General features: G+C 61.6%; 51 protein-coding genes (1 of these 51 running past the window's edge). 27 read left to right on the top strand and 24 right to left on the bottom strand.

The genetic code is table 11. The features are described from left to right. On the bottom strand, positions 1–189 hold the 5' portion of the coding sequence (locus ACILSE_RS11545; protein ID WP_395717545.1) for a caspase family protein. It extends 1,242 nt beyond the left edge of the window; only the first 189 of its 1,431 coding nucleotides appear in the window; it begins with the start codon at positions 187–189; the stop codon falls past the left edge of the window. A 93-nt stretch (positions 190–282) separates the two neighbouring features. Between ACILSE_RS11545 and ACILSE_RS11540 the strand changes: the two genes are divergently transcribed. Both ACILSE_RS11540 and ACILSE_RS11535 read left to right on the top strand, forming a co-directional pair. Continuing rightward, the gene (locus tag ACILSE_RS11540; RefSeq protein ID WP_395717544.1) at positions 283–1,125 is read left to right on the top strand and encodes a hypothetical protein; all 843 of its coding nucleotides are present in this window, start codon (positions 283–285) and stop codon (positions 1,123–1,125) included. 80 nt (positions 1,126–1,205) lie between these two features. Next, positions 1,206–2,486, top strand: a complete 1,281-nt coding sequence (locus ACILSE_RS11535) for an MFS transporter (protein WP_395717543.1) — start codon at positions 1,206–1,208, stop codon at positions 2,484–2,486. Positions 2,487–2,519: 33 nt separating this feature from the next. Here the strand turns inward: ACILSE_RS11535 and ACILSE_RS11530 are convergent, their stop codons facing one another. The 3 genes from ACILSE_RS11530 to hisG form a co-directional block, all read right to left on the bottom strand. Next, positions 2,520–4,280: a tetratricopeptide repeat protein gene (locus ACILSE_RS11530; RefSeq protein WP_395717542.1), complete on the bottom strand. Its 1,761-nt coding sequence runs from the start codon at positions 4,278–4,280 to the stop codon at positions 2,520–2,522. Between the two features lie 71 nt (positions 4,281–4,351). Then, positions 4,352–4,456 (bottom strand): AURKAIP1/COX24 domain-containing protein, encoded by a 105-nt coding sequence (locus ACILSE_RS11525; protein ID WP_294229817.1) that lies wholly within the window; start codon positions 4,454–4,456, stop codon positions 4,352–4,354. 31 nt (positions 4,457–4,487) lie between these two features. Beyond that, entirely contained in the window at positions 4,488–5,372 is an 885-nt protein-coding gene (gene hisG, locus ACILSE_RS11520; RefSeq protein ID WP_395717541.1) for an ATP phosphoribosyltransferase, read from the bottom strand. A 240-nt stretch (positions 5,373–5,612) separates the two neighbouring features. Between hisG and metK the strand changes: the two genes are divergently transcribed. From metK to ACILSE_RS11470, 10 genes are all read left to right on the top strand, one after another. After that, on the top strand, positions 5,613–6,830 hold the full coding sequence (gene metK, locus ACILSE_RS11515; protein WP_395717540.1) for a methionine adenosyltransferase: 1,218 nt from the start codon (positions 5,613–5,615) through the stop codon (positions 6,828–6,830). A gap of 222 nt (positions 6,831–7,052) precedes the next feature. Then, positions 7,053–7,991: an acyl-CoA desaturase gene (locus ACILSE_RS11510; protein WP_395717539.1), complete on the top strand. Its 939-nt coding sequence runs from the start codon at positions 7,053–7,055 to the stop codon at positions 7,989–7,991. After that, positions 7,988–9,265: an NAD(P)/FAD-dependent oxidoreductase gene (locus ACILSE_RS11505; protein ID WP_395717538.1), complete on the top strand. Its 1,278-nt coding sequence runs from the start codon at positions 7,988–7,990 to the stop codon at positions 9,263–9,265. Before ACILSE_RS11510 ends, ACILSE_RS11505 begins: the two co-directional genes overlap by 4 nt. Next, entirely contained in the window at positions 9,265–10,062 is a 798-nt protein-coding gene (locus tag ACILSE_RS11500; protein ID WP_395717537.1) for a DUF1365 domain-containing protein, read from the top strand. The genes ACILSE_RS11505 and ACILSE_RS11500 overlap by 1 nt, the downstream gene beginning before the upstream one ends. Next, entirely contained in the window at positions 10,059–11,339 is a 1,281-nt protein-coding gene (locus ACILSE_RS11495) for a class I SAM-dependent methyltransferase (protein WP_395717536.1), read from the top strand. Before ACILSE_RS11500 ends, ACILSE_RS11495 begins: the two co-directional genes overlap by 4 nt. Positions 11,340–11,344: 5 nt before the next feature. Beyond that, positions 11,345–11,677, top strand: coding sequence for a DUF1475 domain-containing protein (locus tag ACILSE_RS11490; RefSeq protein WP_395717535.1), 333 nt, complete (start codon positions 11,345–11,347; stop codon positions 11,675–11,677). Beyond that, positions 11,674–12,174: a DUF2062 domain-containing protein gene (locus ACILSE_RS11485; RefSeq protein ID WP_395717534.1), complete on the top strand. Its 501-nt coding sequence runs from the start codon at positions 11,674–11,676 to the stop codon at positions 12,172–12,174. The genes ACILSE_RS11490 and ACILSE_RS11485 overlap by 4 nt, the downstream gene beginning before the upstream one ends. Then, on the top strand, positions 12,164–12,955 hold the full coding sequence (locus ACILSE_RS11480) for a DUF1295 domain-containing protein (protein WP_395717533.1): 792 nt from the start codon (positions 12,164–12,166) through the stop codon (positions 12,953–12,955). Before ACILSE_RS11485 ends, ACILSE_RS11480 begins: the two co-directional genes overlap by 11 nt. Before the next feature lie 38 nt (positions 12,956–12,993). After that, positions 12,994–14,031, top strand: a complete 1,038-nt coding sequence (locus tag ACILSE_RS11475; RefSeq protein ID WP_395717532.1) for an SAM-dependent methyltransferase — start codon at positions 12,994–12,996, stop codon at positions 14,029–14,031. Beyond that, a complete protein-coding gene (locus ACILSE_RS11470) occupies positions 14,028–14,777 on the top strand; it encodes a hypothetical protein (RefSeq protein ID WP_395717531.1) in 750 nt (249 codons plus the stop codon). The genes ACILSE_RS11475 and ACILSE_RS11470 overlap by 4 nt, the downstream gene beginning before the upstream one ends. Positions 14,778–14,839: 62 nt before the next feature. Here ACILSE_RS11470 and tkt read toward each other — a convergent pair whose 3' ends face one another. Both tkt and ACILSE_RS11460 read right to left on the bottom strand, forming a co-directional pair. Next, positions 14,840–16,816 carry a transketolase gene (tkt, locus tag ACILSE_RS11465; RefSeq protein ID WP_395717530.1) on the bottom strand — a complete coding sequence of 659 codons (1,977 nt, stop codon included), beginning with the start codon at positions 16,814–16,816 and terminating at the stop codon, positions 14,840–14,842. A gap of 221 nt (positions 16,817–17,037) precedes the next feature. After that, on the bottom strand, positions 17,038–18,000 hold the full coding sequence (locus ACILSE_RS11460) for an amidohydrolase family protein (RefSeq protein ID WP_395717529.1): 963 nt from the start codon (positions 17,998–18,000) through the stop codon (positions 17,038–17,040). Positions 18,001–18,084: 84 nt separating this feature from the next. Between ACILSE_RS11460 and ACILSE_RS11455 the strand changes: the two genes are divergently transcribed. From ACILSE_RS11455 to ACILSE_RS11430, 6 genes are all read left to right on the top strand, one after another. Further along, on the top strand, positions 18,085–18,858 hold the full coding sequence (locus ACILSE_RS11455) for a TerC family protein (protein ID WP_395717528.1): 774 nt from the start codon (positions 18,085–18,087) through the stop codon (positions 18,856–18,858). Between the two features lie 216 nt (positions 18,859–19,074). Then, positions 19,075–19,512: an Hsp20/alpha crystallin family protein gene (locus ACILSE_RS11450; protein WP_395717527.1), complete on the top strand. Its 438-nt coding sequence runs from the start codon at positions 19,075–19,077 to the stop codon at positions 19,510–19,512. 87 nt (positions 19,513–19,599) lie between these two features. Next, positions 19,600–19,980, top strand: a complete 381-nt coding sequence (locus ACILSE_RS11445) for an Hsp20/alpha crystallin family protein (RefSeq protein WP_395717526.1) — start codon at positions 19,600–19,602, stop codon at positions 19,978–19,980. Between the two features lie 101 nt (positions 19,981–20,081). Continuing rightward, positions 20,082–21,467, top strand: a complete 1,386-nt coding sequence (locus ACILSE_RS11440) for an APC family permease (protein WP_395717525.1) — start codon at positions 20,082–20,084, stop codon at positions 21,465–21,467. Between the two features lie 448 nt (positions 21,468–21,915). Then, the gene (locus ACILSE_RS11435) at positions 21,916–22,959 is read left to right on the top strand and encodes a 3-deoxy-7-phosphoheptulonate synthase (protein ID WP_395717524.1); all 1,044 of its coding nucleotides are present in this window, start codon (positions 21,916–21,918) and stop codon (positions 22,957–22,959) included. A gap of 137 nt (positions 22,960–23,096) precedes the next feature. Continuing rightward, entirely contained in the window at positions 23,097–23,405 is a 309-nt protein-coding gene (locus tag ACILSE_RS11430) for a putative quorum-sensing-regulated virulence factor (protein WP_395717523.1), read from the top strand. Positions 23,406–23,411: 6 nt separating this feature from the next. Here the strand turns inward: ACILSE_RS11430 and ACILSE_RS11425 are convergent, their stop codons facing one another. The 9 genes from ACILSE_RS11425 to priA all read right to left on the bottom strand — a co-directional run bounded on the left by ACILSE_RS11425 (position 23,412) and on the right by priA (position 32,201). Further along, positions 23,412–23,846 (bottom strand): DUF420 domain-containing protein, encoded by a 435-nt coding sequence (locus ACILSE_RS11425; RefSeq protein WP_395717522.1) that lies wholly within the window; start codon positions 23,844–23,846, stop codon positions 23,412–23,414. A gap of 3 nt (positions 23,847–23,849) precedes the next feature. After that, positions 23,850–24,557, bottom strand: coding sequence for an SCO family protein (locus ACILSE_RS11420; protein WP_395717521.1), 708 nt, complete (start codon positions 24,555–24,557; stop codon positions 23,850–23,852). Between the two features lie 12 nt (positions 24,558–24,569). Beyond that, positions 24,570–25,472, bottom strand: coding sequence for a heme o synthase (cyoE, locus tag ACILSE_RS11415; protein ID WP_395717520.1), 903 nt, complete (start codon positions 25,470–25,472; stop codon positions 24,570–24,572). A 6-nt stretch (positions 25,473–25,478) separates the two neighbouring features. Next, complete coding sequence (gene dnaJ, locus ACILSE_RS11410; protein WP_395717519.1) at positions 25,479–26,636, bottom strand: molecular chaperone DnaJ; 1,158 nt, start codon at positions 26,634–26,636, stop codon at positions 25,479–25,481. Between the two features lie 30 nt (positions 26,637–26,666). Beyond that, positions 26,667–27,224, bottom strand: a complete 558-nt coding sequence (locus ACILSE_RS11405; protein ID WP_395717518.1) for a nucleotide exchange factor GrpE — start codon at positions 27,222–27,224, stop codon at positions 26,667–26,669. Positions 27,225–27,258: 34 nt separating this feature from the next. After that, the gene (locus ACILSE_RS11400; RefSeq protein ID WP_395717517.1) at positions 27,259–28,716 is read right to left on the bottom strand and encodes a PP2C family protein-serine/threonine phosphatase; all 1,458 of its coding nucleotides are present in this window, start codon (positions 28,714–28,716) and stop codon (positions 27,259–27,261) included. A 37-nt stretch (positions 28,717–28,753) separates the two neighbouring features. Continuing rightward, a complete protein-coding gene (locus ACILSE_RS11395; protein ID WP_395717516.1) occupies positions 28,754–29,290 on the bottom strand; it encodes an STAS domain-containing protein in 537 nt (178 codons plus the stop codon). An 11-nt stretch (positions 29,291–29,301) separates the two neighbouring features. Next, entirely contained in the window at positions 29,302–29,796 is a 495-nt protein-coding gene (locus tag ACILSE_RS11390) for a hypothetical protein (RefSeq protein WP_395717515.1), read from the bottom strand. 74 nt (positions 29,797–29,870) lie between these two features. Continuing rightward, on the bottom strand, positions 29,871–32,201 hold the full coding sequence (priA, locus tag ACILSE_RS11385; protein WP_395717514.1) for a primosomal protein N': 2,331 nt from the start codon (positions 32,199–32,201) through the stop codon (positions 29,871–29,873). A gap of 66 nt (positions 32,202–32,267) precedes the next feature. On the opposite strand from priA, the gene cdaA reads away from it, so the two are divergent. The 4 genes from cdaA to bioD all read left to right on the top strand — a co-directional run bounded on the left by cdaA (position 32,268) and on the right by bioD (position 35,558). Then, positions 32,268–33,113, top strand: a complete 846-nt coding sequence (gene cdaA, locus ACILSE_RS11380) for a diadenylate cyclase CdaA (protein ID WP_395717513.1) — start codon at positions 32,268–32,270, stop codon at positions 33,111–33,113. Then, positions 33,091–33,408: a hypothetical protein gene (locus ACILSE_RS11375; RefSeq protein ID WP_395717512.1), complete on the top strand. Its 318-nt coding sequence runs from the start codon at positions 33,091–33,093 to the stop codon at positions 33,406–33,408. The genes cdaA and ACILSE_RS11375 overlap by 23 nt, the downstream gene beginning before the upstream one ends. A 34-nt stretch (positions 33,409–33,442) precedes the next feature. Next, on the top strand, positions 33,443–34,804 hold the full coding sequence (gene glmM, locus ACILSE_RS11370; RefSeq protein WP_395717511.1) for a phosphoglucosamine mutase: 1,362 nt from the start codon (positions 33,443–33,445) through the stop codon (positions 34,802–34,804). A gap of 133 nt (positions 34,805–34,937) precedes the next feature. After that, entirely contained in the window at positions 34,938–35,558 is a 621-nt protein-coding gene (bioD, locus tag ACILSE_RS11365) for a dethiobiotin synthase (protein ID WP_395717510.1), read from the top strand. Here the strand turns inward: bioD and ACILSE_RS11360 are convergent. Beyond that, the gene (locus ACILSE_RS11360) at positions 35,521–36,141 is read right to left on the bottom strand and encodes a phosphatase PAP2 family protein (protein ID WP_395717509.1); all 621 of its coding nucleotides are present in this window, start codon (positions 36,139–36,141) and stop codon (positions 35,521–35,523) included. The genes bioD and ACILSE_RS11360 overlap by 38 nt on opposite strands. Next, positions 36,138–37,667: an ArnT family glycosyltransferase gene (locus ACILSE_RS11355; protein ID WP_395717508.1), complete on the bottom strand. Its 1,530-nt coding sequence runs from the start codon at positions 37,665–37,667 to the stop codon at positions 36,138–36,140. Before ACILSE_RS11355 ends, ACILSE_RS11360 begins: the two co-directional genes overlap by 4 nt. A gap of 52 nt (positions 37,668–37,719) precedes the next feature. Between ACILSE_RS11355 and ACILSE_RS11350 the strand changes: the two genes are divergently transcribed. Both ACILSE_RS11350 and ACILSE_RS11345 read left to right on the top strand, forming a co-directional pair. After that, a complete protein-coding gene (locus tag ACILSE_RS11350) occupies positions 37,720–38,637 on the top strand; it encodes a PEP-CTERM sorting domain-containing protein (protein WP_395717507.1) in 918 nt (305 codons plus the stop codon). Beyond that, complete coding sequence (locus tag ACILSE_RS11345; RefSeq protein ID WP_395717506.1) at positions 38,634–39,857, top strand: bifunctional folylpolyglutamate synthase/dihydrofolate synthase; 1,224 nt, start codon at positions 38,634–38,636, stop codon at positions 39,855–39,857. The genes ACILSE_RS11350 and ACILSE_RS11345 overlap by 4 nt, the downstream gene beginning before the upstream one ends. A 3-nt stretch (positions 39,858–39,860) precedes the next feature. On the opposite strand, the gene ACILSE_RS11340 is transcribed toward ACILSE_RS11345, so the two are convergent. Beyond that, positions 39,861–40,676 carry an NYN domain-containing protein gene (locus tag ACILSE_RS11340; RefSeq protein ID WP_395717505.1) on the bottom strand — a complete coding sequence of 272 codons (816 nt, stop codon included), beginning with the start codon at positions 40,674–40,676 and terminating at the stop codon, positions 39,861–39,863. A gap of 93 nt (positions 40,677–40,769) precedes the next feature. Here ACILSE_RS11340 and ACILSE_RS11335 point away from each other — a divergent pair, with 93 nt between their 5' ends. After that, entirely contained in the window at positions 40,770–41,933 is a 1,164-nt protein-coding gene (locus tag ACILSE_RS11335; protein WP_395717504.1) for a M48 family metalloprotease, read from the top strand. Here the strand turns inward: ACILSE_RS11335 and ACILSE_RS11330 are convergent. The 4 genes from ACILSE_RS11330 to ACILSE_RS11315 are packed head-to-tail and all read right to left on the bottom strand — an operon-like array spanning position 41,924 to position 48,600. Next, on the bottom strand, positions 41,924–43,108 hold the full coding sequence (locus tag ACILSE_RS11330) for a Wadjet anti-phage system protein JetD domain-containing protein (protein WP_395717503.1): 1,185 nt from the start codon (positions 43,106–43,108) through the stop codon (positions 41,924–41,926). The genes ACILSE_RS11335 and ACILSE_RS11330 overlap by 10 nt on opposite strands. Then, positions 43,098–46,493, bottom strand: coding sequence for an SbcC/MukB-like Walker B domain-containing protein (locus ACILSE_RS11325; RefSeq protein WP_395717502.1), 3,396 nt, complete (start codon positions 46,491–46,493; stop codon positions 43,098–43,100). The genes ACILSE_RS11330 and ACILSE_RS11325 overlap by 11 nt, the downstream gene beginning before the upstream one ends. Continuing rightward, positions 46,490–47,146, bottom strand: coding sequence for a DUF4194 domain-containing protein (locus tag ACILSE_RS11320; protein ID WP_395717501.1), 657 nt, complete (start codon positions 47,144–47,146; stop codon positions 46,490–46,492). Before ACILSE_RS11320 ends, ACILSE_RS11325 begins: the two co-directional genes overlap by 4 nt. Continuing rightward, positions 47,143–48,600 (bottom strand): Wadjet anti-phage system protein JetA family protein, encoded by a 1,458-nt coding sequence (locus tag ACILSE_RS11315; protein ID WP_395717500.1) that lies wholly within the window; start codon positions 48,598–48,600, stop codon positions 47,143–47,145. The genes ACILSE_RS11320 and ACILSE_RS11315 overlap by 4 nt, the downstream gene beginning before the upstream one ends. Before the next feature lie 162 nt (positions 48,601–48,762). On the opposite strand from ACILSE_RS11315, the gene ACILSE_RS11310 reads away from it, so the two are divergent. Both ACILSE_RS11310 and ACILSE_RS11305 read left to right on the top strand, forming a co-directional pair. Then, positions 48,763–53,859, top strand: coding sequence for a DUF1549 domain-containing protein (locus ACILSE_RS11310; protein ID WP_395717499.1), 5,097 nt, complete (start codon positions 48,763–48,765; stop codon positions 53,857–53,859). Between the two features lie 41 nt (positions 53,860–53,900). Then, positions 53,901–54,572 carry an esterase/lipase family protein gene (locus ACILSE_RS11305; protein WP_395717498.1) on the top strand — a complete coding sequence of 224 codons (672 nt, stop codon included), beginning with the start codon at positions 53,901–53,903 and terminating at the stop codon, positions 54,570–54,572. Positions 54,573–54,578: 6 nt separating this feature from the next. Here ACILSE_RS11305 and ACILSE_RS11300 read toward each other — a convergent pair whose 3' ends face one another. Together ACILSE_RS11300 and ACILSE_RS11295 are read right to left on the bottom strand one after the other, a co-directional pair. Further along, positions 54,579–56,309 (bottom strand): putative manganese-dependent inorganic diphosphatase, encoded by a 1,731-nt coding sequence (locus ACILSE_RS11300; RefSeq protein ID WP_395717497.1) that lies wholly within the window; start codon positions 56,307–56,309, stop codon positions 54,579–54,581. Positions 56,310–56,348: 39 nt separating this feature from the next. After that, positions 56,349–56,720, bottom strand: a 372-nt coding sequence (locus ACILSE_RS11295) for a 3-isopropylmalate dehydratase small subunit 2 (protein WP_395717496.1), incomplete at its 5' end; no start/stop codon positions are given.

Raw genomic sequence — 56,720 nt, 5'->3', positions numbered from 1 at the left:
GCGCAGGGTTTTGGCCACCTCCTTGGCGTCGTTGGCCGTGTTGCGTAGAGGACCCACAGCGGCTTCGTATTTCGCGTTGCCGATGACGAGCGCGGTGCGCTCGGCGGGCTTCGACGCAGCCAAGGCTTGCTGGAAAAGCACCGTGAGCAGAAGGCAAAAGCAGCCGATGTGGGAAATGCGGGCGGGCATGCGCACAGTCTGCAAACGACCGCGCCACGGTCAACTGCATGCGCGGCCTGAGCAATTGGTTGACCTGTTTTGCGGTGCTCGCATCATCCACCGATGATGCGAGCCTTTCCTGTCCTGATGCTGCTCCTCGCGGGCTGTGATTCGATGTCGAAGTTGAAGCAGACCGCCAAGCCGCCGGAGCTTATACCAGGAGATCCCAGCGCGCCGTCGCAGGTCACGTCGGATGAAGCTATGAAGATTGCGCAGGCGTACACGAGTCACGCTTGGAGGCCGTTTGCACGCAACATCCTGCATGGGAAGGACACCGCGGGCATTCTGGTCAACACGCCGGACGTGACGCATGAGCCTGACAAAGACCGTAAGGGCTGGTGGGTGCCGGGAGAGGTGAATACAGGCGTGCCCTACAAGTGGGGCGGCTATGATGACCCGGCCTCGTTTGATCTCGCTGTCGCCAACGGCAGCGCAGCGGGCGATGTGTCGTCTCCGGAAAAACGCCGTGCTGACAATGCGGCAGTTAGCCGCGAGGCCGCGGGAGTGGACTGCTCGGGCTTCGTCTCGCGCTGTCTCAAGCTGCCCACTGCTCATGACACCAGCCAGCTGCCTGCCGTGTGCAGCGAGCTGCCAAGCGCGCAGGATCTTCAGCCGGGGGATCTGCTGAACATCCCGCACCGCCATGTGGTGCTCTGTGCGGGGTGGTATGATCCACAGCACACCTGGATCTACTACTATGAAACTGGCGGCGGGCCCGACTACTGGAAGCCCGGGCTTAAGCGGGCACCGCTGGATGCGCTGCTGGCGCTAGGCTACAAGCCGATGCGATACAAGGGCATGGCATACGAGCAGGTGCCCAGCGGCAAGCAGCCGAAGGAAGTGCTGACACGTGCCGTCAAAGCCGGTGCCCACGTGGTGACCAACCCGACGGTGGGAGAACCCTAAAGTTGGCGATCTTTCCAGTTCGCATGCCTGTACGATTGACGCCACCGCTGGTCGCGTGACAGCATGCGCGCTTTATCCGCATGGACTCCAGCCTCCGCCCCTCCCGCACACGCTATGGCGTGGTCGTTTTCGCCGTGATCCTCGGCATCATTCATTACATCGACCGGGTGTGCATTTCGAAGGCGCGGCCGTTCATCCAGGAGGATCTGAAGCTGGATGACACGCAGATGGGCTATGTGTTCTCGGCTTTCACGCTGGCGTATGCGTTGTTCGAGATCCCCGGCGGCTGGCTGGGGGACAAATGGGGGCCGCGTCGTGTGCTGCTGCGCATCGTGATGTTCTGGAGCTTCTTCACGGCGGCGACAGGCTACGCGTGGAACCAGATGTCGATGATGGTGTGCCGTTTTTTGTTCGGTGCGGGCGAGGCGGGCGGATTCCCGAACATCGCGAAGATGTTCAGCGTGTGGCTGCCCCAGCGCGAGCATGGCATGGCGCAGGGGATCACCTGGCTCTTTGCGCGCTGGGGCGGGGCCTTCACGCCGCTGCTGGTCGTCTGGGTGCTCAGCATGGTGAGCTGGCGCATGACGTTTGTGATCTTCGCCTTCCTCGGCGTGATCTGGGCGGTCTTCTTCGCGCTGTGGTTCCGTGATAATCCGAAGGACAACCCCAAGGTGAACGCCGCTGAGCTGGCGCTGCTGGAGGACGCGCAGAAAAACCTGGGCGGCGGCCATGCGAAGATCCCGTGGGCGCGTCTTTTCGCCACACGATCCGTGCTGCTGCTGTGGGTGTATTACTTCTGCATCAGCTACGTCTGGTACTTTTACATCACCTGGATGCCGAAGTTCATGGAGTCGAAGGAAGGGCTGGGCATGGACATGACTGCGACCTCGACTTCGATCCTGAACGGCCTGCCGCTCTTCCTCGGCGGCATCGGCTGCTTTCTGGGCGGCCTGGTGGCGAAAAAGCTGGCGGCGGCGAACGGCCGCATCAGTGCGGCACGGCGCACGGTCGGCGTGCTGGGCATGCTGGCAGCCGGATTGCTGATCGTGGCCGCTGCGCAGACGAAAAATGCGACGTATGCGATGCTCGCTCTCGGCGTGTCCGGTTTCTTCAACGATCTCTCGATGCCCGGGGCCTGGGGCGCGTGCATGGACATCGGCGGGAAGCTCGCGGGCTCCGTCTCCGGCAGCATGAACATGGTCGGCAATCTCGGCGGCGCGCTCGGTGGCGTGGCGGTGCCGTGGCTGATGAAGTCGATGGGCCTCGGCTGGGATGGCGTGCTTTACGTCGCGGCATCGACTTATCTGATCTCCGCGCTTTGCTGGGCCTTCATCGACTCGGACCAGCGGCTGCATGAGTGATCAGGTGATGCGGGCAAAAGTGCCCGTATCACTTCACTTCTTCTCCGTGTCGGCTTTGCCGTTCTTGAGCTTTTGCAGCGCGTCTTCGATGCGCTTGCGCGCCTTTGCATCGGGCGTTTTCAGGGTGTTGGCGCGTTCGAGGTATTCGAGCGCCTTTGCCTTGTCACCGAGCGCCTGGTGGGTAAGGCCGATGTGTTCGAGAATCTCGGCGTCCTCGGGCTGCACAGGTTCGAGCAAGGACTCGGCACGCTGTAGATCTTTGAGCGCGGCGGCATAATCACCCTTTTTGTAGCGGAACCAGCCGAGGCTGTCGATGTAGGCCGGCTGGTCGGGAAAGAGTTCGTTGGCTTTGAGGATGAACTCGCCGGCCTTGTCGAGGCGCTGGCCCTGCTCCAGCCACATGTAACCGAGGAAATTGAGCGTGTTGGCCGCCGCCTTTGATTCCTCGCGTGGCGTGAGCGTGATCGACTTCTCGAGCATGCGGGAGGCGTCTTCGTAGCGTGCCATGCGCTCGAGCGTGATGCCGTATTGGTAGTAAAACAGATGATCGAGAAGCTCCGTCTGCGTGGAGGCCGCATGCTGCTCGGCCTCGGCGAAGTGTTTCACGGACTGGGCCCACTCCTCGCGAGCGCGGTGGGCGATGGCGAGCTGGTAATGCACCAGGGGATGATCCGGGAAAAGTCGCGCACTGCGCTGGCCCACACGCACCATGTCCTCGAATTTCTGCGTCTGGTAGAGCTGCCAGCCGAGCTTCACATAATCACCGATCTCCCCGCCGCCGTTCTGAATCGCGGCCTCAAGGTGCGGGATGGCCTTTTCGGGCTGTTTCAGCTTGTCGTACTCGCTGGCGAGCAGACGCCGCTGCTCGGAGTCGTCGGGTGCTTGTTTGACGATTTCTTCCAGCGTGGCGAGCGCCTTGTCCTTCTGCTCGGCGGCGCCGTAGAGGCGGTAGAGCAGCTTGCGCGCCTCGAGGCTGTTGTATTCGGCCGAAAGCTTCTCGCAGAGCTGTCTGGAGCGCTCAGGATCGTTTGTCAGCAGGTAGTGTCGCGCGACTTCGAGCGTGATCCGTTCGCCGTCGGCCTTGGTGACGTTTTTGAGCGCGTTTTCAAAGAAGGGTGCCACGCGCTGGCGGTATTCCTGGTTGAATTCGGCCTGGCCGAGCGGCCAGACGCGCTCCGCGACACGCCCGGCATCGAGCCAGAATTGCGGATCGCCGCTCGTCTGGTTGGCGGCCTGTTCCATGATGGCGACGGCCTTGTCGCGCTCGTTTTGCGTGAGATGGAACAGCACCGCCGCCTCATAAACCTCCGCATGTGACGGGAACCTCTGCAAAGCCTCGCTGATCGCCTTGGCCGGCCGCGTGTCCTTCTCAAACAAGTCCTCGGGCGGGTAGGTGCCGGCGAAGCGGGCCAGGTTCAGCAGCGGCGCGGGCGAGCGAGGATTCGCGCGCACTGCGTCCTCGAGGATTTTCATGGCGGACTCACGTCCTTGAAACTGCATCGCGATCCCGGCCGTGTGGGCGGCGAGTTCCGCGTTCGTGGGGTCGGCCTTGAACACCGCCAGATAGTGCTCCAGCGCCTGACGCAGCTTCCCGGAAGCCTCAAATTGAAGCGCGGCGCTATAATGCGCGAGCACTTCAGCCGTGACCTCTCCGTCGCGAAGGAGTCGCAGGTCGGAAGTTTCCGCCGCCGTGGCTCCGGGAGAGAGATCAGCCTTCGCCGCCGCCTGTGCCACGTTTCCTGGGAGGAAGAACGCGAGCAAGAGATTGGCGAACACCGGACCGCGCCAGTGCATGACACTTCGTCCGGCGTCTCGATGCCATCGATTCACCCTGCGGAGACAAGCCATGCCTGTGAGGCTATGCGTTACGCCTTGTAGCGCAAACGCTTCTTGTGGCGGTTCGCGCGCATGCGCTTCTTGCGCTTGTGCTTGTTGATCTTCGTTTTTCTCCGCTTTTTGAGCGATCCCATGGTTCTGTTCTCCTGTTGTGTTGGCTTGGTCTTAGTGGACGACTTTGTTCAAGGGGTATTCCACGATCCCCTCGGCTCCCAGCGACTTCAGCCGCGGGATGATGGTGCGCACGGTGGTCTCGTCAATGACCGTTTCCACGGCCACCCATTCCGGGCTGGCGAGCTGTGACACCGTCGGCGAGCGCTGTGAGGGCAGCGTGGCGACGACTTCCTCGAGCTTGGTGGCGGGCACGTTCATCTTGAGGCCCACCTTGTCCCGGGCCTCAAGCGCGCCTTTGAGCAGCAGCACGAGCGTCTCCATCTTCTGCCGCTTCCATTTATCACGGGCGGCCGGTTTGCTGGAGACAAACTGCGGGTAGCTTTCCATCAGAGTGTCCACGATGCGCAGCTTGTTCGCGCGCAGCGACGAGCCGGTCTCGGTAATGTCCACGATGGCATCGACGAGCTCGGGCACCTTCACTTCCGTGGCCCCCCAGCTGAACTCGACCTCGGCCTTCACGCCGTGCTTGTCGAGGTAGCGCTGCGTCAATCCCACGGCCTCCGTGGCGATGCGCTTGCCTTCCAAATCCTTCACGCTGCGCACAGGCGAGTCCTCGGGAACCACCAGCACCCAGCGTGTGGGCTTGGAGGTGGCCTTGCTGTAGCGCATGTCGGTGATGACCTCGACATCCGCGCCGTTTTCCACGATCCAGTCGCGTCCGGTGATGCCGCAGTCGAGGAACCCATGATCGACATAGCGACCAATCTCCTGGGCGCGCAGAAGGCGGATCTCCAGCTCATCGTCATCGACCGCCGGACGGTAGGAACGGGACGAGACCACGATGTTGAACCCGGCGCGCTTGAACAGTTCAAGCGTCGGCTCCTGCAGGCTGCCTTTGGGCAGTCCAAGGCGGAGGATGTTCTTCGGTTCGGGCATGGGTCGGGGGAAAAGGGCGCGCATCCTAGCGGCATTTTTCAGGCTGGCGAGGGGAATTTCGGGGCAAGTCGCATGAGCCTCTCAGGGGATGTGTCTGCTGCATTGACGGAGAAGCGACTTCAATCCGTGTCATAAGCACAAAAACCACGGTTGACGCCTCCACATTGGGGAATACTCTCCCAGTCGTCCGGACGCATCAACAAATCATGATTCGTCCATATAACCCACACGACCACCACCATGTCCCGTAGTTTCATCTTCTCGTCCGAGTCCGTCGGCGAAGGCCATCCTGACAAAGTTTGCGACACCATTTCCGACGCCATCCTCGACGCCTGCCTGGCCGTGGACAAGACCAGCCGTGTGGCCTGCGAAACCTTCGCGAAGAGCAACATCGTCGTTGTCGGCGGTGAGATCACCATCCCGAAGCTCCAGAACAAGAAGCTCGGCACCACAAAGCCCATCGACGAGGTCATCAACATCGGCAAAGTGATCCGTGAGGCCGTGCGCGGCATCGGTTACACCAACGACGACGACGTTTTCCACGCCGACAAGCTCTTCATCAACAACTACCTCACCATCCAGAGCCCCGACATCGCGCAGGGCGTGGACGCCGCCGCTGCCGAAGGCAAGAAGCACGCCGAGCAGGGCGCCGGCGACCAAGGCATCATGTTTGGTTACGCCTGCGATGAAACGCCGGAGCTCATGCCCGCGCCGATCATGTTCGCGCACCGCCTCGGCCGTGAGCTGACCCGCATCCGCAAGGCCGGCAAGCTCGCCAAGTGGCTGCGTCCGGATGCGAAGAGCCAGGTCTCTGTCGAATACGTCGATGGCAAGCCCACCCGCATCGTGAACGTCGTCATCTCCACCCAGCACGCCGAAAGCGCCACGCACGCCGAGATCGAGAAGTTCTGCATCGAGCAGGTCATCAAGAAGGTGCTGCCGAAGAACATGCTCACGAAGGACACCGAGTATCTCATCAACCCGACCGGCAAGTTCGTCGTCGGCGGCCCGCAGGGCGACAGCGGCCTCACCGGCCGCAAGATCATCGTGGACACCTACGGCGGCATGGGCCGTCACGGGGGTGGTGCCTTCTCCGGCAAGGACCCGTCCAAAGTGGACCGCAGCGCCGCCTACATGGGCCGCTGGGTCGCCAAGAACGTCGTCGCCGCCGGCCTCGCCGCCCGCTGCGAAGTGCAGTTCGCCTACGCCATCGGTCATCCGAAGCCGGTCAGCGTGCACATTGACACCTTCGGCACCGGCGCGATCAGCGACGACAAGATCCTCGACGCCGTCCTCAAAGTGTTCTCCTTCAAGCCAGCTGACATCGTCAAGCAGCTCAACCTGCTCCGCCCGATCTACGGCAAGAGCACCAACTACGGCCACTTCGGCAAATCCGATGCCGACCTCACTTGGGAAGCCACCACCAAGGCCGAGGCCCTCAAGAAGGCTGCGAAGTAATTCGTCTTCAAAAAGCTCACGAAAGCCGCGCAGCGACCCTGCGCGGCTTTTTTGTGTCAAAGGCACGGCTTCTCATGGTGCTGGACGCTTTTACCGGCTAAGGGGTGTTTGGTGCCAGATTTTTGAATCCGCCCTAACGCCCCAAACGCATAAGAACCCGTGATACGCTCTGGAACAACGTCGCCAAATTTTTGGAGCCGGGCATCCGCCCAGATTTTTCTCATGCTCCGGCAGTGGTTCGACTCTGACTTTCGTCCGCCAGGCTGGGATCCTGCCACTGACCTGAAGGAAGGCGTCGATTGGAAGCGCTGCATCCCGTTCATCGTGCTGCATCTCGGCTGCTTCGCCGTGCTGTGGGTGGGTTTCAGTTGGACGGCGCTCGCCGCGGCGCTGCTGCTGTACGCGGTGCGCATGTTTGCGATCACCGCGTTCTACCACCGCTACTTTTCGCATCGCAGCTACCGCACCTCGCGTGCGATGCAGTTTCTCTTCGCCGTGATGGGAAACACTTCCTGCCAGCGCGGCCCGTTGTGGTGGGCGTCCGTTCATCGGCATCATCACCAGCACTCCGATGACGAACCGGATGTGCATTCGCCGGTGAAACGAGGCTTCATGTGGTCGCACATCGGCTGGCTTACGAGCGCGAAGAATTTTCCGACGGACTACAGCCGCGTGCGCGATCTCCAGCAGTATCCGGAGCTTGTTTTCCTCAACCGGCATGACCAGATCGTGCCGATCCTTTACGGCGTTGCCCTTTGGATCACCGGAGCGCTGCTTGAGCGTTACGCACCCGGCCTCGGGACGAATGGAGCCCAAATGTTCGTGTGGGGGTTCTTCCTCAGCACCGTGCTGCTGTTGCACGCCACCTTCTTCATCAATTCGCTCGCACACGTGTTTGGCAGCCGTCGCTTCAAGACCTCCGACGACAGCCGCAACAGCCTGTTTCTTGCGCTTCTCACGCTCGGCGAAGGCTGGCATAACAACCACCATCGCTACGCGGCCTCGGCGCGGCAGGGCTTTTACTGGTGGGAGATCGATGTGTCCTACTACCTGCTGAAGATGATGTCCTGGGCCGGGCTGATATGGGACCTAAAGGCGGTGCCTGCCAGTGTGTATCGCGAGGCACGTGAGCTCGAAACCTCCAAATCGACCGCCGCATGAACCGCCCGCGTCTCGCCATCATCGGCACTGGCGTCGCCGGGCTCGGCTGCGCTCACTTTCTGCATCGTGAGTTCGATCTGACGCTCTTCGAGCAAAACGACTACGCCGGCGGGCACACGAACACGGTGAACGTCGTCGAACGCGGTCGCGAACTGCCGGTGGACACCGGTTTCATGGTCTTCAATCACGTGACCTACCCGCTGCTCACGCGCTTGTTCAAGGAACTCGACGTGGAGACGAAGCCGACGTCGATGTCCTTCAGCGTCTCGCACCTCGAAAGCGGCATCGAATACAACGGCACCTCGCTCGGTCATCTCTTCGGCCAGCGGCGCAACTTGCTGCGACCGCGCTTCTGGAAGTTCCTGTCTCGCATCAATCGCTTCAACGCCGAGGCTATCGCTGCGCTCGAAGATCCGGCGTATGCGCGCATGACGCTGGGCGAGTACGTCGTCGCCCGCGACTACGGCGAGGATTTCCTCAATCTCTACATCGTGCCGATGTCCTCCGCCGTGTGGTCCACGCCGCCCGAGCTCATGCTGTCCTTTCCGGCGCTCACACTGCTGCGCTTCTGGCACAATCATGGCTTTCTCGGCCTGCACACGCAGCATCCGTGGTGGACCGTGACGAACGGCGCGAAGTCGTATGTGAAAAAACTCACCGCGCCCTTCAAAGAGCGCATCCGCCTCGGTTCGCCGATCGTGCGTGTCGAACGGAGCGACGCAGGTGTGAAGGTGATCACGCGTCAGGGCACGTCGGACACCTTCGACAAGGTCATCTTCGCCAGCCATGCCGACCAGACGCTGCGCATGATCGCCGATCCGACTGATCTCGAAAGCGAACTGCTCGGCTGCTTCCACTACCAGCCCAACACGGCTACGCTGCACACCGACGAACGCTTTATGCCGAAAACGAAGCGCTGCTGGGCCTCTTGGAATTATCGCATCAAGCCGACAAATAACGGCGGTGTGGAGCCGAGCACGCATTACTGGATGAACAGCCTCCAGGGCGTCTCCGACAACACGAACTACTTCGTTTCGATCAACGCGGCCGATGAGATCGCCGAGGATAAGGTGATCAAACGCATCGCCTACGAGCATCCACTTTTCGACATGGCCGCCATCGACGCACAAAAGCGCCTGCCGGAGCTGAACCGCCTTTCGCGCGATCAGACGACCTACTTTTGCGGCAGCTACTTCCGCTACGGCTTCCACGAGGACGCCTTCGGCTCCGCAGTGGCCTTGTGCCGCGATTTGCTTGGAAAGGAGCCCTGGTGATGCCCGCTTCATCGCACATCTACGAATGCACGGTGATGCACCAGCGCCTGCGCCCCAAGCGCCACGGCTTCTCCTACCGCGTGTTCTATTTGTGGCTCGATCTCGATGAAATCGACGCGCTGGATGCCGATCTGGCCTTGTTCAGCCGCAACCGCTTCAATCTCTTCTCGTTCCATGACCGCGACCATCTCGGCGGCGGGCGTGAAAACGTCAAAACCGGCCTGCTGGCGGAGTTGGCGGCACGCGGCATCGACACCAGCCGCATCGCTTCGATCAAGATACTCGCCTTTCCGCGCGTGCTTGGCTACGTCTTCAATCCGGTCACGTTTTTCTATGCGTTCGCGGCCGATGGCACGCCGCTGTGCGCGCTGGCGCAGGTCACAAACACCTTCCACGAGCAAAAATTCTACCTGATGCCCGAGCCGGGCGCTGACGGCTTCACGCTCGTCACGCCGAAGTTGTTCTACGTCTCGCCCTTTTCGGCCTTGGACCTCAAGTTTGATTTCCACCTGCGTGTGCCGGCCGAAAAGCTGCACATCACCGTCGATGACGCCGACAACGAGGGCAAAACGCTCGTCAGCGCGCTCACTGGAACACGGCGTGAGCTCACCAACACCGCGCTGCTGGCCTGCGCGGTGAAATACCCGCTGCTGACGCTGAAAGTCATGTTCCTCATCCATTGGCATGCATTGCTGCTTTGGCTCAAGCGCGTGCCTTGGTTCGCCAAAAGCGCGAACCGCGAACTCCAGCAGGCAGTTCTGCGTCCGCATCATTCCATCCTTCCCGCCAAATCATGAACACCACCCTGACCCTCGACCCAAGTTCCGCCATTTCGCAGGCCGGCACTGCCAAAACCGGTTTCTATGAATGGCTCGTGCTGCAGAGCTTCAAGCCCTTCGTGCATGGCGGCATGCGCATGATCTGGCCGGACGGGCGCACGCGCGTGTTTGGCGCTCCTGGTGCTGACATCACAGCGGAGATGCGCATTCGCAGCATGGATTTCTTCAAGCGCTGCGCTCTCTTCGGCAATGTCGGTTTTGGCGAGGCTTACGTTGATGGCGACTGGGACACCGACAGCATCGCGGACGTGATTTCGTGGTTCATTCTGAATCTGTCGAAGACCCAGGGCTCGCGCACCTCGTCGGGCAAGGTGGCATTTGTGAACTTCCTCAACGTCGTGAACCGCCTCCAGCACCTGCTGCGACCGAACAGCGTCACGACCAGCCGTCGGAACATCGCGGAGCACTACGATCTCGGGAACGATTTCTACTCGCTCTGGCTCGACGAGACGATGACCTACTCCGCCGCACGCTTTGAATATGCCGGGCAACCGCTCGCGGAGGCGCAGGCGTCGAAATACGAGGCGCTGTGCCAGAAGCTCCAGCTCAAGCCGGGCGATCACGTGCTCGAAATCGGCTGCGGCTGGGGCGGATTCTCCTGCCACGCGGCGAAACACCACGGCGTGCGTGTCACCGCCGTCACCATCTCGCAGGAGCAGCACAAATTCGCCACCGAGCGCGTCGCGCGCGAAGGTTTGTCGGATCAAATCGAGATCCGGCTGCAGGATTACCGCCACATCACCGGGAAGTTCGACAAGATCGCCTCCATCGAGATGCTGGAGGCTGTTGGCGACAAATTCCTGGAGACCTACTTCGCGAAATGCGCCGAGGTGTTGAAGCCGGAGGGCCTGCTGGCCTTCCAGATGATCACCGTGGCCGACTGCCAGCACAAAGACCTGCGCAAAGGCGTGGACTGGATTCAAAAACACATCTTCCCCGGCTCGCTGCTGCTCAGCGTCGGTCGCGTGAACCAGGCCATCAACCGCACGAGCGATCTCTTCATGCACGGCCTCGAAGATCTCGGCGCCTCGTATGCCAAAACGCTGCGGCTGTGGTTTGAGCGCTTCCACGCAAAGCTCGCGGAAGTGAAGTCGCAAGGCTTTGACGACCGCTTCATCCGCAAGTGGAACTACTACCTGCAATACTGCGAGGCGGCCTTCGCCACGCGGAACATCAGCGTCGTGCAGGCGGTGTACACCCGACCGAATAACGCCACGCTTCATCAAGCCTTCTAAACGCCATGATCTGGTTCCTGCGCTGCTTTTTCATCGTCGTACTGGTCTCCATGCTCGCGGTCACGAGCTGGGCCTCGGTGAATTGCGCCTTGTGGGAGATTCCGGGCAGCGTGGGTGGCCATCCGTGGTTCATCGCCACGTTGTTCGACACCTACTGGGCGTTTTTGACCTTTTACTGCTGGGTCGCGTACAAGGAGCGCACGTGGCTGGCACGCGTCGGCTGGCTGCTGGGCATCCTGCTGCTCGGAAACATCGCCATGGCCGCCTACATGCTCATCCAGCTCTTCCGCGTGCCTGCTGATGGGCGCATAGAGGACATCCTTCTCCGCAAAGCATGATCGAAGCCGTCCAGCATGAATCCCTCTGGCGACGCTGGGTGCTGAACCCCGTGCTCACGCAGCTCACCCAGGGCATCACGCCTGCCAAGATCGCGCAGGCGATCGCCTTCGGCGTGACGATCGGTGTGTTCCCGCTGCTCGGCACGCCGACCTTGCTCTCGCTGGCGATTGGTGTGCCGCTGAAGCTGAACCAACCGGTGCTGCAGGTGTTTCGCGAGTTGAGTTATCCGCTGCAACTCGCCACCGTGCTGCTCTTCATGCGCGCAGGAGAAACGCTGTTCGGCGCTGAGCATGTGCCTTTGTCGATCACGATGCTCATGGAGCGGTTTTTCGCCGCGCCGGGCCAATTTCTCGCCGAATTCGGCATGCTCGGCCTCTACGCCGTGGTGGTCTGGCTGCTCATCTCGCCCGTTTTGTTCGGCGCGATCTTTTTCATCAGCCGGCCGCTCATCGAGCGGCTTGCGCAACATCTTCCAAGAGCCCGCCATGCCACCTGACTTCTGGTTTTTGACCGGCATCGGCACGCTCGTCGCCTTCGTGCTGTTTGGCCTCACCTGGCTGCTCAGCCTGCGGCTTAACAACTTCAGCTTCGTCGATGTGACGTGGTCCTACGCGCTCGCGGTGATCGCGCCGGTGTATGCGTGGCTCGGAGGTGGCTTCACGTCGCGAAAGCTGCTCGCGCTGACGATGGCGTTGCTCTGGAGCTTGCGTTTGGGCACCTACCTCTTCTTCCGCGTAAAAAAGCATCATCCGCACGAGGACGTGCGCTACGAGGTGCTGCGGGAAAAGTGGAAGGGCAGCCTGGCGCGTAGTTTCTTCTTTTTCTTCCAGGCGCAGGCCGTGCTGATCGTGCTGCTGTCCGTGCCAGTGCTGCTGGCCTGCGTGAATCCAGCGGCGGAGATCGGGATCATCGAATGGTTTGGCTTTGGCGTATGGCTCATCGGTTTGAGCGGCGAGGCGCTCAGCGATGCGCAGATGAAGCGTTTCAAAGCCGATCCGGCCAGCAAGGGCAAAGTCTGCCAGGTCGGCCTGTGGCGCTATTCGCGGCATCCGAACTACTTCTTCGAGTCGGTCGTGTGGTGGGGCTTTTGGCTCTTCGCCTGCGGTTCGCCGTGGGGCTGGGTGACGATCTACGCACCCGCGATGATTTTGTATTTCCTGCTCCGCGTCACGGGCATCCCTCTCACGGAGGAATGCGCGGTGCAGTCGAAGGGCGACGCCTACCGCGAGTACCAACGCACCACTAGCGCTTTTGTGCCTTGGTTCCCGAAAAGCTGAATCCATCGCCCGCCCGCCATCGAATCAACGGAACAAACATGAGCACGATCAACGCCATCCTCGCCAAGAACATCCTCCCTGATGTCATGATCCGGCTCGGCATCCGCCAGCGCCTCGCCGAGACGCTGCGGGAGAACAAACAGCCCACCGTCGAGGCCCAGCGTGCGGCTTTGCTGCGCTACGTGCAGGAGTTGAAGAAGATGCCCGTGGCCATCGCCACCGACGAGGCCAATCAGCAGCATTACGAGGTGCCGACGCGCTTCTACCAGCTCGTGCTCGGCAAGCACCTGAAGTACAGCAGCGGCTACTGGCCGGATGAATCGACCACATTTGATGAATCCGAGGCGACGATGCTGAAACTGACCTGCGAGCGTGCCGAATTGCAGGACGGGCAGCGCATTCTCGAGCTCGGTTGCGGCTGGGGCTCGCTGTCGTTGTGGATGGCGGAGCATTACCCGAACGCGCAGATCACCAGCGTCTCGAATTCGCGGACGCAGAAGCAGTTCATCGACGCCGAGGCGGCAAAGCGCGGCCTGAAGAACCTCACGATCATCACGGCAAACATGATCCACTTTGAAGGCGTGGGCGAGAGCGTCTTCGACCGCTGCGTGTCGGTGGAGATGTTAGAGCACATGAAGAACTACCAGGAGCTGCTGCGCCGCATCTCCAGCTGGCTAAAGCCGGGCGGGAAGCTCTTCGTGCACATCTTCACGCACCGCGAATACGCCTACCACTACGAGGTGCGCAGCGATGACGACTGGATGGCGAAGTATTTCTTCACCGGCGGCCAGATGCCCAGCGACGACCTGCTGCTCTACTTTCAGGACGATTTGAAGATCGAAGACCACTGGTGCGTGAGTGGTCAGCATTACTCGCGCACGAGCGAGGCCTGGCTGGCGAACATGGACGCCCACAAAGCCGAAATCCTGCCGCTCTTCGCCGAAACCTACGGCAAAGAGAACGTCACGCGCTGGTGGGTGTGGTGGCGTCTGTTCTTCCTCGCCTGCGCCGAGCTGTGGGGCTACCGCGGCGGCGAGGAGTGGATCGTTTCGCACTATCGATTCGTGAAGCCATGAGATTCGCGCTTATCATCGCAATCAGCCTTGCCTGCTTCGGGCAGGCCTTTGGAAACTTTGCCGAGCTGATGAAGCAAGGCGACGAATACGACGCCCAGTTCAAGCCTGAGGCTGCGCTGCAGTATTACCTGCCCGCCGAAAAGCTGAAGCCGGACGATTCCGCGCTGCTGGTGAAGATCGCGCGGCAGTATGTTTACCGTATGTCGGACACCTACTCAAAAGCCGACCAGTTGAGGTCAGGACGCACGGCACTCGGCTATGCGGAGCGCGCAGTGAAGCTGGCGCCGGATGAATGTGATTCGCATCTCGCGCTGGCGATCTGCCTTGGCAAGCTCACGCCGTTGATGAGCAACAAGGAAGGGATTGAGGCCTCACGTCGGATCAAAACGGCCGCCGAGACAGCGGTGAAGCTCAATCCCAAAAACGACTATGCCTGGCATCTGCTCGGCCGCTGGCACCAGGAACTGGCCCAGATCGGTGGTGTCACGCGTGCGGTGGCTTTGATTGTGTATGGCGGGCTTCCCTCGGCCTCGTATGACGAGGCGGTGAGGTGTTTTCAGAAGGCGATCTCGCTGAATCCGGGCCGCCTGCTCCATGTGGTCGAACTGGGCCGCACCTACGCGCTCATGGGGCGTGAAGATGAGGCCCGAAACTGGATCAATCGCGGCTTGGCGATGCCTGATCGCGAAAAAGATGATGCTGAGACCAAACAACGAGGTCGAACGACATTGAAGAGCCTCGGCTGAGCGTGGAAAGAGAAGGGAGGCTGCCGCCAGCCTCCCTTCGCGAGTGTTTGATGTGGTTTCGATCAAGCCAGCGCCTGAGCCACGGCTCCGGCAGTGATGCCGAGCTCTTTGAAGACGGTGTTGCCGGGGGCGCTCATGCCGAAGCGGTCGATGGCGATGATCTTGCCGTTTGTGCCGACATATTTCCACCACAGGCCGCTCACACCGGCCTCAATGGCGATGCGCTTGGTGCAGCTCGCAGGGAGCACGCTTTCGCGATACTCGGCGCTCTGGCGGTCGAAGCGCTCGAAGCAGGGCAGACTCACGACGCGGACACCGGGCTTGCCTTTCGCTCCTTCGACAGCGTGCTGCACTTCAGAACCGGTGGCGATGACGATGGCTTCCAGCGGCGCAGTTTCCTTCACGAGAACGTAACCGCCTTTCAGCGTGCCTTCGCGGCGCGTGGCAGCGCTGGCTTGGCCCTGATGCGGCAGGTCCTGGCGGCTCAAGGCGAGCAGCGTGGGGCCGTCGACGCGGCTGAAGGCTGCGGCGAAGGCGGCGGCGGCTTCCTCGGCATCGGCCGGGCGGAAAACGTCGAGATTTGGGATCACGCGCAGGCCGCTGACGGTTTCCACAGGCTGGTGCGTCGGGCCGTCCTCACCCACGCCGACTGAATCGTGCGTGAAGATGTAAGTGACGGGCAGTTTCGCCAGCGCGGCGATGCGGATGCTGGGACGGCAATAGTCGGCGAAGACGAGGAATGTCGCGCCACTGGCAAGGAACAGGCCGTCGTAGGCGATGCCGTTGCAGATCGCGCCCATGGCGTGCTCGCGAATGCCGAACCAGATGTTGCGTCCGGTCGGATTCGCGGAGCTGAAGTCGCCCATGCCTGTGAGGTAGTTCTTGGTGGAGCCGAAGAGGTCCGCGCTGCCCGTGACGAGATGCGGTACGGCCTTGGCGATGTGGTTCAGGATCTCACCGCCGCTGTTGCGCGTCGCGGCCTTGCCTTCGGCGGGATACTCAGGCACCACTTTGAGCAGATCCTCGGCCTTGAGCGTGCCGTTGCGAGCGGCGTCGAGCTGCTTGGCGAGTTCGGGATTCGCGGCGCTCCAGGCAAGGTAAACCTTGTTCCATTCGCCGTGGATGGCGGCGCGCTTGGCCTTCAAATCGGCGAAGTAGGCCTTCACTTCATCGCTGACGTAGAAATGCGTGCCTTCGGGGATGCCGAGGCCCTTTTTCGCCGCATCGACGAACTTCGCGCCGCCTTCGCCGTGGCCTTTGGCCGTGCCGGCGACTTCGGGGATGCCTTTGCCGATGATCGTCTTGGCAATGATGATCTTCGGCTTGCCGTTGTCGTTTTTCTTCGCGGTTTCGATGGCGGAGAGGATGGCGTCGAGGTCGTGGCCGTCGATGGTCACGGCGTCCCAGCCCAGCGCGGTGTAAAGCGCCTGCGTGTCCTCGCTCTGGGTGACCTTGGCCATCGCGTCGAGCGTGACGTCGTTGCTGTCGAAAATGAGGATGAGGTTGTCGAGTTTGTTGTGCGCGGCGAAAGCCACGGCCTCACGCGCCACACCTTCCTGAAGGCAGCCGTCACCGGCGAGGGCGATGACATGGTTGTCGATGATCGTGTGCTGCGCGGTGTTGTATTTCGCCGCCGCCATCTTGCCGGACAGCGCGTAGCCCACCGCATTGCCCACGCCCTGGCCCAGCGGGCCGGTGGTGGACTCGACGCCAGGCGTTTCATGGAACTCAGGATGTCCCGGCGTGATGGAATGCAGCACGCGGAAGTTTTTCACCTGCTCCAGCGGCACATCGTAGCCGCTGAGGTGCAGCCAGCCGTAGATGAACATCGAGCCATGGCCGGCGCTGAGGATGAAGCGGTCGCGATTGAGCCACTTCGGATCGGCGGGATCGCACTGGAGTGCCTGGCCGAAGAGAACGGCACCGATTTCCGCCGAGCCGAGCGGGAGGCCGAGATGGCCGGAGGAGCACTTGTGGACGGCATCCATGGCGAGACCACGGGCTTCATTGGCGGCTTGGGCGAGGAGGGCTTTGTTCATGGGCTGAGGGCGAAGAGCTGAGAGCGTGGAGGTTGAAGAATGCGCCAGATGCGGCCAGGCGCGGGGCGTGTTCCTTACTGGCGCAGGGGGCGGTTTCAAGGTCGAAAACTGGGGCGAATCGGACGCTTCACAGGCATACTTCTGCCACTGCTTCCTCCAAAGGATCCGCGACAGCCTTAGGCTCGCTAGGGCTCGGTCAAGCGCCGGTAAATCGCCGCAAACTAAACCTTCAATCCATAAAACCGCATGGCATTCGCGCTCCACAGCTTCCGCTGTTCGCTGGCGGGGCGTGACGAGATGATCTGCCTCAGCGCGTCCACCCAGTCGCGCACCGGGCTGCCGAGGAGGCAGACGGGCCAGTCGCCGCCGAAGAAAACGCGCTCGGGTCCGAAAGCGTCGAGGCAGTGGTTGACGACGGGCGCGAGGTCTTCCGCGTGCCATTTTCCGGGCGGGACGAAGGCGACGATGCCGCTGATCTTGCACATCACGCCGGAGATGGCCGCGACGCTGTCGATGCCGCGTTTCCATTCGTCAGCGGTGCAACTGCGCTGCAATCCGGGGCCGAGCTTGGGATTGAAGGCCTTCGGGTCGCCGTTCCCGCAGTGGTCGAGCACGAAGCGAGTGTCCGGGCATTGCCTGATGAGTTTCGCGCCGTCCTGCAGCTCGGTGGGGCGCATGGTGAGCTCGAAATTGAGGCCGTGTTTGCCGAGCGTCTGCACGCCGCGCACGAAATCTTTGCTCAAACAGAAGCCTGGAGGCGTGGACGGGCCGTGCAGCACCTGGCGCAGGCCTTTGACGATGCCGTTGCGGGCGTAGCGCTTCGCATAGTTCTCGAAATCGGACGATGCGGGCCGTCCGCCGATGGTGGCGGCGATGGTCGGTGTGTTTCCGGCGCGGCACTGGGCGACAATGCCATCGGCTTCCTTGACGTGGTCGGTGGTGGCGACATCGACCTCCATGTAAACGGCCTTCACATTCAATCCGGCGAAGGCCTGCTGGTAGTCCGGGGTGAGAAAGTCATGCCGAAGCACTTCCGGGGCGCCTTTGAGCCAGGGCAGGTTCAAAGCGCGCCTGTCCCAGAGGTGCTGGTGCGTGTCGATGATCAGCGCATCGGGTGCCTGGAGGCTCGTGCAGGAGGCGAGGGCGCTGGCGGAGGCGGTTTGGAGAAACTGGCGGCGGTTCATCGTGATGAAGGCTGTACGCCGGCCACCGGGAACATTTCGCCGGCATTTGCCGACGCTGCATTCTCCGCTACCCTCCGCGCGCTCATGAATCCCGCCTTCAATCTGCCTCTCGCCGCCGTCAATTTGTTCGACTTTTCCTGGATTAGCAGTCCGGAGGCCTGGGTGGCCATGCTGACGCTCACCGTGATGGAAATCGTGCTCGGCATCGACAACATCGTCTTCATCTCCATCCTCGTGGACAAGCTGCCGGCACCGGAGCGTCCTCGGGCGCGATTCCTCGGCCTCGGGTTCGCGATGCTCACACGCATCCTGCTGCTACTGTGCATCTCATGGGTCATCCAGCTCAAGGATCCGCTCTTCGCGCTCTTCGGACATGAAATTTCGGGCAAGGATCTTGTCCTCATCCTCGGCGGACTGTTCCTGCTCTACAAGGCTACGGTCGAAATTCATCACAAGGTCGAGGGGCATGCCGAGGAGGAAAAAAAATCCAGCGCGAAGGCCGCGCTGGGTGCCATCCTCGTGCAGATCGCCATTCTCGACATCGTCTTCTCGCTCGACTCGGTCATCACGGCGGTGGGCATGGTCGAGCACGTCACCGTCATGGTGGCCGCGGTGCTCATCTCCGTCGGCTTCATGATGGTCTTTGCCGGCTCGGTGAGTGATTTCATCAGCGCGCATCCCACGGTGAAAATGCTCGCGCTGTCCTTCCTGCTGCTGATCGGCACCACGCTCGTCGCGGAGGGCTTCCACGTTCACTTCTCGAAGAACTACGTCTATTTCGCGATGGCGTTCTCGGTCTTCGTCGAGACGATGAACATCCGCATGACGAAAAAGGCGGTCGTCAAAAAAGCCGCCTGAGGCTTTGGCAAAAATGGCACGCCGTTGTGCCGCGAGAGGGCCATTTCTGGCACAAAGACACCCCGCATGACAGCGGTGGCATGATCATGCCAGGCGTCGGAAAGCCTTGTAAATCAGGACTTCCATGTTCGTGACCTGGCGGCTGGCACGGCTGATGCAGAGGTATGGGGGTGGAACTCAATCCAACTCCAAAAACTCAAACTACCCAACCCAGCCATGAAACTCATCCGCTCCACCCCCTCCGCCCTCGCCCGTGTCTCCGACTTTGACGAGTGGTTCCGCCATCCGTTCGCCGGCCTGCCATCCCTGAGCCACTTCTTCAATAATCTCAGCGAGGTGTTTCCCGGCGTCACCGGAGACAAACTGGCCGTCGATGTCCACGAGGACAAGGACGCCTACCACGCCAGCTTTGAAGTGCCCGGCGTGAAGAAGGAAGATGTCAAAATCGAGCTCAACAACGGCATGCTCACTGTCAGCGCCGAGAAGCGCGAGAAAAACGGCGACAACGAAAGCAGCTACAGTCTCAGCCGCTCCGTCTCCGTGCCGGACGGCGTGAACGCCGACGCCATCAGCGCGAAGATCGAGGACGGCATCCTGCGTGTCACCCTGCCAAAGGCCGAGCACCGCAAGCCCCGCACCATCGCTCTGAACTGAACAGCCCTGGAGTGATGGAGAGCTGGAGCACTGCTCCCGCCCATCACTCCACCATTCCAAAACTCCACCACTCCATCTTACAATACCATGAACGCCACCTGCTCCCCATCCACTAGCGCTCCTGCCACCTCCGGTGTCACCGAGTCGCTCCGCAAGCCGCTCTACAACGTCAACGGCAATGCAGACGCCTACGAAGTCCGCGTCGAACTGCCCGGCGTGCCAAAGAACGGCGTGAAGCTCGATCTTGAGGACAACATCCTCACCGTCCGCGGCGAACGCAACACCACCGTGCCGGAAGGCATGAAGGCGCTCCACCGTGAGCTCTCCCCGCTCAACTATCTCCTCCGCCTGCGCCTCAACACGCCGGTGGACGAGGACAAGATGACCGCGAAGCTCGATGACGGCGTGCTCACCATCTCGCTGCCGCTCAAGCAGACTGCGAAGCCGCGTCAGATCCAGATTCAGTGATCGAGTCCGCCAGACACTTCACCGCCCGCATCATCTATTTCGGTGATGCGGGCGGCCTTTTTTGCCTTCCAGCCCGGCATGATCTCGGCTAGTAGCCGCTCATGACCGACAACAACACCCCGCAGCCGCAGCCCGCCCTCGCCCAGACCATCGGTGGATGGCAGATCATGTTTTACGGCCTCGGCTCGATGCTCGGCGCGGGCATTTATGCGCTGATCGGCAAAGCGGCGGCCGGTTTGGGCAATGCAGTGTGGCTCGCTTTCCTCATGGCGATGATCGGCGCGATGCTCACCGGCCTCTCGTATGCCTGCGTGGGTGGTCGCTACGCGAAGGCGGGCGGCGCGGCGTATGTGACGCAGCGCGGGCTGCGCAAACCGCTGCTCAGTTACGTCATCGGCATCGCCGTGATGATGAGCGGGCTCACCAGCATGGCTACCGGCTCGCAGGCGATCATCGGGCAGGTTCGCGAACTGTTCGCGCTCACGCTCGATGACACCGTCATCAAACTCGCGTCCATCGGCGTGGTGTTTCTCGTCGGATGCGTGATCTATCGCGGCATTCGCGAGAGCATGTGGCTGAACATCCTCTGCACGGTCGTTGAGGCGAGCGGGTTGCTCTTCATCATCGCCATCGGCGTGCGCTACTGGGGCAGCGTGGATTATTTCCAATCACCCGGCGACACTGCGGCGGGCGGCGTCGGCTCCGGCATCACCTTTGCGCTCATCATGCAGGGCGCGGTGCTCACGTTTTACTCCTTCATCGGTTTCGAGGACATCCTGAACGTGAGCGAAGAGGTCAAAAATCCCGCCAAGAACGTCCCCTTTGGCCTCATCGGTGCCATGATCCTCGCGACGTGCATTTACATGGCCGTCGCCATCACCGCCGTGTCCGTCGTGCCCTGGCAAGAACTGGCGAAAAGCGATGCGCCGCTCATGGAAGTGGCCCGCAGAGCTGCACCGTGGTTCACCGGCATCAAACCGGTGTATGGAGCCATCACCATCTTCGCCATCGGCAACACTGCGCTCTTAAACTACCTCATGGGCTCACGCCTGCTCTACGGCATGAGCCGCCAGGGCCTGTTGCCCGCCGTGCTCGGCAGCGTGCATCCCGTGCGCAAAAGCCCGCACATCGCCGTCGTGGTGCTTTTTGGAATCGTCTCGCTCCTCATCCTCAGCGGCAGCGTGAAGCAGCTCGCGGAGTCCACCGTGCTGCTGCTGCTCATCGTTTTCACGGCGGTGAACATCTCCCTCGTCGTCCTCAAACGCCGCCCCGGTGAACCACGCGGCGGCTTTGAGCCACCGCTGCTCGTCCCCATCTTCGGAGCGCTCGTGTGTGCCATGCTCATCATCGTCCGTGTGCAGAGCGCCATCACCAGCGCCGACCACGCTCAACGGCCCGCCCCACTTATCGCCGGAGCCATCCTGCTCATCAGCGTGGTGCTCTATTTTGCGCTCAAGCCGAAGAACCCGGTGGTGGTCGAGGAGTGAGGTGACCAAAATGAAGATGCTCGTTTTCACAATTGCTGCGTTGTGTCTGGTGGGATGCACTTCATGTTCATCTTCAATAGACATCGAAAAGCTGCCAAGTTTTGGTGATCGTCTTCCTGGAACGATTCATGTGATGGCGCTTCAGGGTTTTAAACGCCCTGGGCACTACCACCTTCCCAAAGGTGCCTCTCTAGATTTGCTACTCGACTTGGCAGAGTTAGAGCCAATTCCGCCACGTCTCTTGAATTGTAGAAGCGCTTGGCACTTCATTGCTGTGGGAGCGCCGCGCCCCGCAAAGATACGTTTGATGATTGATCGAGATATTCGATCTGTTTCAGCAAAGAATCGCAAACATCCTCTATTGGATGGAGAGCAGGTGCGTCGAAACAGTATCTCGTGGTGAAATCCAGATGAGTCGCCGCCGTCGTGATGCTATGGACGAGTTTCCATGAGCCAGACCGCCAATCTCCACATCGCCTCCAACATCGCGTTGCCATCGCCGCGCTCCATGGTGGCTGAAATCGCACCCACGGAAGCGCAGACGGCTTTCATCGCCGAATCACGTCGCGAGATCCGCGAGATCTTGTTTGGCAAAGACGCGCGATTCCTTGTCGTGCTCGGTCCGTGCTCGATTCATGATCCTGAGGCCGGTTTGGAGTATGGGCGAAAGCTCGCCGCACTCGCGCAGGAGCTCAAAGACCGGCTCTGCATCGTAATGCGGGTGTATTTCGAGAAGCCACGCACCACCGTCGGCTGGAAGGGCCTCATCATGGACCCGGACCTCGATGGCACCTGCAACATCCCCGATGGCCTGCGCCTTGCCCGGCGCATCTTGCGTGATGTGCTCGATCTCGGCCTGCCGACGGCCACGGAGCTGCTCGATCCCATCACGCCGCAGTACATCGCCGATTTGATCTCCTGGAGCGCCATCGGTGCCCGCACGACAGAATCGCAAACACATCGCCAGATGGCCTCCGGCCTGTCGATGCCGCTTGGCTTCAAAAACGGCACATTCGGGCACATAGCGCCCGCCATCAATGCGATCAAAGCCGCGATGCAGCCGCAGACCTTCCTCGGCGTGAGCGAGGACGGTGTGGCCTCCGCGGTGACGACGAGCGGCAATCCCGACTGCCACATCATCCTGCGCGGCGGTGAAAACGGCCCCAACTTCGGCGCGGACAACGTCATGGAGACCATCGACGGCCTCGAAGCCGCGAAGCTGAAGCCCGCGATCATGATCGACGCCAGCCACGGCAACTGCGCCAAGGACCATCGCCGCATGCCGGATGTCTTCCGCGAAATCGTGCGCCAGCGTGCCGCGGGTCAAAAAGCCATCATCGGCGCGATGCTCGAAAGCAATCTCGTTGGCGGCAGCCAGAAATTCCCGCAACCGCTCGATCAACTCGTGCGCGGCCAGTCGATCACAGATGCCTGCATCGATTGGGAGACGACGGAGAGCCTGCTGCGTGAGGCGCATGCGGCGTTCAAATGAGGAAACCAGAATGACGAATGAGGAATGAAGCCCGAATGCCTCAAACGACGCGATTCGGACTTCGTCATTGATTCGTCATTCCTCATTCTGGTTTCGTCATTCTTTGCCACCGCACCACGTTCGCGTATCCTTCCATCATGAACGACCTCGCTGAACGCATGCGCGCCGATCTTGAGGAGATCGGGCGCACGTTCATGCCGTTCGGCAAATACGGACCCCAGCATTTTCCGCCGAACGGGGTGCCGATTTACGACATCCCGGCGGAATACCTCGGCTGGTTCGCCAACAAGGCCGGATTTCCGAAAGGACGCCTCGGTGTGCTGCTGCGCATGGTGCACCAGATGAAGGCGGATGGCTCCGATGTCGTGTTTGACGTGTTTCGGAAGCGCAACGGCCGCACGGACCTCAAACCGGCGAAGCGGAAGTCGTGGAACTTTGAGGAGTGACCTCGGTCATCCGCGAATGGGCGGCCCATACCAGACATAGCACATCAAGTACACGATAATGCCGGTGACTGAGACGTAGAGCCAGATGGGGACGGTCCACTTCGCCATCCGCTTGTGCTTGTCAAAACGCTGCCGCAGCGCCGGAACGACCGTCATGATGATCATCGGCAGGTTCAGGATGGCGAGCGGGATGTGGGTGAAGAGGATCGTGAAATAGATCGGACGCGTGAGACCGGTGCCGGCGAACTTCACATGGCCTGCATGATAGTGATAGTAAAGGTAGCAGCCGAGGAACGCGGTGGAGAACAGCAGCGCGATGACCATGCTGACGATGTGCGGCTTCCTCTGGCCGATCTTGATCATCGCGAGGCCAAGAATGATGTGCAGCAGCGCTGCTGCGTTGAAAAGCGTGTAGAGCTTCGGGAGTTCGAAGACGGTCATGGTCTATTTCGCGGCTGGGGCTTTGTAAGGGTTCTTTTTCTGTTCGTCGAGTAGGTGGCGCAGGTCTTTTCGAATCCTTTCGTCCCAGAACTTTGCGAATTCGGGGTCAGGGTTCAAAATGTCCTCAAGACCACGCACATGGCCGAGGTGGTCGATGACGGCGACGCGGAGGTCGTGGATGTATTTGTCATCGGGCGAGAGGCGGTCCTTCTCCGGCATGTCCTGCACGGGCCGGAACTGCACCTGGCTGGTCATGAACTTGCGCACGGCGTCTTTATCCCCGTTGAGGAACCACCAGTTGGCGCCGTCGGCGATGCCGAGGCCGCTGGCGAATTTTTTCATCATCTCGGGCGTGTCATCGGCATCCAGCGTGAAGCTGAGGAAGTGCAGGTTAGGTTCGTTGGCGAATTCCTCGTGCAGTTTCTTCAGTTTTGCGATCACGGCGGCGCAACCACGCGGGCAGCGTGTGAAGACCCACGAGATGACGAGCACCTTGCCCTTCAGCTCTTCGAGATGGACTTTTTTGCCGCTGCGCTCGGTGAGCTCGAGGTCTTTTTCGAGACGGCCGAGCACGGGCGGGCGGTCCTGCTTGTCGATGCGGGAGCGGTAGATGAGGTAGTTGTAAAACACGACGATGCCGAGCACGGCGATGATGATCGGCGCCCAGATGGAAAGGGGGTGCAGCGGTGTTTTGGCGGGAGGTTCGTTCATGGCGTTGGCGTGTTACGCGCGTTTCCAGGCGAGGATGGATACGATCAGGATGGCCGGGAGGTACATCAGCGTGCAAAAGAAGAGCTTGCGTGCTGAAGAACGCTCCGGCTGGCGGTTGAAACGAACGGCGAGCTGACACAGCCAGCCGCTGAGCAGCAGCGCAGGCGGCAAAAACCACCACGCATGCGCCACACCGGCATAAACCGGGTAAAACATGAGCAGTACGGTGCTGATGGAGTAGGCGAGCGCATGGCGCGAAGTGCGCGCGCCCTCCTCATCGTCATTCGCGAGCATGACGAAGCCGCCTTTGCGATATTCGTCACGGTACATCCAGTTGATGGCCAGGAAATGCGGGAGCTGCCAGAGGAAGAGCAGCAGGAAGAGGTAGATCGCACCGGGTTCGATCATCAGATCCCAGCGGAAATGCGGCGTGGTGTTCGCAGGCAGCGGTCCTGCCGCGCCTGCCCAGCCGATGAGCGGCGGCAGAGCCCCGGAAACCGCGCCGACGAGCGTGTTGGTGGCGCTTTGGCGCTTCAGCGGCGTGTAGATGAACAAATACACCGCGAGCGTGGCCGCCGTGAGCGCCGCGGCCTCCATGTTCACGCGAATGGTGAGATGAATCAGCGCCCAGGCACTGAGCAACCAGCCGATGCCGAAGGCGGCGGAGGGACTCACGCGGCCGGAGGGCAGGGGACGGTCCGCCGTACGCTGCATGCGCGAGTCCGGCTCGATCTCCATGAGCTGGTTGAACACGGCGGCACCGAATGCGGCGAGCGTGCTGCCGACGATGGTGTGAAAAAGCAGCCAGAAGTCGAAACCCTTCGGTGCGCGCAGCCAGAAACCCACGAACGTGGTGACGATGACGAGCGCGCTGAGGCGGAACTTCGTCAGGGTCAGCAGGTCGCGGGTCGTCATGATGCGTCAGCGGAAAAACTTCTTCGCCTTTTCGAAGAAGCTCTCCTCCATCGGAGAAGTTTGTTCGCCGAGGGATTTGGCGAATTCGTCGAGTTTTTCGCGCTGCTCGGCATTGAGCTTCGTTGGCACGGCGATCTGGACGTGGACGTAAAGGTCGCCGTGGTGGTCGGAGCCGACGGTTTTCATGCCCTTGCCGCGCAGGCGGAAGGTGGTGCCATTCTGCGTACCGGCAGGAATCTTGACCGTGGCCTTGGCCTCCATCGTCGGCACGGTGATCTCACCCCCGAGCGCCGCGGTGGCGAACGAAAGCGGCATGTCGCAGTGCAGGTCATCTCCTTCACGCTCGAAGATCTCGTGCTGCTTCACCTGGATGACGATGTAGAGGTCTCCAGGCGGGCCATTTTTGACGCCAAGGTCGCCGTTGCCGGTGGAGCGCAGACGGGAACCGTCTTCGATGCCCGCAGGCACTTTGACGCGGACTTTGGTGCGCTCTTTGGCGCGTCCGGTGCCGTGGCAGGAGCGGCAGGGATCGCTGATCGTCTCGCCGGAGCCGCTGCAGTCCGGGCAGGTCTGTTGAATCTGGAAAAAGCCGCGTGAACTGATGACCTGACCGACACCGCCGCAGGTGCGGCAGGTTTTTTTGCCACCGCCGCCGCTGGCGGAGCCGGAGCCGGAGCAGGTTTTGCACGAGGCGCTGCGCTCGTATTCGATCTCGCGCTCGCAGCCGTGCGCGGCTTCCTCAAGCGTGATCTCCATGCCGTAGCGGAGATCATTGCCGCGCTGCGGACCGTCGCGACGACGACCACCACCGCCGCCTCCTCCACCGCCGAAAAATTGCTCGAAGATGCCGCCACCGCCGCCGCCAAAGACTTCACGGAAGATGTCGAACGGGTCGTGGAAGCCGCCACCGCCGCCGGAGGGGCCGCCCATGCCGCCTGCGAAGGCGGCGTGGCCGTAGCGGTCGTAGGCGGCGCGTTTTTGATCGTCGCTGAGGACGTCGTAGGCCTCGCCGATCTCCTTGAACTTGTCCTCAGCGGTCTTGTCACCCGGATTTTTGTCCGGGTGATACTTCACCGCGAGTTTTCGGTAGGCCTTTTTCAAATCCTCGGCGGAGACGTCGCGGGAGACGCCCAGCACTTCGTAGTAGTCGCGTTTTTCGGCCATGCGGATGATTTGAAAAGGGGGGATTCTTGGTTACGCGGCGGCGGGCCCGCTGGAAACAATGACGCTGGCGGCGCGCAGCAGGCGGTCCTTGAGCTTGTAGCCCTTGCGGGTCACCCGGATGATGGTGCCCTCGGCGATGTCGGCGCAGGCTTCCTGGGACACGGCCTCGTGGAGATTGGGGTCGAAGGTTTTGCCCTGGGCCTCGATCTCCTGCACGCCACTTTCCCGCAGGAAGTCCTGGATCTGACGGTTCACCATGCTCATGCCCATGAAGATCATGGACTTCTCCGATTCGGCGCGGGCGGCCTCGAGGCCCATGTCGAAGTTGTCGAGGATGGGGAAGAGGGCGCGCAGCAGGTCGGCGTTCGCGTAGGCGCGGGTTTCCTGCGCCTCACGGGCGGAGCGCTTGCGGAAGTTGTCCAGCTCCGCCTGGCTGCGGTAGGCGAGATCCTTCCAGCGATCGACTTCCTGCGTCAGCAGGGTCACGGGATCGGCGGGAGGCGCTTCCTCGGCAGGAGTGGCGGATTCGGGCGACGGAACGGCGTCAACGGGGTCTGGCTGGGTCGTTTCGGGACTCGGCTCGGTCATAGGAAGGGGTTTCGCGGGGTTTGGGGGGCCGCGACTATGCCGTCTTCTGCAAGGCAATCAAGGTGATGTCATCGTGCGAGCGCCGACCCTTCAAAAAGTGCTCCAGATCGGCGATGATGCCGCCGATGACGGCCTTGGGGCCTTGCGGGGCGTATTTGGCCAGCTTGTCCTGCACGCGTTCCTCGCCGAACTCGACGCCTTTGGGGTCCATGGCCTCGTTCACGCCGTCCGTGTAGAGCAGGAGGCAGTCTCCCGGGTGCATCTCGAAGCTCTCATCCTTGGTGACGCGTTCAAAGACATCCCCCTTGTCGATGCCGACGCCGAGCCCGGGCGGGTGGATGGCCTCGACATTGCCCGTGGCCTTGCGCCACAGCAGCGCCGCGTTGTGGCCGGCGCGTGAGAGGGTGAGTTTCGTGCTGTCCTTTTCCACCACGACGTAGGACATGGTGATGAACATGTCCTCGCGCATGTCGGGAGCGATCTGGCGGTTCAGCGCGGCCAGCACGGCGCTGGGGGAGGAGGCTGAGGAAGACTTCGCACGCATGAGCGTGCGGCACATGACGGTGATCATGGCGGCGCCGATGCCTTTGCCGGAGACGTCGGCGATCACAGCGCCGAATTTTCCCCCGGGCAGCTTCAGGTAGTCAAAATAATCGCCGCTGAGCGTTCGTGCCGGTATGTTTTTCCCGGCGACGACGAAGCCCGGCCATTCGGGATCGTGCTCCGGGAGCAGCACCTGCTGGATCTGGCTGGCATTGAGCAACTCCTGCTGGTCCATGCGGCTTTTGGCCGCCTCCTGGTGCGACATCGCGTTCGCCAACGCAAAGGCGGACTGCTCGATAAGCGAGTTGAAGACCTCAAAGTCGTTCGCGTTGTAGCTGCGGCCCGACTTGGGCGAGGTGACGGCCAGCACGCCGAGTCGGCGCGTGCCGAAGCTCAGCGGGCCGATCATTGTGGTAATGTCCTGCTGCGCGTCCACGGCGTCCGCGCCAAGCCGGGTGTCTGCGGACAGGTTGGCCACCAGCTCGGCCTTTTGCTGCACGAAGACGCCGCCGAGAAGTCCTTCATCCACTCCCACGGCGTGCATGCGCAGGAGATTTAACAGCGCGGAGGGATTGTCCTTCATCTGCTGGCGCACGCGTTGCGGGATTTCGATGAGAGGGGCGCAAAACTCCGAGTGATGGCGTGGCACGAGGCGCTGAGTGGCCTCGTCGAAGAGATAAAGCGCGCCGCCGCTGCTTTGGGTCACACGGATCGCTCCCTCGACGATGAGCCTGTGCATCGAGGCCTGCTGGTCGTCCCGCCAGATGGCCTCCCCCAGGTCGTGCAAATAGTGGAACATGCGCCGCTCCTCGGCCACGATGGCCTCCTCCTCGGCCCGCAGTGCCACGAGGGCATGCTTTTGCTGGAAGGCGAGCCTGGCGAGCATCAGGATGCCTGCTGCCATCATCAGCAGAAGGATCACGAGCAGGGAGATGAAAACGGGCGTCATGGTTGAATACGGCGTCCCGGCTTATCCGGGCGGCGCCTCAGGCGGAAACAGCGGCCGTGCCAGCCTCCAGCTCTTTTTCTAAAAACTCGATCACATCATGAAACCGGCACTCGTTGGCCGGGCTGATGTCCGCCAGCGCCTGATGGGCTGAGAGGACATGGCGTGTCTGCGTGTCTTTGCACTCAGCAGTTGACTCGCCGCAGTGCTGCAGGGCGTTGCAGGCTTGTTTGCGTTCATCGGACCAAAGCTTGCCCTCACGGTCCAGCTCGAGGATGTGGTCCAGTCCCAGGCTGGTGAGGAGCTGCAGATTACGCTGGTTGGCGTTCAGGACGCTCAGAGTGCCGCCACCTGCTTCCCGGAGGTTCAGCGCCGTCCCGGTGAGCATGCCCAGAAAGGTGGAGTCCATCATCGGACAGCGTTCAAGATCCACGACGAGATTCTTGGTGCCCTGGGCGATCATGCGCTGCATCGCCTTCTTGGCCTGCAGGCTGTTCTGAAAGGTGCCCCGTCCGTCCACACGCATCCAGAACACACGTCCGATGGTGCCGACTAGAATGTGGGTGGGAGGAGTCATGCTTGCAGGGGTTAATTCCAAAGCGCGGACTGCTGGCTGACCAGCTCCTCCTTGCCTCGCAAAACACTCACACGCCAGGCAATGACGCGTCCGCTTTTAAGGTATTCCGGGCCGGTGACTTGGAATTTGGAGATGTTGTTCCGGCGGATGTTCTCCACGATCTGTTCCTGCACGCGTTTGGTCAGGCCGGATTGAGCCTGCTGATATTCAAAACGCACGGTCAGCGGTCCTGTGCGGTCATCCGCCTTCCAGAACACCGTGTAGTAGTGGCCGAAGCGGTCCATGATCTCTGATTTGGTCACCGCGCCATGGAGGTGGTGCTGCTGCTCGAAGAGAACGGCCGGATTCAGGCTGCGCGGCGCATAGTTCGGCATCAAATGGTAATAGTTCACCTTGCTGATCCGTCCCCCCGGGCCGTCCACGGCGCTGGAGCACGCGGAGAGAATAAAAGCCAGGATGGCAAGGCATCCGAGGCGGAGACAGGGAAAGCGTGACTCAGTCGTCATGGAGAGGCGAATATTGGAATCAGGACGCATGATGTCAACGTCCCCTTCGATTCTTCACATTCCCCAAGTGAAATTCACAAAAGTGAGACTGGATCGACATCCCAGGTCACGATCACCTCCTCCGGCAGTGTCGTTGATTGCATCACTTGATGAATGCGGCGGCACAGCGGCCGGATTTTGGGCGTACGGAGGAGGAGCTGGAAGCGGAACTGCCCGTGCGACTTCGCCAGCGCGCACGGTGCTGGCTCGCCTATGATCACGTCTTCCGGTAAATCGACCAACAAACGCCGGTGCAGCGTCTGCAATGCCAACTCCGCCAGAGCCTGATGCTTCCCCCGGCTGGCGAGGATGACCACGTGTGTGTAAGGCGGGTAGTGAAACGCCCGCCGCTGCTCCAGCTCCTGCTGGGCGAAGCCCTCGAAGTCGTTGTGCCGGGAAAACTGCACCGCCGGGCTGTGTGGCGCGTAAGTCTGCACCATCACCTCCCCCTTCACCTCCCCGCGGCCCGCACGGCCGGCCACCTGGACCAAAAGCTGCAACGTGCGCTCCGCCGCACGAAAATCCGGCAGGTTCAGCGCCAGATCCGCTTTCAGCACGCCCACCAGGGTCACATTCGGAAAATCGAGCCCTTTTGCGATCATCTGCGTGCCGATCAGCAGATCGAGCTTCTGCGCCCGGAAATCCCGCAGCAGGTCGCGGAGCTGGTTTTTGCGCTGGATCGTGTCCGTGTCCACCCGGGCGATCCTTGCCTGCGGAAACACATTTTTCACCACCGCCTCGACTCGCTCGGTGCCGAAACCAGCGAATTTCAGCCCCGGTTCCTGGCATGACGGGCATTTCGACGGCGGAATCCGCCGTGATCCGCACACATGGCACACGAGGCGGTTCTCGTGCTTGTGCAGCGTCATCGGAATGCTGCAATCCTGGCACTGCACCACCTCGCCGCACGAAATACAGCTCAGCGAGGTGTTGAAGCCGCGACGGTTCAAAAACAGGATCGTCTGCTCCTTTTTCTCCAGCCGCGCCGTGATCGCCGCCCGCAGCTTTTCCGAGAGAATTCCTGCGTCCGCGACCGTCACGCCGGTACCTTTGCGTCGTTCGAGGCGCATGTCGATGATGCGGATTAGCGGCAGCGTCCGTCCGTCAGTCCGTTGAGTGAGCTTGAGCAGTTCGTATTTGCCGCCCGCCGCGTTTTCGAAGGATTCGAGGCTCGGCGTCGCGCTGCCGAGCAGAACGACGCACTTTTCGAGACTCCCGCGCACCACGGCCAGATCACGCGCATGATAGCGCGGCGTCTCGTCCTGCTTGAACGACGGCTCGTGCTCCTCATCGACGATGATGATGCCCAGACGCTCGAGCGGCGCGAAGATCGCGCTGCGCGCGCCGATCACGATGTCCGCGCGGTCCTCGTGAATCTTGAACCACTCGTCATGGCGCTCGCCATCACTCAAATGGCTGTGCAGCACGGCGATCCGATCCCGCCGCTCCGCGAAACGCGCTTTGAAGCGCTCGATCGTCTGCGGCGTGAGGCTGATCTCCGGCACCAGCACCAGCGCCGTGCCGCCGCGCTCCAGCACACGGGCGATGGCCTGCAAATAAACCTCCGTTTTCCCGCTCCCGGTGATGCCGTGGAGCAAAATCGGCCTCGCTTTCTCCTCCGATTCGATCGCCGCCACGATTCGCGCGTAGGCTGCCTGCTGCTCCTCCGTCAGCGTGAGCGCCTGGCTGGGCAAAAACTCCTCGTCGTGAAAAGGATCGCGCTCCACGCGCACCTCGCAGCGCGTGATCCAGCCGGACTTGAGCAGCGGTTTGAGGATGGTGGCCGCACGCGGGACATCCTGGCGGATCTGGCTCAGGGTCGCCTCGCCTTTGAAGCTGCGCAGGATGTCCAGCACGCGTGCCTGCATCGGCGCTTTGTTCCGCAGTTTCTCAAAGATGTCCGGCGGCGGCTCCTTCACGAGTTTCAGATGGCTGTCCATCACGAAACTGCCCGGTTTCTCACGCACCGCCTGCGGCAGCATCGTGCGCAGCACCGTGTGCGGGGAAACGAGATAGTATTCCGCGATCCACCGCGCCAGTTTCAGCAGCGCCGGTGTGAACATCGGCCGCTGGCCGATGATCGAGGCGATTTCCTTCAAACGGCCGCGATGTGCCGACTCCCCAGGCAGTTCTAGCACCACCGCGTTCACCCGGCGGTTCTGCAGCGGCACCATCACGCGTGATCCGACGACCACTTTGGCCGCCAGCTCTTCGGGAATCGCATAATCCAGCTCCATCGCCGCCGCGCCCTCGAGCTGCACGCGGGCGATGCGTTTCGCGTCGCCAGGAGCCGCCTCCACGTCGGCTGCGCCGAACAGATCACTCTGTTTCGGTGCTTTCTCGGTGCTCTTTTCGGCCGACGGCATGCGTTCATCCTAGCCGCCGTGATTCCACCGCCCAAACGATTCTTCTTTTGAGAAACGAATCCGCCCGTGCCATCGTTCCCACGCAGCAGCACGGCGCGAAACGGCATGTGGGACTTTCTGACAAATCACTGGCGCGACGGCGTGGAGATCATCATCCTCGCCGCGCTGGCGTATCATGGATATCTCTTCTTCCGTGCGACGCGTGGTGCGCGCATCCTCACCGGGCTTCTCATCCTGTTGCTCGGCCTCGCGCTCATCTCGCTGCTGCTGGAGCTGTCCGTCATCAGCAGCCTGCTGCAGCGCTTCTCGGTCTTCCTGGCGATCGCGCTCGTCATCATCTTCCAGCCCGAGCTGCGCCGCGTGCTGGCGGAGCTCGGCAGCAGCCGCCTGTTTTCCTTCAACCGGCCCGACCCTGAGGCACTGGATGTGCTCATGGAGGCCATGCAGCAGCTCTCATCGCGCCGCTGCGGCGCTCTCTTCGCCCTGAAGCGCGGCATTGACCTCAAACCCTTCGCCGAATCCGGAGTGGAACTCGATGCGGTGATCTCCGTCGAGATGATCACGACCATCTTCCACCCCAAGACCTCGCTGCACGATGGCGGCGTCATCATCGACCAGGGCCGCATCGCCGCCGCCGGTTGTGTCTTCCCCGTGAGCCAGAAGGATGTGCAGGACCGGGCCATCGGCCTGCGTCACCGCGCCGGCATGGGCGTCACCGAGGAAACGGACGCCATCGCGCTCGTCGTGTCCGAGGAGACCGGGGCGCTCTCGCTTTGCTATCAGGGCCGCCTAGAGCACGATCTGGAGCCGGACGAACTGCGCCGGCGCATCAATGAAATCCTGAACGAGGGCGCTGGTGCCAGCGCCGCAACCAACACGGAGGACGGTCATGAACTGGGGACACCGGCTTAACGAGCTCGTCACACGCAACTGGCGCGAGAAAATCATCTCTCTCGTGCTCGCATTCCTGTTCTGGTTCATGATCAAGGCGCAGGACGCGCGCCAGCCGGCCTCTTATGCGCCCTCCCAGGCGGCGAAGATGATGCCGCAGGGCTTTGCCCCGCCTTCGCAGCTCGCTCCGACGGTCCAGCCCTCCCCCGAGGTCCCGGCAAAGCTCGCGCCCGTGATGCCATCGGCCCCTGCCGTGCAGACTCTGCCCGTCAAACCCAAGCCTGAGGCCAACGCCGCGAAGCCCACGGGGCTTTGACACTCCGGACGTAATGCGCTAGAACCGGCGGCCTATGTCTGAAAAGCGCCAGTTCTTCGGCACCGACGGCGTTCGTGCCGTGGCCAACCGCCATCCCATGACCCCTGAGTTCGTCATGCGCCTAGCGCAGGCGGCCGCCGTCGTTCTCGGCGGCAAAACGGACGGTGGTGAACGCCCCAAGGCCGTCATCGGCCGTGACACACGTGCTTCGGGGGAAATGCTGGAGTGCGCGCTTGCCGCGGGGCTGAATTCGGCCGGCGTCGATGTCATTCTGGCCGGACAACTGCCCACGCCTGCCATCGCGATGCTCAGCGCGCAGCTCGGAGCGCAGATGGGTGTCATCGTCTCCGCCTCGCACAACCCTTTTAAGGACAACGGCATCAAATTCGTCCACGGCGATGGCCATAAGCTCAACGACAAGACCGAGATCGCCATCGAGAAGCTCGTGCTCGGCACCGACGACACGCCTCGTCCCGAAGGCCGTGGCATCGGCCGAATCACGAAGCTCGCCGACGGCGTGGACCGCTACGTGACGCACGCTGTTGCCTCGATGGAAGGCGTCCGCCTCGACGGCATGCGCGTCGCGCTCGACAACGCGCACGGTGCCGCCTCCTACACCAGTGCGCTCGCCCTAGAGCAGCTCGGCGCGGACGTGCAGGTCTTCCACTCCGAGCCGGACGGCTTCAACATCAACGAGGAATGCGGCTGCACGCACTCAGAGGAGATCGAACGCATCGTTCGTCAATGCCAGGCACAGGCCGGCATCGCGCACGACGGCGACGCCGACCGCATCGCGCTCTGCGATGAGGAAGCGATCGCCCTTGATGGGGACGAGCTCATGGCCATCGCTGCCGAGGCCATGCTGCGCAAAGGCACGCTGAAGCAAAACACCCTCGCTGTCACGATCATGAGCAACTACGGCCTCGACGACCTCGTCTCCCGACTCGGCGGCCGTGTCATCCGCACCGGCGTCGGTGATCGCTATGTTCTCGAAGAAATGCGTTCGCGCGGCCTCAACTTCGGCGGCGAGCAGAGCGGCCACATCATCTTCGGCGACTGGGCCACCACCGGCGACGGCCTTATCGCCGGCCTGCAAGTGCTCCGCATCATGAAGGAAACCTGCGAGACGCTCAGCCAGCTCCGCAAGTGCCTGAAAAAGTTCCCCCAGTGCGCCCGCAACCTCCGCGTCCGCACCAAACCGCCGATCGACCAGCTCGTCGAGGCGCAGAAGATCATCAAGGAGACCGAGAAGAAGCTCGGCGACTACGGCCGCGTTCTCCTCCGCTATTCGGGCACCGAATCCCTCATCCGCCTCCTCGTCGAAGGCCGTGATGTCGAGTACCTCGAAGCCCAGGCGGACAAGATTGCGTCGGCTGTGCTCGCGCAGATTGGATAGCGCCGGTGCAATGACGAAACCAGAATGGCGAATGACGATTTAAGCTCCAGTGATTGGTCATCATCTCCGAGTCCATTTGAATGCCAAGGAGCGTTCGGGTTTCTGCCTTCGACATTGATTCGTCATTTTTCAAATGCACTACTTCATCACCGGCACCGACACCGACGCAGGCAAGACCTATGTGACTTGCTTGCTGCTGGAGGCTTTGAAGCGCGAAGGAAAGCGCGCCGCCGGCTTCAAGCCCTTTGTCTGCGGCCAGCGTGACGACGCGATTCATCTCGCCAATGCCAGCCGCGACGGATTGACCGTCGAAGAGGTCAATCCGGTTTGGTTCAAGGTCCCGGCCGCGCCCTACGCCGCCGCGATGATGGAAAACCGCCGTTTTGAGCTCAACGACGTCATCGCGAAGTTTCACGAGCTCGCCCAAACGCACGATCATGTGCTCGTCGAGGGCGCGGGTGGTTGGGAGGTGCCGCTGAATGAGTTTTCCACGCTCGCGGACTTCGCCCAACGCCTCGCGCTGCCGGTGATCGTCGTCGTGAACAACAAGCTCGGCTGCCTCAACCACACGATTCTGACCGTTCGCAATATCCAGGCCCGCGGTCTCACCTGCGCCGGTGTTTTGCTCAACTACGTCAACGACGAACGCGACGCCGCCAGCATCTCCAACCGCATGGTCCTGGAGCACTTCCTCGACGTGCCCGTCCTCGGCGAGATCATGCACGGCGAAACGGAGATCCACTGGCCGCTGTGACGCGTTTTGCGGCTGCCACGATCCCCAACCCCACCAAAACGCCCAACGCCATCGACGGCGGGATGTCGCTCGGCCAGTGAGCGCCGCAATACACACGTGAATACGCGACTGCCGCCGCCAGCACATACATCAGCAGCCCGGCACGACGGTAAAAACTCGCGATGACCGTCGCTGCGGCGAACATGTTCACCGTGTGGCTGGATGGGAACGACTTTCCGCGGACTTCGCCATTCGGTTCGCTCGGTTTGATTACCACAGGCTCAAACAAACGCATGAACGCGGGTGAAGCGGGGCCCAGATCACGCACGGTGACAGTCTTGAGGGCGTCACGCGGCCTGACTCGGCCGATGGTTTTCTTCAGCGTGTTGGAAATGACACCATCGCCGATTCCCACGGCGATTCCGAGGCAGAGCAGCATCACCCGCGCCCGTTTGCCGCCACGCCACGCCGCCAGCAGCACGGCGGTCACGATCAAAGGCACCCACGCTTCGATGGCGGAGATGGCCGGCATGATCCAGTCCAGCGCGGGATGCGACCAGGCTGTGTTGATCTGATGCAGCAAGCTGAGATCCCAGGAGCTCATTCCGGTTTCACAGTCTTCCAGGATTTCAGGTTCCGGCCCAGATACACGCTGAATTCACGTTTTTCCTGGCCGAGCGGAATGGATATGTCGCCCAGGCGCTCCAGCGTTTCAAAACCCTCGGTGAAGACGGGATTCTTCAGCAAACCAGTGCCTGGATTGGGATCAAAGATGATCGCGTCCTCGCCGATCTTCTCCTCAGGCCCCGGCCAGATCTCATACTGCGACTGCACCGTGCCGCTGTTCTCCCAGCGGTACATGCGCGGATGCGATGGTAGGTAAAAAGCCATCAACGCCGCGTTGTAGCGATGACCGAGCGTCATCACGAAGGCCTTCTTCGGCGCCTTATCGATGAACTTCTGCGCCTCGATGCCCGCCTCACGCCAGCCGCGAATGCTCGCCAGTTTGTTGATGCTTTTCAGATCAGTGGCAAAGATCACCACGAGAGCCAGATGCACGATGAGCACCAGCGCTCCACCGATGCGCAATGACCAGCGCTGCCAGACCGGATTCGCCTTGGTGGGCAGCAGACCACGCATCCACGCCGCCGCCAGCACAAAGGCCGGTACAAAGAATGCCGCCGGCCAGTTGGGATTGATCCGCTGACGCAGTGACAGCAGGGCAAAACAGGCCAGTGCGGGCACCGAGGCCACCACGAGGAACAAAACCGGCCGCGTGAGCTGGCTGCGCTGTTTGATCGCCGCCAGCATCGCCGCCACCAGCGCTGCAAACGTCACCGGGGTGTAGATGAGTGCCTGCAGGCCCACGTTTTCGAGCGTGCGGCTGATCCATTTGCCAAAGCTCCGCGTTTCACCGTCGAAGTGATGCTTCGTGTGCTCCAGGGTGATCCACGCATGCTCCTGGTTCCACTTCAGCACCGGAATGATGAAGGCCATGCCGACGACGATGGCGGCCCACATGCGCGGATTGCGCAGCAGTGCGCGGTCCTCACGCGAAACCGCCGCAAACACCAGCATCAGCGCTGGAAAGGCCAGCATCATCTGTTTGCTCAGCGTGCCGATGCCGATCACCAGCGCCAGCGCGAGCCAGCGAGTGTTGCACGCGGGTTTTTGCGCCGCAAACCAGAACAGCAGCAGCCCCAGCGTCCAGCACAGCAGCAGCGGCGCATCAATCGTGAGCAGCAGGTTCAGTCCCGCGTTCGCGATCGTCAGCAGCACCAGCAGCGCCGCCAGAAACGCCGTCCGCGCGTCAAACAACACGAGCGCGATGCGGTGGATGATGAACAGCGTCGTCGATCCAAGCAACAGCGCCGCAAAGCGGATGCCCCATTCCGCATTTCCCGTGAGCCAGCCGATCACACCCATCATCCAGCCGATCATCGGCGGCTTGCTGTAGTAGCACCAGTCCGGCCGGCGGCCCCAGTCCCAGTAATACGCTTCATCTCCCGCCAGATCGGCCCCGCTCACAAACAAAAGCGTCACTCCAATGCGCACGATGAAAACGGCGGCCAGCAGCCACCAAAAACGCTTGAGCCAGGTCGAGGAGTCGGAATCGGGAGTCAAAGACATGCGCCGCGATCATAGCGGTGCCCGGCGGCTGCGAAACCGGGAATCCAAGGTGATGATCTTGTTTCTTGGCAAACGCCGGCGCTCGCTGCATTTTCGACGTGTGAATTTCCACGCGGCCATCGCCCTGCTCATGCTGCTGACCGTCTCAACGGCCAATGCGCTGACGATTGTTGGCTACGACTCCGACACGAACGACAGGTTTGACTCCGGCTACGCCACCAGCCCGGTGGAAAACACCTCCCTCTCATTTCTTGGCAGCGGTTACGACCTCTCCGGAGTGGGCTGGAACCCGTCAAACACCTCGCAGAGCTTCGCGATGATCAGCGACCGGTATTTCGTCTATGCCAGCCACCATGCGCCCGGCTCCACGATGAGCTTTTTCAGCCAGGTGCTGGGATCAGTCGTCAACTACGGCGTCAGCGCCGCCACCCATCACTTCACCTTCAACGGACAGACCAGCGACTTTGCCATCGGCAGGCTCTCCACGGCCCTGAACCCCGCCCACGGCATCACCAGCTACCCGGTCCTGGATTTCCCCTTTGTCACCGACTACCTCGGCCTGCCGGTCCTCATCTACGGTCATGGCTCCAACGGCCCTCGCCTCGGCGCCAACACGGTCGATGTCGTCCTGCCCTACAATTTTCCGGGCGGCACCGGCAATGACAGCTACGGCATCGGCTACGCTTTCAACAGCGGCCTCACGGGCGACTCGAAGTTCGAAAGCGGCGACTCCAGCAGCCCGACTTTCGTTCCGTGGCACGGCTCTCTCGCCCTGCTCGGGACACATTCCGTCGTCGGCACCATCGGCCTCACCGAATACTCCATCGACAACTTCATCGCCGTCTATCTTGATCAAATGACCGCGCAGGGCATCGACTTCAGCGTCGTTCCCGAGCCGTCACGCGCCATGCTCCTGCTCCTCGGTGCTTGCACCCTGCTGCGTCGCAGGCACCGTGCGCCACGAGAATGATCAACGACACGGCGCAACGCGAAATCGACTGGCTCTACAGCACGCAGCTCTTCGGCATCAAGCTGGGCCTCGAAAACGTGCGGCGTCTTCTTGGCGAGCTGAATCTTCCTGCGGCAGGCCAAAAATTCATCCACGTCGCCGGCACGAATGGCAAAGGCTCCACCTGCGCCTTCATGCACTCGATCCTGAGGGCATCTGGCATCAACGCCGGCCTCTTCACCTCGCCGCACCTCATCCACTTCGGCGAACGCATCCGCGATGCCGAACGCATGATCACGCCGGATGAAATAGCCAATGGCATCACGCGGCTGCGCGGACGTGTCGTCGGCTGGAATCCGCATCCGACCTTCTTCGAACTCACTCTCGCTCTCGCCCTCGAATGGTTCGCTCATCGGCAAAACGAGTGGGTCGTGCTCGAAACCGGCCTCGGCGGTCGTCTCGATGCCACGAACGCGATCACACCCGCCGTCAGCGTCATCACGCCCATCGGCTGGGATCATATGGACATGCTGGGTGACACACTCGCGAAGATCGCCGCCGAAAAAGCCGGGATCATCAAGCCCGGCGTGCCTGTCATCACCATGACGCAGGACGCCGAGGCGCTCGGAGTCATCCAGCACACCGCTGGAGAGCGTAAAGCATCGCTGACCATCGTCGAAGCGCCGTCACAGGTCGAAACCGGCCTTCCTGGCCCGCATCAGCGATGGAACGCCGCCATGGCCGTCGCCGCGCTTCATGCCGCAGGCTTCGATCTCGATGAAACCGTCGTCGCACGCGGCCTGCGCGACGTTCAATGGCCCGCCCGCTTTCAAAAAGCCGGCAACATCATCATCGACGGTGCCCACAACCTCGACGCCGCCCGCGTTCTCGCCCAAACCTGGCGCGAGCAGTTCCCGCACGAAAAAGCCCAGCTCATTTTTGGTGCTGTTGCCGGAAAAGATGTCGCCGCTGTTTTGCGCGAACTCAATCCCATCGCCGCCTGCTTGCGTTTTGCGCAAATCGATTCACCGCGCGCAGTGCCGCCGGAAGAACTGCTCAAAATCTGGGACGGCCTCCATCTGGAACCACATCCTGTTTCCATCCACAGCAACATCGCCGACGCGTTGAATGCCGTGAACAGTGATCAGCCGGTTCTCATCGCCGGCTCGCTCTATCTCGCCGGTGAAGCGCTGTCCTTGATCGAAAACAAACCCGGAGCCTTCGAGCGGAGTGCTCAGTGACGTCTATTCCTCCGAAGCCGCCACCTTGATGCGATACCCGTTCTCGTTCTTCTCCAGTTTCATCAGCCCGCGCTCCGCCACGGCCTCCAGCAGTGCGCTGAAAGTGCTGAAGCCGTAGAAACGCTCGTCAAACTGCGGCTGGCGTCGGCGGATGGCTTGTTTCACCGGCCCGGCCCACACCGTGTCGCTGCCGCTGCGGCCGAGCATCGCCTCCACTGTCTCCACCACGAGCTGGATCGCCTTTTCAGGGTCGCCACCCGGTTTTTTCTCCTGCGTCGCCGGTTTGGCCACTGAAGGGGCTGGTTTGGCGCGTGCGAGGCGCGTTTTTGTTTTCTCCTCCTCTCGCACGAGGTCGTCGTAGAAGATGAATTCGTCGCAGTTGTCGATGAACAGGCCGCTGGAGGACTGCTTCACGCCCACACCGATCACCGTCTTGTTGTTTTCTCGCAGCTTGCTCACCAGCGGCGAGAAGTCCGAGTCACCGCTCACGATGGCGAAGGTATCCACGTGCGACTTCATGTAACAGAGGTCGAGCGCATCCACCACCATGCGGATGTCCGCCGAGTTTTTCCCGCTCTGGCTCACATGCGGGATATCGATCATCTCGAACGCCGCCTCGTGCATCGTCGCCTTGAAGCTCTTGTAGCGGTCCCAGTCGCAGTAGGCCTTCTTCACCACGATGCTGCCTTTCAGCAGCAGGCGGTCTAGCACCTTGTTCATGTCAAACTTGTCATACTTCGCATCCTTCACGCCGATGGCCAGGTTTTCAAAGTCGCAGAAGACAGCGATGGTGTGTGTGCGGTCGGTAGGGGTGGCCATGGTGACGGATCGTCCTTCCTCCAGGCATCCGGGTCAACCGGTGTCTCTTCAGCGCGATTGACACGTGCTTGGTTTCACGGTTTGGATGAACGGATGGATTTCCATTGGCAGCTTGCCCTCACCTCCGGCCTCGGCACCGCTGTGATCACCGTGATCGCGATGCATCTCGCGTTGATACCGTGGCGCAAAAGCCAGGGAGCCCACTGGACGGAACGTGCCCGGCTGCTGTGGCCGGCGCGGCGTGTTCTCGTAGCCGTCATCTTTGCCTGCATCATCTCCGCCATCATCCTGCCGAAGCTGTTCGGACTGCCAGGCGATGAATCCGCGAGCTTCTGGCCTGTTATCCCAGGGTATTTGCTGGCCAGCTTCTTCTCCACCCGCGAGATCGAGCCGCGCTATCGTTTTCTGACCTGGCTGCACGAGACCTTCTGGCAGGTGCTCGTGCAGTTCGGCATGCTCGCCATCGTCATCTGGCTGCTGCACACGATGCCGCAGGTGATGCAGCCCCGCGACTGGCTGCGCTTTGCCCTCGGCACGCTGGCGGTCATCGTCATCCTCACCGGCGTGTGGCTGCCGCTGCTCTATCTCTTTCTCAAAGCCAAAAAGTCACCCGATCTGCGCCTCGAACGTCTCGTGGATGAAATGGCGGCGCAAACGGGCATCAAGCCCTGGCGCGTGTATTACGGAGAATCGCCCCTCGCCCGTGCCGCCGCGCTCATCTACCTTCGCAGCCTCGTCTTCACCTCCCGTGTCCTCGACATCCTCACCGACGACGAACTGCGCAGCATCATCCTCCATGAGCTGGCCCACCTGCGTGAGGGCTGGGCGGTGCGACTCTCACGGCTTGTTCCGGTCCTTGCGCTCATGCTGATCACCCTGATGCATCCTCTCATGCATCACATGGGAGTGGCGGGATTGTTCTGGCTCGCCGTCGTGATTATGCTGCTGCTAAGGCTCGCCAACCGCATCGCCCGTCGCATGGAGCATCATGCCGATGACGCCGCCATCCAGGGCAGCGCTGACACCGTGATGTATGCCCGCGCCTTGGAGAAAATCTACCAGGCCAACCAAGTGCCCGCCGTGATGCGCGGGAACAACATGGTCCACCCCCATCTCTACGACCGCATGCTCGCTGCCGGTGTCACACCCGATTATCCGCGCCCTCAACCACCCGGCCGCATGGCCTGGCCCGGCTGGGCGGTGTTTCTCATTCCCGGTGCCATGGCTGTCTGGATGATGCTGCGAAGTCACTCATAAAACGGCCACCGCTCCAAGTTCGGGCGACCGAGGGACTCCTGCTCGAAATCGCCTTTGGTGCCGGTTTGCTGCATCGAATGCAATTCCGCATGGCAATCGGCCATGGATGGATCGGCGAGGAGGCGGGTGAGAGTTTTGACTTCGTCTGCGGTGAGTGGAGGGGCGTCATCGCGAGGGCGGAAACGCATGTGGAGTGGCTGGAAGTAACGCCCGGTCTTCTCGCGGAGGGTTCGTAGGATGTCGAAGCCTGCGGGGTCGGTGTCGCCGAAGTGAAAGGTGGGCAGCTCGGCAGGCAGGCGTGAGAGGAGCAGAACGAGGGCGCGGTTTGGCTGGCTGGTTTGGATGATCAGGCTCTCGCCTCGGTTCAGCTTCACGAGTTCGAGGAAGGTCGTTTCGTTTTCGACTGTCAGAAGCCTCGCGGCGGAGCAGGTGATGACCTCAGCGGCACGAATGTCGGTTTCGGAGATCGTGATGGAACCACGCAGGGAGGCGAAATCGAGGCTGTCCAGCTTCAGCGGGCCGTGCAGGAGCACTTGGCGTGGCTTTTCGAGCAGACCGAGGTCTTCCAAGGTTTGTCCGTTGATCTGGCCGAGCGCGGATTCGAGGCGGCTTTGCAGTTTTTCGAGCCGCTTGGAGTCGCGGCAGATCACACAGCTCGAGAATCGCATCAGGGACTCGCCCTTCCATTCTAGCACGCGGGTCAGCACCGTCAGCAGCTCGCGGTTTCCTTCCAGGTCATCGCGTTTGAAGGGTTCGATCGATCCACCGGTGCGGGCTTGGTGGGAAAGGTTGGTGAGCCAGTTTTCAGGCAAAATGGAGCCACTAAAGGAGTCGAACAGCTCCGCCAGAGTGGCCCGCTCCTCTGTCGGAGAGGCTTCACCCAAGAAATCGAAAAGCCACGCTTCACCACCGTCACGTTTGAGGCGGACGAGCAGGATGATCTTCTCGTCCCGAGAGTGTGTTTCGAGCACCAGATGGCCCAGCGACTGGCTGGCGGCACGGCGCAGATGCTCTTCGGCGAGGATGCGAGCCTCGACTTTGTCGGCGTGGGCGGCTTTGAGCAGCTTTTTGTAGTCGAGTGTGAAATCTGAGGCGCTGATGCCAGTGCGACCCGCTTGGGATTCGCGGTAGCGAGCGGCGAATGCCTTCAGGATCTCTGGATGCTCATGAGCCATGCTTGTTCATCCAGGCTTTGCCTTCGGGTGTGTCGCGGAAGAGGACGGCGGGAATGTTGCGAATGCGGGTTTTGCCGCCCTCACGCTTCTCGGTCTTGGTGACGACGATGAGTTCATCGCACAAGCTGAAGGCGAAGGGGATGTTGCCGCTGGACATGCTGAAGACGCCCTGGAGATCGAGTTCCTGCATGGCAGCGAGGCAGTCCTGGATGCGCTCGCCGCTGAGCTTGCTAAAGGCTTCGTCGATAGGCACCAGCGCCAGGCTGGGCTCTTTCCAGCGCGTTTCGTGGCGGTTGTAGGCGTGCAGATAGCTGGCGAGGATGGCCACAAAGTAGGGACTCTGGTTTTCACCGCCGCTCATCTTGCCGCTCTGCTTGTCCACGCTCACGGGCTTGGCATCCGGCTGGCGCACATCGGTCACGAGCAGGTCGTAGTCGAAGTACTGGCGGTAATCGAGCAGCTTGACGGCCTCGGGGCTGTTCGACTGCTTCACGAGCGTTTGCAGGAAGTGGTCCAGTGCAGTGCGTAGCTCGCCTTCGAGGCTGGCGAAGAAGAGGTCGTCCGGTTCCCGGTTGGAGTTCAGATGAATGAGGTCGCGGTAAAAGCGGAACTCGGGATTCGGCTCCTTTTTGATGTGATACACATCGTTCCCGATCTGCCGCTTGAGCTGCTTGTTGAGCAAGAAGATGATGTTGTCGATGTCCTTGAGCGCCTTCTGCATGCGGCTGAGCACCTGCGTGCGGAAGAGGCTTTCCCAGCGCTTGCGCTCGGCTTCGGCCTTCTTCTCAAACTCAGGGATTCCTTGGCCGTCGATGCGTTTGAGCAGCTTGTCGTAGTCTTTAGTGCTGCGGCCATCCTCGGGCAGGTCATCGAACCGTGGCGAGAAGGTTTTCTTGAACTCGACCATCGCGGCTTTGAGGTCACCCTCGGCCTGCGCAGCATTCACGGCGGCCTTGCTGGCTTCTTTTTCAAACTCGCGCGCGGCGACATCCGCAGCGAGGTATTTTTCCAGCAAGTCCTGCTTCCAGCTCCGGTAACGGTCGAGGTGCGCGGAGATGTCGATCTCGCGTTTCAGGCGCAAAAAGTCGTCTTCACGCTTGGAGGCATCTTCGCGTCGGCTGGCGAGTGTTTTCTCCGTTTGCTCGATTTCGCGCTGGATGCCTTTGCGGGCGATTTCGAGCCGTTCCTTCTCAAACGACTCCGCCTGCGTCTGCAAATCATGCGCCTGCTGCTCCAGTTCATGCAGTGAACCGGTGTCGATCTCTTGAAGACGCTTCATTAGCTCCTCGTGATCCTGTTCCAGCTTGGGCAGAGATTCGACTCGGACGAGGTCCTGGGCCAGCGAGGCATGGTCTGGCATCTTGGCGTCTTTGTCGGCAATGATGGCATTGATCTCCGTTTCCAGCGGTTCCAGGCGGCGGATGCTGGCGACGATGCTCGTGAGCTTATCCTGCTTGATCTCCTGCTGGCGTTGCAAGCCACGTTTGCCGACGAAAGGCACACCATCGTATCGCCGAGCACGCAGAACGATGCCATCGCGAAGCATGAGCCCATCGGGAAGAATGGCGGCGTCATGCTTGTCGAACTCTGCGAGCTTTGAAACGCACTTCACCTGCCCAAACCAATGGTCCACACAGGCACGGGCAACGGGATCATCCGTCTCGAGTTTCTCCGCCAGCGAGCCTTTGGCAGCTTTGGGCTTCTGCGCGAGCATCCGCGAAGGATGGATGAGAGACTCGACGGCGGCTTTCGGGCCTTGAGAGCCTGCGTTCAGCTCATGAAAATGCCGCACGGCCTCGGGGTAGTGCTCCTCGCTGACGATGACGGCGAATTTTTCCGTGAAGGCCACTTCAATCGCCTCGCGCCAAGTTTCATCGGCCACCTCACACAGCTCCCGCAGAGCACGGGCAGCAGGTCGGCCTTGGAACGATAGCAGCCGATCATTCAGCGTGTGCAGCAGCGGTTGCTCGATGGGCGGCAGTCCGGCTTTGAGCGTGTGGATCTGTGCTTCGAGGTCCGAGCGTTCACCACGCAGACGACGAAGCTCCTCGGCGTCTCCGGCAAAAGCCTGGCGCAGGTTTTTGCAGACCTGATCAGCCGCATCTCGCAGAAGGCTGAGCGCGTTCGCGGTGGATGCCTCATCGCACTCCTCCAGCATCTCGATGGCAGTATCGAGACGGTGCGTGTCCACCGGCTTGGGCAGCGGCGCGTGTTTCACATCCTTCTGCCACTGTTTCGCGTCCTTCACCCGCTTGCGCAGACGATCACTAAGCTTGGTGCCGAGTTCGCGCAGGCGCAGCAGCTCGGCTTCGAGTTTGCGGCCTTGTTCCGTGAGCTGGTGATAGAGACGACCCTCCGAAGACTCGTGCATGAGGCCGAGCAGACGTTCCCGCTCACCGCGGCAGCGTGCGATGCCTTCCTCCAGTTCCCGCAGACGCTGCTCATCGCCTGCAAAGCTCTCGCGCAGGTCCGCGAGCCGCTTTTCCATGCTGGTGACGAGGCTTTGAGCGTGCTCGTGGTTCAGCTCCGTGGCGAGGTAGCGGGCCACATCACGGTCTCGCTGGGCGGAGACACGCGTTTCGGAAAGCTGGCGGATGGTTTGCAGCCGAGTGAGCTGTCCGCGAAGCTGGCGCAGCTCGTTTTCGTAGGATTCAAAGTCACGGTAACTTGCCACCACGTCATCCACTGGCACCGCCTCGCCGGGCAGCACGAACTCGCGGCAGAAGTCGTCGAAGCTCTTGAGGTTCGTGAAGGACATCGCACTGGGCAGCAGGCGATCCAACACCTCGCGGTTGAAATTGAGGTGCGCACCGTTGCTCATGTCCCGCAGGTATTCGCGGGAGGAGGGGAAGAGGCGTCCCTGGTGGCTTTCGATCAACTGGCGGAAGCCGTGCATGTCCAGCGTGCGGCGTTTGCCATCCTCGGCGGAGGTATGGATGAAGTCGTCCTTCTCCAAACTGCCCTGGCAGAAGAACGGCGTGATGTGGCCGTCGTTCTCCGCTGTGTTGCGGAACTCGATGCGCAGGCCCCAAGTCTCGACGCGCTTCCCATCTGGCCAGATGAACTCGGCGGCGACGTAGGTGGTCACGCCTTTGTCATGGTAAAACTGCGGCTGGCCGCTTTCCGACTGCTGCTTGGTATCGAGCAGGCAATAGCCTTTCAGCGTGCGGTCGGACCTGGAACCAGTAGCGCTGCGATTGAAATGTTGGCGAGATTTTTCCGGTCCCACGAGGACGAGCATGAGCATGTCCATGAGGATGGATTTGCCCGAACCCGTGACACCGGCGAGCACGAGATTTCCCTGAACCGCGAGCGTGTCCTGGTAGCCATACCAATTGATTGCATGCAGGCGGGAGAGACGGATGGCACGGCTCCTGGCGCTCATGCTTCCACCTCCTCATCCGTGTTGGAGATCGCGGTTGCGTCATTCTTTTTAAAGGCACCGGCGGACTCGTTCCATTCCGCGAGTTCGCGGAAGGGCACCACGCGCCGGATCGCAGGCAGCACCTCGATCCCGCTGTCTTCAAAAGGCTCCGCAGGCTGGAAGCGGATGAGATTGAACCGTGCCGCCTGACGCAAAATCTCGCGCAGCCGCCCTCGGGCAATCTGGCCCACAGCATCTGGCAGGAGCTGGTCTTTCAGCAGCGCGTTCAGCTCCGTGACCGTGAGAAACGCCTGTGTCTCGCCCTCATCCCTCCAGCGCACATCCGCCGCATACCAGAGTGCCAGCCAAACCAGCGTGGCATCCTGGCGAAGGTGCAAAACCATCGAGCCGACACGCGGGATGGCCTGCACCATGCGCTCGTCATGCAGCAGGGCCACGTCGAGTCCGGCGAGCGCGGCTGTCTCGCGCAGCCACTCGAAGTTTTGCCTGCACCAGTTGTAAAGCGCGCTCTGCCCGCTTTCCAGCCCCAGCAGCGAACCATGCGCTAGCAGTTCCTGCAGCGCCTCGGCCAGCCGAGCACGATCCTGCTCCTGCAGCCGCAGCAAAGGCTCCGGCGCGGGAGTGTCGTTAAGGTTGGGGGCGGCTTCGGTCATTTCTTGATCAGGTCAAAATGCTCCACTCGGGCTCCTGGCAGGGTGTCGAGCGGGATATCACCTTCTTGGACGATGCTGCGGCTGCTTTCCAGCTTGTAGGCGGCCTCATTGGATTCCGCGTGCAGCAGCAGGGCGATGAGTTCCGTCAAATCCGCCTCGGAGGCGACTGGCAGGTCGGCACTGGAGATGCGTGCGCCTTTCTCACCGGGCAGCCGCTTCACAAATTCGTTCGCACGACGCACGGAAAGCGAGTCACGCAGCGCACGCTCCATACCGCGCAGGCCTTCCTCACGTTCAGCGTCCGTGACCTCATCGTCCAGTGCCGCCTGTTCACCAGCCGTGCGGCGGATCGGTGGAGCGTAAAGGGAGTCGAGTCCGGCCGGCAGGCGGGTTTCAGGAAGGCGAAGTGCTGGCAATTCAGGCAGCTCCCAGGTGCTGGAAAGGCGCTTTCCGGCCAGCAGCTCGTTCGCCCGCATGAAGAAATCACGAATTTCCGTGCGACGTTCGCCCGTCACATCTTGGAGATAGCGGAAACGCGATAGCGAACGCCGGGTGAAGTCCGCTGTGCGGCGATCAATCTCGTCCGCCATGGGTTGCACCAGTTCCAGCAGATGCGCGAGATCATCGAGCCGCTGACGCACACGGGCGCGGGCTGTTTCGGCACTCAGCGTCGGTTCACGGCGCAGCAGCTCGGTCTGCATCTCCGCCATCGCAGTCGAGTCATCCTGCAATCTCTCGCCGATGCGCCGCACCGCCTCCGGCAGACGCGCGGGCAAACGGGCTCGGATCAGCTCCGCATACGCGCCATGAGCGACCTGTTCCGCATAGTCCTCAAACACGAGCGAGAGGTTCCCTTTCAGCGTGCCCTCCTCAAGCTGCCGCCGCGTGAGGCGCTGCACGGACTTTTGCATCGTGCGCAGCTCTCCGAGTCCCTGACGCGTGTTTGCTAAGCACACGTCCACCGTTTGCAGCGGACGCTCGGTCAGCTCTGGCTCGTTCGCCAGCATCGCGCAGACAGCAGTGAGCTTGTCCGTGAACACCGCCGCCTCAGGATGCGCGATCTGGCGCAGCGCCGCGATCAGCGTGGAGCCATGCGCATCGAAATAAAGCTTGCGCCGCCAGTCCTTGCGCGGCGGCTCCTCCAGCCAACGGCAGCGCGACAAATGATCCAGCACGCGACGAGCGGTCTCACGAGTCGGTTGCGCTTCCGGCGGTGATTCGCTCCCACCAGCCATTTCCTCCTCCTCGGGTTGAAACTCGGGATGCTTCGCCAAAACATCCGCGATGATCTCGACAGCGTCATTGCGCTCCAAGCCATCCGGCTGCTCCGCGCACTCGCGATCCAGCGCATCGAGCACATCCACATAGGTCGGCGCATTTTTGCCCGCTAAAACACGAAAGAACGCGGGATCGCGCACTTCGCGGTAGAGGGCAGTGGAGAGAAGGTCTGGCATCAGAGCCGCGCATCATGCGGAGGGGGGACGCCGGGGCAAGCAGGGAGCGGTTTTCACGTCCATACCCGCCTCGCGGCATGGACGATCCCGCCGTCCGGGCCGCCTGCGCAAGGATTGCGCTCTCCAGGCCGTTTTTTCCGGCCCCAAACCCTTGCTATGCCCATGAAGCTTCGCCTCATCGCCTCCGCTCTCATTTTGTCTTCGTCTGCTTTCGCGCAGGCACCGAAGAAAGATGAAGGCATTGATCCATCCAAGCCGGTGTCGTTTTACAAACACATCCGGCCGATCTTCCAGGCGCAGTGCAATGGGTGCCATCAGCCGGCGAAGAAGAAGGGCGATTACATCATGACGGAGTTCGCGGCGTTGCTGAAGGGCGGCGAGGAAGGCGTGGCGGTGGTGCCGGGGAAGGCGACGGAGTCGAATCTGCTGAAGCTCATCAAACCGGATGCGCATGGCAAAGCCGAGATGCCGCAGAAGGCGGATGCGCTGCATGCGACGCAGATCGCCTTGATCGAGCGATGGATCACCGAAGGCGCGAAGGATGACACGCCGGCCACAGCGAAGGCGCAATACGACATGGCGCATCCGCCGGTGTATGTGACGGCGCCCGCGGTCACGTCGGTCGAATACTCGCCGGATGGCGCGATGATCGCGGTGGCGGGTTATCATGAGGTGCTCATTCACAAAGCGGATGGCAGCGGCATCGTGGCGCGACTGGTGGGACTCGCGGAGCGCATTCAGAAGCTCGCGTGGTCGCCGGATGGCAAAAAGATCGCGGTCACGGGCGGCAGCCCGGCTCGCATGGGCGAAATCCAGATTTGGGACGTGGCGGCGAAGAAGCTCGAGCTGTCCAAATCGCTCACGTTTGACACCATTTACGGCGCGAGCTGGTCGCCGGACGGCAAGCAGCTCGCGTTTGGCTGCGCGGACAATGCCGTGCGGGCCATCGACATCGCCACGGGCAAGGAAACGCTCTTCATGGGCGGCCACAGCGATTGGGTGCTCGACACCGTGTGGGGAGTGGATGGCAAACACGTCGTCTCCTGCGGTCGCGACATGAGCGTGAAGCTCACCGAGGTCGCCACGATGCGCTTCGTCGATAACGTCACCTCCATCACGCCCGGCGCACTCAAAGGCGGCGTGCAGGTGCTGGCGCGGCATCCGCAGCGCAACGAGGTGCTCATCGGCGGCACCGACGGCGTGCCCGCGATCTACCGCATGGAGCGCATCACGAAGCGCGTCATCGGCGACAACGCGAACCTCATCCGCAAATTCCCCGCGATGCAGGGCCGCATCTTCGGCGTGGACTTTGCACCGGATGGCAAGCGCATCGTCGCCGGCGCGTCGTTTGAAGGCAGCGGCATGATCAACATCTACAGCAGCGAGTATTCGAGCGACATGCCACCCGAGGTGAAAAAGATCGTCGAGACCGTGAACGGCAAAGGCAAGGAGCTCGACGACTGGATCACCAAAGACGTGAAGCAGCTCAGCAGCACGCCGGTGCCGGCGGGTGTGTTCAGCGTCAGCTTTTCGCCCGATGGCAAAACGGTTGTCGCAGCGGGTCAGGATGGTCAGATCCGCCTCATCGATGCCGCCACGGGCAAGATCGCCAAAGAATTCACCTCCGTGCCGCTCGTGAAGGAAAAAGTGCTCGCCGCGAGCGATGTCATCGCGGACGACACCGTGCGTGTGGACGTGAAAAAGGACGACAAGGTCGAGACGCTGCACACCGGCCCCACCGTGGCTTCCATCGAGGTCGAGCCTGCGAACGTCAAAATCGCCAAGCCCACCGAATACGCGCAGCTCCTCATCACCGCGAAGATGAGCGACGGCACGCGTGCCGATGTCACCCGCATGGCAAAGATCACCGCCGCAAAGGGCAACGTGGTGCAGATCGACTCACGCGGCATGATTCGTCCGGACAAAGACGGTGCCACGGCGATCAACATCAGCTTCATGGGCCGCACCGCCAGCGTGCCCGCGAATGTCAGCGGCCTGAATGTGGCGCTGAAGCCGGATTACGTCCGCGACATCATGCCCATCACGTCGAAGCTCGGTTGCAATCAAGGCACCTGCCACGGCGCCAAAGACGGCAAGGCGGGCTTCAAGCTCTCGCTGCGTGGTTACGATCCCATGTATGACGTGCTCGCCTACGCGGACGAACTCGCCAGTCGTCGAGCGAATGTCGCCTCGCCGGAGCATTCGCTCATGCTGCTTAAGGCCAGCGGTGCCGTGCCGCATGAAGGCGGCCAGCTCACCGTGCCGGGCGAGCTTTACTACGAATCGCTCAAAGCGTGGATCAGCCAGGGCGCGAAGGTGAATCTCGGCACGCCGAAGGTCACCAGCATCGAAGTCAGCCCGAAAAATCCGGTCATGGAAAAGATCGGCAGCCGCCAGCAGATGCGCGTGATCGCCCGCTATGCCGATGGTTATGTCAAAGACGTCACCGCCGAGGCCTTCCTCGAAAGCGGCAACGGCGAAGTCATCGAAGCTGACAAAAAAGGCCTCATGACGAGCATTCGCCGCGGTGAGGCACCCATCCTCGCCCGCTTTGAAGGTGCCTATGCCGCCACCACGATCACGGTGATGGGTGATCGCACCGGCTTCGCATGGCAGCAGCCCGAGACTTGGAACAAGATCGACGAACTCGTCGCGCAGAAATGGCAGCGCATGAAGATCGAGCCCAGCGGCCTGTGCAGCGATGAGGACTTCCTTCGCCGCATCCACCTCGACCTCACCGGCCTGCCGCCGAAGCCCGAGGAGGTCACCGCTTTCCTCGCCGACAAGCGCGATGTGCGTGTGAAGCGCGGCGAAGTGATCGACAAGCTCATCGGCAATCCCGACTTCATCGAGCATTGGTCGAACAAATGGGCCGACATGCTCCAGGTGAACTCCAAATTCCTCGGCACCGAGGGCGCGGCCGGACTGCGCACGTGGATCAAGCAGCAGGTCGCCGACAACACGCCCTACGACCGCATGGCCTACCGCATCGTCACCGCCACCGGCTCAAACAAAGAGAATCCTGCCGCCGCTTACTTCAAAACGGTGCGCACGCCGGAGGAACTCGTCGAAAACACCACGCACCTGTTTTTGGCCACGCGTTTCAACTGCAACAAGTGCCACGACCATCCCTTCGAGCGCTGGACGATGGACCAGTATTATGAAACCGCGGCTTACTTCTCGCAGATCGGCCTCGCCGCCGATCCGAACGCGAAAGGTGCCACCATCGGCGGCACCGCTGTCGAAGGCGCGAAGCCGCTCTACGAGATCGTGAGCGATAAAAAAGACGGTGATGTGCTCCACCTCCGCACCAACAAGCCCGTCTCGCCGAAGGTGCCCTACGACACCGAGCTCATCAGCAGCACCGCCAGCTCCCGCCGCGAGGCTTTTGCCACCTGGATGACCAGCCCGCAGAATGATTACTTCGCCATGAGCTATGCGAACCGCATCTGGGGCTACCTCACCGGCACAGGCGTCATCGAACCGCTCGATGACATCCGCGCCGGCAATCCGCCGAGCAATCCCGAGCTGCTGCAATATCTGACGAACGAATTCATCCAGAGTGGCTTCAACGTGCGCCATTTGATGAAACTCATCGCCAACAGCCGCACCTACCAGCTCAGCCTCGCCACGAACAGATGGAACGAGGACGACAAGATCAACTACAGCCACGCCAAGGCGCGTCGCCTGCCTGCTGAGGTGCTCTTTGACAGCGTCTTCGCCGTCACCGGCAGCATGCCCAATATCCCCGGCGTGCCCAAAGGCACCCGCGCCGCCGCTTTGGCCGATGCGCAGATCAAACTGCAAGACGGCTTCCTCACCAACTTCGGCCGCCCGGCTCGTGAAAGCGTGTGCGAGTGCGAACGCAGCAACGACGTCAACCTCGGCCCCGTCATGGCCTTGATGAGCGGTCCGACCGTCGGCGATGCCATCAGCGACTCGAACAACGCCATCGCCAAGCTCACCGCCGAGATCAACGACGACAAACAGCTCATCGACGCCGTCTTCATGCGCATCCTGAACCGCCACGCCACCGAGAAGGAAATCTCCGCCGCACTCGAAAGCATGGCCGGACTCGATGCCGAGCACAAAACACTCGCCGCCACGCTCCAGGCCAAGGAAGTCGAGCAAAAGCCCGTCATCGCCAAAGCCGAGCAAGATCGCCTCGCCGCGATCAAAGCCGCTGAAACCGAATTGAAGGCCTACCAGGCCAAAATCGCCCCCGAAGTCGCGAAAAAAGAGGCTGCACGCCAAGCCGCCATCAAAGCCGCCGAAGCCAAGGTGAAGGCCTCCTATGACACCGCCGCTGCCAATCAGCCGAAGTGGGAAAACTACCTCGATTTGACCACCGAATGGCAACTGCTCGATCTCAAGGTGCAGCGTGCTGGTGGCGTCGAGAAGCTCGACAAGCTCCCCGATGGCAGCTTCCTCGCCACGCCGATGCCCGCAGGCAAAGAAAGCACCGGAAACTACCTCCTCCTCGGCAAAAGCGACCTGCAAGGCATCACCGGCATCAAACTCGAGATGCTGCCCGATGACCGCCTGCCCAACAACGGCCCCGGCGTTGCCCCCGATGGCAATTTCGTCCTCGGCGAGCTCGTCGTCACCACCGATGCCGCCGACGCGAAACGCAAACGCGGCTCCGGCGTGGCCCAAACGCTCAAAAATCCGAAAGCCGACTTCGAACAGACCAACTTCCCCGTCACCGAAGCCCTCAAAAAAGGCAATCGCGACCGCGGCTGGGCCGTCAGCCCCGAAGGCGGCTTCCGTCACGAGGCCATCTTCAGCTTCGAGAAGCCCGTCAGCAACGAAGGCGGCACCAGCTTCAGCATCCAGATGAACAGCAACTTCCAGAACGGCAAATACAACCCCGGCCGCTTCCGCCTCTGGGTCACCACCAGCCCCACCATCCGCTTCGGCGTCCCCAAAACCGTCGCCGATGCCCTCAAGGCCCCCAAACGCACCCCCGAGCAAAACGCCGAGCTCGCCGCCCACTTCCTCAACCAGTTCCGCGACTACCAGATGCAGAAAAAGGCATTGGCTGCCGCGAGAACTCCCTTGCCGGCTGATCCGCAGTTGCTCGCGTTGGAAGCGAAGCATTTGGAAATGCAAAAGCCCATCACCCTCGACCCAAAACTCATCCAACTCCGCCGCGACTCCGATCTGAGTGCGAAGCAGCTCACGAACAAGCGCCTCACCGCCGCGCAGGACCTCGCGTGGGCGCTGATCAACTCACCGGCGTTCTTGTTTAATCACTGATTGGTTTGCGATGGCATGCTGCTTGAGTTGTATCAACCCGCATGCCTGCCAGTTCGCTCCAATTTTCCGACACCGTCGTCCTCATCCACGGACTTGGGCGCACGCTACGCAGTATGTGGGTCGTGGGCGCTTGGCTGAAATTCTGGGGGTATCGTGTGCGGTTTATCGGTTATCCGTCGCGCAGCGTTTCAATTTCGGAAGCGGTGGAGCGGCACATCGAGCCGGGGTTGGCAGAACTGGAGTTGGAAGCGGGTGCGCGGGTGCATTTCGTGACGCATTCACTCGGTGGCATCGTGTTTCGCGCGTGGGCGGCGCGGCGTGATCCGGCGTTTCCGCTGGGACGCAGCGTTTTGCTGGTGCCGCCGAACCAGGGCAGCGAGATCATCGACCTGGTGAGGCCGCTGGGCTGGCCGCGCTGGATGCTGGGGCCGGTGGTGGATGAACTCGGCACGGAGCCGCATCACACGCCGAAGGCGCTCGGCCCGCTGCCGCCTGAAACGGGGGTGCTGATGGGAAACAAGGCCACGTTGCGCCTGTTCGGCCATGTGCTGGGCGAGGAGCACGATGGCATCGTCTCCACGCAGGGCGGCCAGGTGGAAGGGCAGGCGGATTTCATCGTGCTGCCGGTGAATCATCTCACGGTGCTCTTCAGGCCGGTCGTGATGCGCGCGGTGCGGCGCTTTCTGCAGACAGGCAGCTTCAAGGAAGCATGACACGCCTCAAGGTGCTGCCAGCTTCGTGACGACGTGGCTCATGTAGGGGAAGAGTTGTTTCTTCCGACTCACGACGCCGGGCATGTCATAGACGTTCTCCTTCGCCAGCGGGTAGTCGATGGCATTGATCACGCGTTTGTCGCCGGCGACGAGCAGAACGCTGTGATGGCGTGTGATGTCGGTGACCATGAGGCAGGCAAAGTGGAGGCTGTGTTTCGCGAGAAGGGCCTGCAGCGCGGCCTGGAGGTCGTTTTCGCGTTTCCAGAACTCCTCGAGGCCAAGTTCCTCGATCTGACTGATGCTGATGTGCCACCCGTTTTCCTCGAAGACTTTGCGGTCGCTTTCCAAGGCGCGGTCAGGGGTGTTTTCACGCAGCATGGAGCCGGCGGCGAAGAAGTCCTTCACGAACTGGGCGCTGTCGATGCCGCCGATGCCGGCGAGCCACGCGAGGATGTCCTTGTCCGTTTCGGTGGTGGTCGGGCTGGTGAGATGCAGCGTGTCGGAAATGATGCCCGCGCAGAGGCAGATGGCGGTTCCCTTGTCCGGCTCGGCCTTCTGCATGCGGTACATGATGCCGACGATGGTCGAGGTGCTGCCGACGGGCTCGTTGAGGAAGCGGATGGGCTCCTTGGTGCGCAGGTTGCCGCTGAGGCGGTGGTGGTCGATGACCTCGAGGATTTCCGCCTCGTCCGCGCCGGTGACGGCCTGGGCGAACTCGTTGTGATCGACGAGCACGAGCTTCATGCGCGGCAGGTCGATGAGGTCGGACTTTGAGAAAACTCCGAGCAGCTTGTGCGTCTCGTCATCGACGACAGGAAAAAGCGCCTGATGGGCGTGCTGGACTGCGGGGACGATCTCAAGCAGCGGCGTGCGTGAGGTGAACGAGAGAAACTCGTGCGTCAGGGCCTCGCCGATCGGCCGCGAGAAGCGCAGGAGCTGCGAGGTGCTGGCGGTGTCGTAGGGCGAATAGATGATGGCGACGCCTTTCTCAGCGGCGCGTGAGAGGATGCTGGTGGAGGCCTTGAACTTGCCGGTGATGATCAAACAACGAGCGCCGATCTCAACGGCGAGCTCATGAATCTCCGGGCGGTCGCCGGTAATGACGACGAGATGATCGGCGGCGAACTGCTGCGCGCGCTTCCTGGTCGTTTCGAGGCTCGACGCGGCGACGACGAGCACAAGGTCCTGCATCGCTTCCAGATCAGGCGCGGTGCCACCGACGATGCCGTCGAGCGCGTTGACGATGTTCAGCAGGCTCGTGCGCACCTCGCGGTTGGCGGCGACGGTCTTCTCATTCGTCTGAGCAGGAAGAAACAACTGCGCCAGCTCCTGGATCGACGGCATGCCGAGCAGACGGCCCGTCTCGTCCACGACCGGGATGGCGCGGAAGTTGTGGTCCATCATCATGCGATAGACCGAGAGGAAGGTCTGGTGCTGAGAGGCGGTGAAAACATCGCGCCGGCAGATCGTGGCCGCGGTGGGACGCACATCGAGCAGGAGCTTCGGCGCTGCCACTCCGGCGGTTTGCAGCACCCAGTTCGTGCGCACGCTGAGCTCGCCGCAGCACGCGGCCTCGGCCTTCATCTTGCGAACGTCGCGCAGGAAGGCGGCGTAGCCGATGGCCGAGCAGATCGCGTCCGTGTCGGGATTGCGGTGGCCGATGACATGGATCGTGTCCGGCGAGGCGAGCTGCCGCGCTGAGGACGAAATGCGAATGGTGTTCTCGGTGGAGCGCATTCGTCGATTGTCGGTGATTTCGGCCGCGATGCGGTTGAATCAGGCGAAGCCAAGCGCGGTGATGCGCGCATGCACGGCGTCCTTGTTTTCGAGAAGCTCGGCGATGGGGTCCCACTTGCCCGTGGTGAGCGCCTCGTGGGCGGTCGAGGGCAGTGTGATCGCGAACTCCTGATCCTCAAAGAACACTTTGCCCGCGGCGACGTCGATCGTGACCTCAAGCTGCGGGTTGCGCTCGATCTCGGCGGCAAGCACACGGATGTCAGAGCCAGCCGCCACGACGCAGGGGATGCCGAGCGTGGTGCAGTTGCCAAAGAAGATCTCCGCGAAGCTTTCGGCGATCACGGCACGGATGCCGAAGCGGTAGAGCGCCTGCGGGGCATGCTCACGGGAGCTGCCGCAGCCGAAATTGGA

Source organism: Prosthecobacter sp., assembly GCF_044236155.1.
GTDB lineage: Bacteria > Verrucomicrobiota > Verrucomicrobiia > Verrucomicrobiales > Verrucomicrobiaceae > Prosthecobacter.
The sequence above is the reverse complement of the archived record's forward strand: the minus strand, read 5'-3'. Positions and strand labels throughout refer to the sequence as shown.

Excerpts from the sequence above, each read along its gene's own strand:
- ACILSE_RS11430 (WP_395717523.1), top strand. The coding sequence starts at position 23,097 with ATGAACGACCTCGCTGAACGCATGCGCGCCGATCTTGAGGAGATCGGG.
- cyoE (WP_395717520.1), bottom strand. The coding sequence starts at position 25,472 with ATGACGACCCGCGACCTGCTGACCCTGACGAAGTTCCGCCTCAGCGCG.
- ACILSE_RS11400 (WP_395717517.1), bottom strand. The coding sequence starts at position 28,716 with ATGACGCCCGTTTTCATCTCCCTGCTCGTGATCCTTCTGCTGATGATG.
- ACILSE_RS11435 (WP_395717524.1), top strand. The coding sequence starts at position 21,916 with ATGAGCCAGACCGCCAATCTCCACATCGCCTCCAACATCGCGTTGCCA.
- ACILSE_RS11485 (WP_395717534.1), top strand. The coding sequence starts at position 11,674 with ATGATCGAAGCCGTCCAGCATGAATCCCTCTGGCGACGCTGGGTGCTG.
- ACILSE_RS11440 (WP_395717525.1), top strand. The coding sequence starts at position 20,082 with ATGACCGACAACAACACCCCGCAGCCGCAGCCCGCCCTCGCCCAGACC.
- ACILSE_RS11445 (WP_395717526.1), top strand. The coding sequence starts at position 19,600 with ATGAACGCCACCTGCTCCCCATCCACTAGCGCTCCTGCCACCTCCGGT.
- tkt (WP_395717530.1), bottom strand. The coding sequence starts at position 16,816 with ATGAACAAAGCCCTCCTCGCCCAAGCCGCCAATGAAGCCCGTGGTCTC.
- ACILSE_RS11375 (WP_395717512.1), top strand. The coding sequence starts at position 33,091 with ATGAACTGGGGACACCGGCTTAACGAGCTCGTCACACGCAACTGGCGC.
- ACILSE_RS11460 (WP_395717529.1), bottom strand. The coding sequence starts at position 18,000 with ATGAACCGCCGCCAGTTTCTCCAAACCGCCTCCGCCAGCGCCCTCGCC.
- ACILSE_RS11500 (WP_395717537.1), top strand. The coding sequence starts at position 9,265 with ATGCCCGCTTCATCGCACATCTACGAATGCACGGTGATGCACCAGCGC.
- ACILSE_RS11505 (WP_395717538.1), top strand. The coding sequence starts at position 7,988 with ATGAACCGCCCGCGTCTCGCCATCATCGGCACTGGCGTCGCCGGGCTC.
- ACILSE_RS11420 (WP_395717521.1), bottom strand. The coding sequence starts at position 24,557 with ATGAACGAACCTCCCGCCAAAACACCGCTGCACCCCCTTTCCATCTGG.
- ACILSE_RS11450 (WP_395717527.1), top strand. The coding sequence starts at position 19,075 with ATGAAACTCATCCGCTCCACCCCCTCCGCCCTCGCCCGTGTCTCCGAC.
- ACILSE_RS11330 (WP_395717503.1), bottom strand. The coding sequence starts at position 43,108 with ATGGCTCATGAGCATCCAGAGATCCTGAAGGCATTCGCCGCTCGCTAC.
- ACILSE_RS11320 (WP_395717501.1), bottom strand. The coding sequence starts at position 47,146 with ATGACCGAAGCCGCCCCCAACCTTAACGACACTCCCGCGCCGGAGCCT.
- ACILSE_RS11315 (WP_395717500.1), bottom strand. The coding sequence starts at position 48,600 with ATGCCAGACCTTCTCTCCACTGCCCTCTACCGCGAAGTGCGCGATCCC.
- ACILSE_RS11540 (WP_395717544.1), top strand. The coding sequence starts at position 283 with ATGATGCGAGCCTTTCCTGTCCTGATGCTGCTCCTCGCGGGCTGTGAT.
- ACILSE_RS11530 (WP_395717542.1), bottom strand. The coding sequence starts at position 4,280 with ATGCACTGGCGCGGTCCGGTGTTCGCCAATCTCTTGCTCGCGTTCTTC.
- ACILSE_RS11360 (WP_395717509.1), bottom strand. The coding sequence starts at position 36,141 with ATGAGCTCCTGGGATCTCAGCTTGCTGCATCAGATCAACACAGCCTGG.
- ACILSE_RS11395 (WP_395717516.1), bottom strand. The coding sequence starts at position 29,290 with ATGACTCCTCCCACCCACATTCTAGTCGGCACCATCGGACGTGTGTTC.
- ACILSE_RS11510 (WP_395717539.1), top strand. The coding sequence starts at position 7,053 with ATGCTCCGGCAGTGGTTCGACTCTGACTTTCGTCCGCCAGGCTGGGAT.
- ACILSE_RS11345 (WP_395717506.1), top strand. The coding sequence starts at position 38,634 with ATGATCAACGACACGGCGCAACGCGAAATCGACTGGCTCTACAGCACG.
- ACILSE_RS11425 (WP_395717522.1), bottom strand. The coding sequence starts at position 23,846 with ATGACCGTCTTCGAACTCCCGAAGCTCTACACGCTTTTCAACGCAGCA.
- ACILSE_RS11480 (WP_395717533.1), top strand. The coding sequence starts at position 12,164 with ATGCCACCTGACTTCTGGTTTTTGACCGGCATCGGCACGCTCGTCGCC.
- ACILSE_RS11325 (WP_395717502.1), bottom strand. The coding sequence starts at position 46,493 with ATGAGCGCCAGGAGCCGTGCCATCCGTCTCTCCCGCCTGCATGCAATC.
- ACILSE_RS11475 (WP_395717532.1), top strand. The coding sequence starts at position 12,994 with ATGAGCACGATCAACGCCATCCTCGCCAAGAACATCCTCCCTGATGTC.
- dnaJ (WP_395717519.1), bottom strand. The coding sequence starts at position 26,636 with ATGGCCGAAAAACGCGACTACTACGAAGTGCTGGGCGTCTCCCGCGAC.
- metK (WP_395717540.1), top strand. The coding sequence starts at position 5,613 with ATGTCCCGTAGTTTCATCTTCTCGTCCGAGTCCGTCGGCGAAGGCCAT.
- priA (WP_395717514.1), bottom strand. The coding sequence starts at position 32,201 with ATGCCGTCGGCCGAAAAGAGCACCGAGAAAGCACCGAAACAGAGTGAT.
- ACILSE_RS11490 (WP_395717535.1), top strand. The coding sequence starts at position 11,345 with ATGATCTGGTTCCTGCGCTGCTTTTTCATCGTCGTACTGGTCTCCATG.
- ACILSE_RS11495 (WP_395717536.1), top strand. The coding sequence starts at position 10,059 with ATGAACACCACCCTGACCCTCGACCCAAGTTCCGCCATTTCGCAGGCC.
- ACILSE_RS11405 (WP_395717518.1), bottom strand. The coding sequence starts at position 27,224 with ATGACCGAGCCGAGTCCCGAAACGACCCAGCCAGACCCCGTTGACGCC.
- glmM (WP_395717511.1), top strand. The coding sequence starts at position 33,443 with ATGTCTGAAAAGCGCCAGTTCTTCGGCACCGACGGCGTTCGTGCCGTG.
- ACILSE_RS11300 (WP_395717497.1), bottom strand. The coding sequence starts at position 56,309 with ATGCGCTCCACCGAGAACACCATTCGCATTTCGTCCTCAGCGCGGCAG.
- ACILSE_RS11470 (WP_395717531.1), top strand. The coding sequence starts at position 14,028 with ATGAGATTCGCGCTTATCATCGCAATCAGCCTTGCCTGCTTCGGGCAG.
- ACILSE_RS11355 (WP_395717508.1), bottom strand. The coding sequence starts at position 37,667 with ATGTCTTTGACTCCCGATTCCGACTCCTCGACCTGGCTCAAGCGTTTT.
- bioD (WP_395717510.1), top strand. The coding sequence starts at position 34,938 with ATGCACTACTTCATCACCGGCACCGACACCGACGCAGGCAAGACCTAT.
- ACILSE_RS11335 (WP_395717504.1), top strand. The coding sequence starts at position 40,770 with ATGGATTTCCATTGGCAGCTTGCCCTCACCTCCGGCCTCGGCACCGCT.
- ACILSE_RS11525 (WP_294229817.1), bottom strand. The coding sequence starts at position 4,456 with ATGGGATCGCTCAAAAAGCGGAGAAAAACGAAGATCAACAAGCACAAG.
- ACILSE_RS11305 (WP_395717498.1), top strand. The coding sequence starts at position 53,901 with ATGCCTGCCAGTTCGCTCCAATTTTCCGACACCGTCGTCCTCATCCAC.
- ACILSE_RS11390 (WP_395717515.1), bottom strand. The coding sequence starts at position 29,796 with ATGACGACTGAGTCACGCTTTCCCTGTCTCCGCCTCGGATGCCTTGCC.
- ACILSE_RS11340 (WP_395717505.1), bottom strand. The coding sequence starts at position 40,676 with ATGGCCACCCCTACCGACCGCACACACACCATCGCTGTCTTCTGCGAC.
- ACILSE_RS11455 (WP_395717528.1), top strand. The coding sequence starts at position 18,085 with ATGAATCCCGCCTTCAATCTGCCTCTCGCCGCCGTCAATTTGTTCGAC.
- ACILSE_RS11535 (WP_395717543.1), top strand. The coding sequence starts at position 1,206 with ATGGACTCCAGCCTCCGCCCCTCCCGCACACGCTATGGCGTGGTCGTT.
- ACILSE_RS11310 (WP_395717499.1), top strand. The coding sequence starts at position 48,763 with ATGAAGCTTCGCCTCATCGCCTCCGCTCTCATTTTGTCTTCGTCTGCT.
- ACILSE_RS11350 (WP_395717507.1), top strand. The coding sequence starts at position 37,720 with ATGATCTTGTTTCTTGGCAAACGCCGGCGCTCGCTGCATTTTCGACGT.
- hisG (WP_395717541.1), bottom strand. The coding sequence starts at position 5,372 with ATGCCCGAACCGAAGAACATCCTCCGCCTTGGACTGCCCAAAGGCAGC.